The sequence below is a fragment of the Spiroplasma endosymbiont of Acasis viretata genome (assembly GCF_964031275.1).
In the GTDB taxonomy this organism is placed as follows: Bacteria; Bacillota_I; Bacilli_A; order Mycoplasmatales; family VBWQ01; genus Spiroplasma_E; species Spiroplasma_E ixodetis_A.
Map to the genome: position 1 here is coordinate 57,672 of NZ_OZ035019.1, position 57,671 is coordinate 115,342.

The following is a 57,671-nucleotide window of genomic DNA, read 5'->3' on the forward strand; positions in this document are numbered from 1 at the left end:
AGCTATTAAAGCAGTTCCAGAAAATAAAAACATTGATTTAAATGGTATTACAGTTAAAGTTAATACTCCTGAAAAAGAGGGAGATCCAATTACTAGTGCAGTAGTTACTCCTGATGGTAAAATTTATAATGGTGATTCAATAACTATTACATTTACATTAGCACATAAAAAGACAGATGTTGAAGTTACAACTGATATTAAAGCAGCTTTAGAAAAAGGTGTTGATGGTAAATCATTAAATGATTCACAAAAACAAAGTGATGCTAAAGATATTATTACAGCAGCAATTAAAAAAGTTACTGATGAAGATAAAGCTAGTGAAGCAACATTTACTTTTGATAAAGAAGATACAGATTTAACTGTAGGAGATAATATAGTTAATATTAAAGTTACACTTGGGCAATCAAAAGATGTTGCAGTTGCTGTTAAATTAACTGGTGTAACAGCACACGAATAAGAAATATAATATTTTATTATAATTAAAATGACACAATTTAAATTGTGTCATTTTTTTCTAATTATTTTTCAAAATTTATTTGACTATTAATATTAAAAAATGGTATTATACTTATTGGACTAAATTTTGATACACTAGGAATTGTGTATATAATTAATTCTTTAAAATCATAAAGGAGGCTAACGATTAATGCCAACAATGAACCAACTATTACGTAAAGGACGTACAGATAAAAAATACAAATCTAAATCACCAGCGTTAAATGTTTCATATAATTCATTAACAAAAACAACTTCTTCAATTAGCAGTCCGCAAAAAAAAGGTGTAGCGCTTGTAGTTACTACAAGAACACCAAAAAAACCTAACTCAGCTTTAAGAAAAATTGTTCGTGCTCGTTTAACTAACGGTATGGAAGTTACTGCTTATATTTCTGGAGAAGGTCATAATTTGCAAGAACATGCTATTGTTGGAATCCGTGGTGGAAGAGTTAAAGACTTACCTGGAGTTAGATACCATGTTATTCGTGGGTATTCTGATACTGCCGGAGTAGTAAATCGTAATCAAGGTCGTTCTAAATACGGAACTAAAAAACCAAAAGATAAGAAATAAGGAGGTAAAACTAAATGCGTAAAAATCAAGCTATTAAAAGAGAATTAGTTGCTGATCCAATTTATGATTCAAAAATTGTTACTCAATTAATTAACGCCATTATGATTGATGGTAAAAAAAGTGTAGCTCAAAAAATTGTTTATAATTCTTTTAAAATTGTTGGAGAAAAAACCCAACAAGTACCATTAGAAGTATTTGAAAAGGCAATTGCTAATATTACACCACAATTAGAAATTAAAACTCGAAGAATTGGTGGTGCAAACTATCAAGTTCCTATTGAAGTTAGTGCTACTCGTAAGATAACTTTAGCAATTCGTTGATTAGTTTCTTATTCACAAGCAAGATATGGTAATAGTATGCAAGATAAACTTGCAGCTGAGATTATGGATGCTGCTACTGGTAATGGTTCATCAATTAAAAAACGTGATGAAATTCATCGTATGGCTGAAGCTAATAAAGCCTTTGCTCACTATAAATGATAATAAAGGAGAGAGAAAATGGCAGAAAAATCAGGTCGAGAATATTCACTAGCAAATACTAGAAATATTGGAATTATGGCTCATATTGATGCTGGTAAAACTACAACAACAGAAAGAGTTTTATATCATACTGGTAAAATTCATAAAATTGGTGAGGTACATGAAGGTGCCGCAACTATGGACTGAATGGAACAAGAACAAGAACGTGGTATTACTATTACTTCAGCTGCAACAACTGCTGTTTGAAGAAATAATCGAATAAATATTATTGATACTCCGGGTCACGTTGATTTTACTGTTGAAGTTGAACGCTCATTAAGAGTTTTAGACGGAGCAGTTGCTGTATTAGACGCGCAAACTGGAGTTGAACCACAAACCGAAACTGTTTGAAATCAAGCAACTAGGTATAATGTACCAAGAATTGTTTTTGCAAATAAAATGGATAAAATTGGGGCTGACTTTGCTCATTCAATTCAAACATTAAAAGATCGTCTTGGTGCTAATGCTCATGCAATTCAATGACCAATTGGTGCAGAAGATGCTTTTGATGGAATTATTGATATAATTGAGATGAAAGCATACCATTTTGATGGTAAACCAAATGAGGATTATAAAGAAATTGCAATTTCTGAAGAACTTAAAGATGTTATTGCAAGTAGACGTGAGGAATTATTAGAAGCACTTTCTCACTTTGATGATGATTTCTTTATGAAATATGCTGAAGGAGAAGTAACTGTTGCTGAAATTAAGACAGTAATTCGTAAAGCAACAATTGCTGCTGAGTTTTTCCCAGTATTATGTGGTAGTGCCTTTAAAAATAAAGGTGTTAAATTAATGTTAGATGCAGTTATTGATTACTTGCCTTCACCATTAGATGTACCTGCAATTAAAGGAATATTACCTGTTTCATCAAAAGAAGTAGAACGTCATTCTAGTGATGAAGAACCTTTCTCAGCGTTAGCATTTAAGATCATGACTGACCCTTTTGTTGGAAGATTAACTTTTTTTAGAGTATATTCGGGAACATTAGAATCTGGTAGTTATGTATTAAACTCAACTAAAGAAAAAAAAGAGCGTGTTGGTAGAATTTTACAAATGCATGCCAATAGTCGTGCCGAAATTAAAAAGGTTTATGCTGGTGACATTGCTGCTATTGTTGGTTTAAAAGATACAACTACTGGTGATACATTATGTGATGAAAAACATGAAGTTATTTTAGAAAAAATGGTATTTCCAGAACCAGTTATTTCATTAGCGCTTGAACCTAAAACAAAAGCTGATCAAGAAAAAATGAGTTTAGGTTTACAAAAACTTGCAGAAGAAGATCCAACATTCCGTGTTTCATCAGACAAAGAAACAGGACAGACAATTATTTCAGGAATGGGAGAACTGCATTTAGACATCTTAACTGATCGTTTAAAACGTGAATTTAAAGTAGCAACTAACATTGGAAATCCACAAGTTGCTTATCGTGAAACAATTAAAGCAGTTTGTGAACGCGCTGAGGGTAAATATATTCATCAATCAGGTGGTCGCGGCCAATATGGACATGTTATTATTAAATTTGAACCAAATCCAGATAAAGGATTCGAGTTTGTTGATAAAATTGTTGGTGGTAAAGTGCCACGTGAATACATTAAACCAGTACAAGAAGGATTAATTGAATCATTAGCTAATGGTTTAATTGCAGGATATCCAGTTATTGACGTTAAAGCAACATTATATGATGGTTCATTCCACCCTGTTGACTCTTCAGAACGTGCCTTTAATATTGCAGCTTCTAAATCTTTACAAGATAATAAAGATTTATTAAAACCAGTATTATTAGAACCAATTATGAATGTTGAAGTTATTATTCCAGATGAATATTATGGTTCTATTGTTGGTAAAATTTCTGGTAAAAGAGGTACTATCGAAGCAGATGAAATGCGTGGTAATAGTAAAGTTGTTAAAGCTAAAGTGCCTTTATCTGAAATGTTTGGTTATGCTACTGAATTACGTTCAATGACCCAAGGACGCGGAACATATACAATGTCTTTTTCACACTATGAAGAAGCACCAAAATCAGTTGCTGAAGCAGTTGCTGGTAAATATCAAAAAGGAAGAATTACTAAAAAATAAAATAATTTAATTGAAAGTATAATAACTTTACTTTAAAATTATCTTAGTGTTTAATTTAATTAAATAAAAATAAGTATTAATTATTTCCAGGGAGGAAACAAAAATGGCAGAAAAAGAAGTAAAAAAATCAAAGCCTGTATCAACAGGCCCAAAACAAAAATTTGAACGTACAAAACCGCACGTTAATGTTGGAACAATTGGTCACGTTGATCACGGAAAAACAACATTAACTGCTGCAATTACTAGTTATTGTTCAAAACATGAAGCAGATGGATATAAAGGTATGTTTAAGGACTATGCTTCTATCGATGCTGCTCCAGAAGAAAAAGCACGTGGTATTACTATTAATACAGCTCACGTTGAATATGAAACACCAACTCGTCACTATGCACACGTTGACTGTCCAGGTCACGCTGACTACATTAAAAATATGATTACAGGTGCAGCTCAAATGGATGGTTCAGTGTTAGTTGTTTCTGCAACTGATGGTCCAATGCCACAAACACGTGAACACATTCTATTGGCACGTCAAGTTGGAGTTAAAAAAATTGTTGTATTCTTAAATAAGTGTGATATGGAAAGTGTAGACGATGACGTATTAGAACTTGTTGAAATGGAAATTCGTGAATTACTAACTAAGTATGAATTTGAAGGTGATGATACACCAATTATTCGTGGTTCTGCAAGAGGAGCATTAGATGGTAAAAAAGAATGAGAAGCAAAAATTAAAGAATTATTAACAGCAATGGATGAATGAATTCCAACACCAAAAAGAGAAGTTGATAAACCAGTATTATTAGCTGTTGAAGATGTTTTCACTATTACTGGACGTGGAACAGTAGCTACTGGAAGAATTGAACGTGGAACTTTAAAAGTTAATGATGAAATTGATATTATTGGTATTAACAAAGGTCTTAAAAAAGTTGTTGTTACTGGTATTGAAATGTTCAGAAAATTATTAGATGAAGCACAAGCTGGTGATAACGTTGGAGTATTATTACGTGGAGTTAAACGTGAAGATATTCAACGTGGACAAGTTATTGCTAAACCAGGATCAGTTACTCCACATACTAAATTTAAAGGTGAAGTTTATATTCTAACTAAAGAAGAAGGTGGACGTCATACTTCATTTAATCCGGGATATCGACCACAATTTTATTTCCGTACAACTGATGTTACAGGAAGTATGGGAAACTTTATTAATAAAGGTGAAAAATCGGAATTAATTATGCCAGGTGATAACGTTACTATTACTGTTGAATTAATTCACCCAGTTGCCCTTGAGAAAGGTACTCAATTCTCAATCCGTGAAGGCGGAAGAACTGTTGGAGCCGGACAAGTTACTGAGGTTATTGAATAATCACATTAAATCAAAAATCTTTATTCTCAAAAGAGAATAAAGATTTTTGATTAAAAATATTTTAGTAGTAAAATTAATTTATAGAAAAGAGATGATAAATCAATGCCTTATGTTAAAGAACTGGAAAGTCTAATTTTAAATCGTAAATCAATTCGTAATTATGATCCTAGTAAAGTTATTAGTGATAGTAAAATTAACGATATTCTTAACTATGTGCGTCATACCCCATCTTCATATGGTTTAGAACCATGAAAAATTTTAGTTATTAGTAATTCTAAAATTAAAGCACAATTGCAACCAATCATAAATAATCAACAACAAGTTAGTACTTGTTCACATTTATTTATTTTATTAAGTTATAGTGGTGAAAATTTCAATACTAGTAATCAATGATTTGTTGATACTGTTATGAAAAGACGTAATTTAACAAAACCACAATACGAAATTTATAAATCAACATTTAATAATTTCTTTGATCATGACAAAAAAACACAAATAAATCATTGGGCACAATGTCAAACTTTTATTTTATTACAAAACCTTTTATTATTATTAACTGCTCATGAAATTGATAATGTTGTATTAGGTGGTTTTAATGAACAACAATTATTAACTTACTTAGAATCAAATAAGATTATTGAACCTAATAAGTATCATGTTACAATTTTAGTGTCTGCTGGTTATGGTTATCCATCAAAAACTAAAATTATTAAAAATGAAGTTAGTGAAATCAGTACGCTTATCAAATAAATGTATTAGAAAAGGTATTGGGTGGTTGGTGGTTGGCCCTTAATTACTGGACCATTTTTGATATAAAATTCTAAATTTTAATTTGTAAAATTGGTGGTTTTAGAAATTTAGAATGTATTCTTTCATAATTATAAAACATAACATATTGATTTACATCATTTATAGCTTCATTGATGGATAAATATTGATTTGATCCTTTAGGTAGTCATTCTTGAGATAAATGAGAAAATCAGTTTTCAGATAATACATTACCACCAATATCATAAGGTTGTTTTTTGCTTAAAATTATTTGTTTATCCTCTGCTCATTTTGTGATATCGTGACAATAAAATTCGTTGGCGTTATCTGAATGTAAAATAACATTTTTTACTTGATTTCAAGAAAATTGTTTGTTGATTTTTTCAAGAGCAGGAAGAATTAAAGAGGCTTTTATGTAATCTGTGTATCTTTGTTTTACAAAGTACTAGTTTAGATTAATTCTATCTTCAAATTTTATCATAAAATGAGCAATTGCTGTATTTCAATTTTGAATGGGCATTGTTCATTTTTTTGTTATATGGTGGTTGGCCCTTAATTACTGGACCATTTTTGATATAAAATTCTAAATTTTAATTTGTAAAATTGGTGGTTTTAGAAATTTAGAATGTATTCTTTCATAATTATAAAACATAACATATTGATTTACATCATTTATAGCTTCATTGATGGATAAATATTGATTTGATCCTTTAGGTAGTCATTCTTGAGATAAATGAGAAAATCAGTTTTCAGATAATACATTACCACCAATATCATAAGGTTGTTTTTTGCTTAAAATTATTTGTTTATCCTCTGCTCATTTTGTGATATCGTGACAATAAAATTCGTTGGCGTTATCTGAATGTAAAATAACATTTTTTATTTGATTTCAAGAAAATTGTTTGTTGATTTTTTCAAGAGCAGGAAGAATTAAATCCTGATATGATTTATTAGGAGCAATATTATAACTAACAACATTATTTGAATAAAAATCAATAATTACAAAAAGATATAATCATCCTTCTTTAGTATTTATTTGTTTAGTGTCCATTGATCAAATTTGATTTGAAGAGGTTGTACTTTTATAATCTTTGTTTACTTTATCCATTGTAGGTATTCACTTATTTGGATTTTTTTTGTTTTTAGGATAGTTATTTTTAGTTTGTTTTAATCCTTGAATATTGTGTTCTTTCATAATTTTTCGCATTTGTTTTATTGATAATTCTATATTTAAAATGATATTTTTTTCTTGTTTTAATCACTCTTTAAAAGCTGAAAAAATTCTTAAATATCCATAAATTCTGCCTTTTCTTGTAGAATGAAATTCGATTAAAAGTTGGCATATTTTTTGATATTTATGATTGCATTTAATAATATGATTTTCTTCTTTTTTAATAGGTTTTTGTTTATTTTTTAAAAAGTAATATGTTGATCTGTTTAATTGAAGATATTGACATAGGTTTCTAATTGAATATTGATTTTTACAATCATCAATAATTTTAATTTTTTCTTTGATATTTAATTTGTTAATTACTAATGCTATTTGTTTAATTTTATCCATTAATAAAAATCCTTTCAGGTTAAAATTAGTGTTAATTATATAACACAATTGTTTTTAGAATACATTCAGGTTTTTTAAATTAATGGTCTAGTAAAAAGGGCTAAGTGGCAAGTGGCAAGTGGCAAGTGGCAATTAACAATTTCTTTGGTTTTAGCTATTATTTGACCTTTATTTATTTTTGCTATTATTGGTGTTTTAATATCAGTATTTATTAGTCATATTCTTATTAATAGTCATAACTTGTATTTAGCGTTAATTAACTATGGATGATATATAAATGTGCATATGACAATTATTGTGGTAACTGTTCCTTTATTGTTATTAGTAATTATTAGTTTTTTTATAGTTTATTTATTTTTACAAAAAAAACCACTTGACTTAATTAGTAGTAAAAATTTTAAAAAATATCATCATTTAAATATTAGCAAAATTTTTAATTTTATTAGTGTTAAAGTTATTGGTGATATTAGTTATCATAATAAATTGGCAATAACTATTAGCATGCGTAGTTTTGGTAAATTAGTTATCATTAGTATAGTTAGTATTTTTGCTGCCACATTAATGCTATTTTCAATTGCAGCTAGTGGTTTAGTTAATGATATGTTATCATTACAATTTGAAGGAATTAATTTTAATTATTTAAATAGTTATCATTATGAAGACATTGAAAATAATTTTATTAATAATAACAAGCAGTTGCTTTATAACATTGCTCCAGTTTCACAAATAGAATCAGGAGTATCACTTAAACAAGATTTACAAGATGCCTATTGATTCATATTTAATAAATCCTAATAATCCAGCACCCGTTATTCGCGATTTACGTAATAAATATATTTTGGGTAGCGATTTATTAAAGATGCGTAAAAATTTTGAAAAATCAACAACATGAAATTTATTACCACAAACATTTAAAAAACAGTGAACAAAACAAATAAATATTATTAATTATTTAACAAATGAAAGTGGTAATAATAATGATTTATTAATTAGCTTTGGTATTATTCCTTATCAAGAACAAAATGAGTTACCTTTTATTAAATTGAATATTGAATATTCTTATGATTTGGATTTTAGTCATAATAATGCTATTGGTAATACTTATGATAGTGTAACTCAAACTTTTAATGATTCATGCTTTAGTAATGAAGTTACAATAAGACAAACTATCTATCGTATTAATGCAAATAGTAATAATTTTATTAAACCTAATTTAATTAATAGTAAATTTAAAAAATTTATTAATATGAACAGTGATACAATGAACACTTCTGATTTTTGATTAAATAAAGAATTTACTAAAAATGTTAACAATATAAAAAAACAATTGCATATTACTAGTACTAATGGCCCAAATGTTACCTTTTTACCGATTGTAGCATCTAATGCCCTAGCATCCAATACTAGTACTGGTAATGGTAACAATATTGGTAAAGCGATTTTATATCCATATTTTGATTTTAATGGTAATAAAAAATATTTAATTGGTATTATTTATGATGGCTTTAGGAATTTAGGAATATCAACATTATTAGTATCACAATCACTTTTAAATAGTGCTATTAATGAAAATACAGGATTATTAATTAATAATGCCAAAATGAGTAAATTTAATGATAATGAGTTACGACATTACTTAACTTTTATTAATACTGAAAATAATTATAATCTTGATTTAACTAAAATTTTGAATACTGACTACATTAATTCTAGTGGTTTTGTTAGTTCTTTGAGTGGTATTGTTCCAATTGGTAATGAAAAAGCAGCATTAGAAAATAATGAAATAAGTATTCAATTACTTATTGGTTTTTTTGCAATTTGTAGTATTATATTATCATTTATGATTATGACTTTGGTTAATAATATTTTAGTTCGTGATAATTGAATATTGATTAATATTTTAAAAGTATTGGGATATAATACTATGGAAGTATCTTACAATTTTATTATAATCGTTGTCCCTTTAATTTTAATTTTTTCAGTTTTTAGTATTTTTATTACCCCAATATTGATTAATATTTTAGCACAGCAGTTAATTACTTTTAGTCATGTTATTTATCCAATTATTTTTCGTTGATGATATTTTTTATTAGCTTTTGGTATTAATATTATTGTTTATATTAGTGCTTATATTATTACTTGATTATTAAATTTTAGAAAATATAAGTTATGAGCATTTATGGAGTAAAGATATTAGTTAATAAAAATTTTATTCTAGTAAAAATTTAAAAAAGGAAGTTTATTATGTTTTTAATTGATTTTCACTTAGAACCTGTTTAAAATCTTTTCAATAAAATTGAAATAAAGGCAAGAACAACCATTTGTAAGCTAGTATTTAATTTTTTTCACAATTTTTTCATAATCTTCTGCATTTTTCTAATCATGCAAAACTTCGTTCTACAACTCATCTTTTTGGTAATACTACAAAAGAATGTAATTCATTACGTTTTATAACTTCAACATTTGCATTTATAATTGTTTTAATTTTAGAAGCAAATTTTTCACCAGTATAACCAGCATCTACTAGTATTTTTTGAACTGCAGAAAGATTCTCTTTTTCATTTTCAATCATTATTATAGCACTATTACGATCTGTTTTTTCTGCTGTGGTTATGTAAATTGCATGTGGTAAACCTTGAGAATCAACAGCAATATGACGCTTTATTCCTGAAATCTTTTTACCAGCATCATAACCTTTATTTTTAGTAGTATCTGTATTTTTAACACTTTGTGAATCAATTATACAAAAACTAGTTTGTTCTTTTCTACCATTATTGATACGAAATGCCTTGACTAATTTTTTTTAAAACTAATTGTAATACACTAGGTTCTTTATCATTATTTTTACTTCAAGCTTGAAAATAATAATATACAATTTGTCATTTTGGAAAATTTTTTGGTAACATTCTTCACTGGCAACCACTTTTTAATACATATAAAACTGCACAAAATACTTCATATAAATCTAAACTTCTTGGTTTAGTTCTCTTTTTAGTATTTTCTAAAATTGATTTTATATTTTCAAATTGCTCTTTGCTAACATTACTAGGATAATTTTTACACATATATACCTCTTATTTTAAAATATATAATCATTTTATCCTATTCTCTAAAAGATTTTAAACAGGTTCTTAGAAAGGCATATAATGAATTTATAATGTTTTTAAACCCATTGTTTTAATTTTAAAGCAAATGGGTTTTTATGTTAAAAAGGAGATGAACTTATGGAACAGCAAGAAAGTAAAACAGCCACTTAGCCCTTTTTACTAGACCATTAATTTAAAAAACCTGAATGTATTCTAAAAACAATTGTGTTATATAATTAACACTAATTTTAACCTGAAAGGATTTTTATTAATGGATAAAATTAAACAAATAGCATTAGTAATTAACAAATTAAATATCAAAGAAAAAATTAAAATTATTGATGATTGTAAAAATCAATATTCAATTAGAAACCTATGTCAATATCTTCAATTAAACAGATCAACATATTACTTTTTAAAAAATAAACAAAAACCTATTAAAAAAGAAGAAAATCATATTATTAAATGCAATCATAAATATCAAAAAATATGCCAACTTTTAATCGAATTTCATTCTACAAGAAAAGGCAGAATTTATGGATATTTAAGAATTTTTTCAGCTTTTAAAGAGTGATTAAAACAAGAAAAAAATATCATTTTAAATATAGAATTATCAATAAAACAAATGCGAAAAATTATGAAAGAACACAATATTCAAGGATTAAAACAAACTAAAAATAACTATCCTAAAAACAAAAAAAATCCAAATAAGTGAATACCTACAATGGATAAAGTAAACAAAGATTATAAAAGTACAACCTCTTCAAATCAAATTTGATCAATGGACACTAAACAAATAAATACTAAAGAAGGATGATTATATCTTTTTGTAATTATTGATTTTTATTCAAATAATGTTGTTAGTTATAATATTGCTCCTAATAAATCATATCAGGATTTAATTCTTCCTGCTCTTGAAAAAATCAACAAACAATTTTCTTGAAATCAAATAAAAAATGTTATTTTACATTCAGATAACGCCAACGAATTTTATTGTCAAGATATCACAAAATGAGCAGAGGATAAACAAATAATTTTAAGCAAAAAACAACCTTATGATATTGGTGGTAATGTATTATCTGAAAACTGATTTTCTCATTTATCTCAAGAATGACTACCTAAAGGATCAAATCAATATTTATCCATCAATGAAGCTATAAATGATGTAAATCAATATGTTATGTTTTATAATTATGAAAGAATACATTCTAAATTTCTAAAACCACCAATTTTACAAATTAAAATTTAGAATTTTATATCAAAAATGGTCCAGTAATTAAGGGCCAACCACCGTTCAAAAAATACTAGTAGATGCTGGTTATACTGGTGAAAAATTTGCTTCTAAAATTAAAACAATTATAAATGCAAATGTTGAAGTTATAAAACGTAATGAATTACATTCTTTTGTAGTATTACCAAAAAGATGAGTTGTAGAACGAAGTTTTGCATGATTAGAAAAATGCAGAAGATTATGAAAAAATTGTGAAAAAAAATTAAATACTAGCTTACAAATGGTTGTTCTTGCCTTTATTTCAATTTTATTGAAAAGATTTTAAACAGGTTCTAAGGAAACTAAAAAAGGAATTGTAGAACAAATAGAAGCAATTAATCAATTAGAAAAAATGATTAATGAAGTTAAAAAACAACTTAACAAAAATGCTTATTAAATAAGGAGTAAAATATGCCATTAGATAAGAATAAGGATAAACAAGATTTACAAATTAAAATATTTACAGATGAGCAAATTCAATTACTTACCGAAGATGATATTAAATCATTATCAATTGAACAAATTCAAGTATTTAATGAAAAAATTAAAGTATTAGATAAAGAAGTTGAAAAAAGAACCATAATATTATCAAATTATATTGATGTAATTACTGATGCTATTTTTAAAATAACTAGTTTATTAGAAGAAAATGTTTTTTTGGAAAAGCAAAAAATCGGCAATTTTAAAAATTTTATTTTTTGAATGCTTAGTTGTGGTTCTGTTAATAAAAATAAAAAGAATAGAAAAAAACTAAATAAAAATAAAAAGGAAATACAAGAAAAAACTAATGAACGAAAAGATTTAAAAATAATATTTGAAAATATTAGTTTAGAAAGAAAAAAAATAAATGATAAGTTAAATAATTTAATTAAATTAACTGAATTATGAAAAAATATTAATGATAAAAAAAATAGTATAAAAAACACTTCACAAGATAAAGAATTTTCTTGTTCTAAATTTGTTCAAGAAATTAATGCTTTAGAATTAACTAGTCAAACACCAGTAAATGATCGTGTACAAAACTTACCATAAATATAACCATTATTTATGAATATAGTAGTGTTTATTAAAAAGGAAAAAAACTAAAAATGGAACAATATTATGAATTATTAGGTTTATCTATTGGTGCAACAATTCCTGAAATTAATGCATCTTTTAGACGTTTATCTTTAAAATTACATCCAGATAAAAATACTAATAATCCAGAAGCAACTATTAATTTTCAAAAATTAAGTGAAGCGCGTAATGTTTTAGTTAAACAAAAAGAATATGAAGAAAAAACTAATAAAATATGGAAAGAAAATTTAAAAAAACAACAAGCAGAACAAGAAACATTTCAAAATAAACAAAAAGAAGAAATTTTAGTTAAGCAAAAATTTAAGATATTTGAAAAAGAAATTGATCAAAAAATAAAAAAATATTATATTGAGTTATTACCTAAAATACTTGATTTTAAAATAGAATTAAAGAAATTAGAAAAAGAACTTTTAACTTTACAGTCAAAAAGTTCTAAATTAAGAAAATCTATTATTAATTTAAATACAAAGAAAATAAATCCAAGAATTAATTTTTATATTAAATGTATTACTTTAGATTTTTATGATTGAAATAAAATAACAGAAAAAGAACTATGTGAAAATAAAAATGAATTTATAAAAACCAATAGGGAAAAAGAAAATTTAAAAGAAAAATATGATATAGTAAAAACTAATATGCAAATATTAATTAATGAGCAAAACTTATTACAAGAAGATCTTAAAGAATCATTTGCAAAAGAAGATGATTTGAAAAAATATATAAATTCATTTAATTTAGAAGAAAAAGATTCAATAAGAGATTGAAATAAAGAGGCTTTTATGTAATCTGTGTATCTTTGTTTTACAAAGTACTAGTTTAGATTAATTCTATCTTCAAATTTTATCATAAAATGAGCAATTGCTGTATTTCAATTTTGAATGGGCATTGTTCATTTTTTTGTTATATTTTCAATTGCTAAGTAAAATATTTTGAAAACTGCCATATCATTTGGAAAAACTTTTTTATTTCTGATGACTTTTCGTAATTGACTATTTACAGATTCAATAGCATTTGTAGTATAAATCACTCTTTTGATTTCTACTGGATAACTAATAAAAACCATTAAATTATCTCAATTTTTATATCAAGATTTAGCAATTTGAGGATATTGTTTATTTCATTTACTTTCAAACGATTCTAAAGCCTGCATTGCTTGTTCTTCACTACATGCAGTATAAATTGGTTTTAAATCTGCAACTAGAGATTTTCTATGCTTATATGAGACATATTTCAAACTATTTCTAATTTGATGAACTATGCATAATTGATGTTCTGTTTTAAGATAAACTGATTGTATTGCTTCTGACATGCCTGTTAAATTATCACTGCAGGCAATAAGAATATCATTTAAGCCACGATTTTTCATTTCTGTTAAATTTGCTAATCAAAATTTAGCACCTTCATTTTCACTAATTCATAAACCTAAAACATCTTTTTTACCTTCTAAATCAACTCCTAAAGCTATATAAACTGATTTATTAATAATCCTTTTATCTTGTCGTACTTTCACTACTATGCAATCAAAATAAACAATCGGATAGACACTTTCTAATGGTCGATTTTGCCATGCTTTTACATCATCAATAACATCATCAGTAATTTGGCTAATAACACTTTCACTAATATCAGCACCATGATATAACTCTTGCAACTGCATTCTAATGTCAGATAATGTCATACCTTTTGCATATAAAGAAAGAACTTGTTGATCAAAACCATCAAATCTTCTTTGTCTTTTTGCAACTATTACAGGATTAAAATTACTATTGCGATCTCGTGGTACATCAATCTCAATTTTACCTTGTTGAGTTATTAATTTTTTTGAACTTATACCATTACGAGCATTGTCACTATTACTATGTTGATTCTTATCATATCCTAAATAATTTTGCATCTCAGAATTCAACATTTTTTCTACTAATCTTTTTGTTAATTCTTTATACAATCCTTTCTCTTTAAAAACTGTTGTTAAATCTTCAGTATTTTCTAATAATAAATCTACTGCTTTTGATATTGGATCATTATTATTAATATTTTGCTTTTTAGCCATCTGTAACTCACTCTTTCTAGTCATTTAATTATATTTACTAGAATTAATTAAACATAGTTATTTTTGTAAGTTACACAGATTACTAAACATTACCAAAAAATAAACTAGCACAAAAAGTAGTATATAACATATAAAAACTTTTAAATAAATTAACTAATGTTATTCTTTTAAATTAAGAAAAGAATAACATTTTTAATAATAAATTAAAGATTGACTACTATCATTCAATTCTGAATTATTATCTCAATTATCCAACATATCATTAATTGCTCTAATTGAAATAGGATCAAATCTAATTAATTGATTATTAACATCAATAATTAAGTTATCTACCATTCTTTCCAATTCTCATTGAAACATTAATGGTTTTTCTTTATTTTGTAATTCTTCTTTTTTATTATTCAATTTTGTTAATATTTCTATTAAGCTAACTGTACTATTTTCATTTCAGTTATTATTTATATTTACAAAATCATTTCTTAAATTTTCAATTTCACTAATAGTTTTATTTATATACCTTGCTTCTGCTCTCTTCTCATATCATTCAGGAAATAATTTTTTGTGTACAAATGGTCCCATAGTAAATAATACTAATAATGAACTAGTAACAGCACCCATTAGCATTCGAATTGGTAATGAAAATTTATTTTCATTACTACCAAGTGCTTTAACAATTTTTTCATTACATAAATATGTTATACCAATTCCTGGTATTGTACTAAGCAAAAACCCACTACCAATAATACTCACTTTTTTTCATATATTTAATCCTTGATAATTATATATTAATTGTTGTCTACTATCTTCTGATATTCCTTCTTGTCTTATCATAATTTACTCCTATTTTTTAATTTGAGTTAATAAAATTAATTACTAATATCTTAACATAAAAACTAACATTAATATTTTAATAAACAATTAATTAATATATTTAATATTCTAAAATAAAAATAATAAAAACTAATTAATGGAAATAAGTTTATTAAATAATAAAATAATTAAAACTTCTTTTCATTTTTAATATAATCTCATATATTATCCTTTCAAAGTTGCTAACATTACAGCTTTAATAGTATGTAAACAATTTTCTGATTGTTGAAATACCTTTGATGCAGAAGATCGAAATACTTCATCAGTAACTTCTAATTCACCTGTTCCACCATATTGTTTAACAATATCTTGAGTAATTTGTCTATTACCATCATGAAAAATTGGTAAAGAATGTAAAAATATAACATCTGATTTTGCAATTTTCATTTTTTCATTATTAACTTGATATGGCATTAATTCTTTAATTCGTTGTTTTAATAAAACTTTATCTTCAGATACAGATGTTCAAACATCAGTAGCAACTACGTCAGCATCTTTACTTGCTGTTTTATAATCTTCTGTTAAAATAATAGAGCCACCCGTTTCTTGAGCAATTTCTTGACATTGTTTTAATAGTTGAGGATATGGTCATAAATTTTTATTAGCACAGATTACTAAATTCATTCCTAATTTTGCACTAATAATCATATAACTATTAGCCATATTAAAACGAGCATCTCCAAAATAAACAAATTTAATACCTTTAACATCTTTATTTTTTTACACTCTTGAATTGTCATAATATCGGCTAGCATTTGTGTTGGATGATATAAATCAGTTAAGCCATTTCATATTGGAACACCGGCATTTTCAGCTAATTTTTCAACATCAGTTTGTTTATATCCACGAAATTGAATACCATTATAAATTTTACCAAGAAATTTAGCGGTATCAACAATTGATTCTTTAATTCCTAATTTACTACTAGTTTGATCAAAATATGTTGAATGCATTCCTAAATCACAAGCAGCAACTTCAAACGCGCTTCTTGTTCGTAATGAATCTTTTCGATATAATAAAGCAACACTATAGCCTTTTAACGGCTGTTTTTCTATTCCTTTTTGTTTTGCAATTTTTAAAGTAGCAGCTAATTCTAATAAGTAATAAATTTCTTCTGAAGTAAAATCTAATAAACAAATAAAATTTCTGCCTTTTAAATTAATAGCCATGATATGTTTTCTTCCTTTCAGTTCCTAATATCTTTATTTAATTTAACATTGATATACAATATGGGCAACACTCTGGCCACATGACAATTCAGAATTAGTAATTTCATAAACATGGATATGTATTATTATATTTAATTTTTAACTCAAATTTATTAACAGCAAGTAATTATTTTGTTAATAAATTGTTGAACTGAAAGTTGTTTTAAATATTTTTCTAGTGAAATAATATATTCTTTTTTAGAATTCCATTCTTTCAAAATTTGATTGATTAAGTAAGAACATATTTTTTTATCTTGGATAATACTCGTTACAACAAACTTTTTAATATAAAATACTCCAATACCATTTCTGATAAAAATTTTAGCAAGTAATAAAACTATTTTTAATTTATTAATTTTTGAATATATATTAATAGCAGACTTACTTTGAATTCAGTATTCTCCTTAACTTAAAATATTCTTTTTTCTCTCTCATAGTTAACATTTAAAACCTTTTTTTATATTTTTGCAATACATATACAAAAAATTACTAATGAATATATATATATATATATTAAATTAATAAGTGTATTTTATTGTATATTTAAAATTTAAAACTATCAAAATAAAATTTTAAATATACAATAATAAATGAAAATGAAAAATATTGGTTTAGTAATTAAATGTAAAATTAAAAAAACAAAACTTTAAAACTTACTAAAATAGAATATTTTATAAAAGTTTTGAAAATAATGTTTTATCAATAAAACTTAATATAATTTTAAATTTAAAATTTGTACCTAAATTATAGGTACAAATTTTTATTATTTCTCATTTTGCTGTGTATACATCACAATACGTAAAATAAGTTGTAATATTTCATAAATCATACGAATCAAGTAATAAATAAACTTAATTTGGAAAATTCAACTAATAGCACGTATTTCTTTTTCATTTAAAATACCAACAAGATTTTGACAAATTTCTTTTCTTGATTTAGCATAAAAAATCATTTGCATTGAAGAAAAAAGAATTAATAAAATACTACCTAAAATTGATAAAACAATTGAAAGTATATTGGCACTCGCTGCTGATAAAGTAATTCAAGAATTAGCAGGTGAAAGAGCAAATAGAATAGCAAGTGCAAAAGGAATTAAAACAAAAAATAATGTTATTTTACGAGAAAAATCTCATCAAAAAGTATTAAAACGACTACTATTTGAACTACTTACTGCCCAAGTACTTTCCATTGCCATTGCTAAAGTATAAATAGAACGACGGTGATAAGTTCATGGTAATAATCTTAAAGTAAAATTACCATTATTAAATAAATATGGCCTTAAATAAAAAAACCTAGGTTCAACAGTAATACTATTAATATTACCAAATCCCTTAAATTTTATTCTTTTTGCATTAATACCGTATGTTTTTAAATATTTTTGAGATAACTCGCCACCAGTTAAATTAGCACTATTTTCAAGATGGAATCAAGAATACTTAATTCAAGTGAAAAATCAAATCATAGTAACAACAAACAAAATTATACCAATAATAGCCACTAAGCTTGCTAAAACAATTAAACTAGTTGATCAAGTCTTTGGATCATTTGGATTAACTGAGGATAATAATAAATTAGTCATAATCTTCTCCTTTCTAACTATTTGAATAGAGTCTACAATATTATAACATAGTATTATTCCACCACGAAAAGAAAGTTATAAACTTCTTGATCACCATCAACAATTTCATATTCAATATCATAATCTTCATCTAAAATTTTTTTCATAAAATTAATTTGATCTTTTGAATAACCTTTACCTTTAAAAATAGTAATTATTTCTGCACCATCTCAAATTAATTTAGTAAACAATACTTTAATTACATTAAATAAATTTTCATTTGAAGCAATAATTTTTTCTTTACCATCTTTATTACGAAAACTAACAGCAGAAAAAAAGTGTTTTTTTCCAATTTTAATACCATCTATTTCAACATCACGATCAGCAACTGTTATATAACCAAAAGCAGCATATTTAATTTCACTTCATATATTTTTATTATTTTCTTTTGCACTTAATTCAGGATTAAAATTTAAAGCAGCACGCATACCTTGAGCAATATTTTTAGCAGGTAATACAAAAACTTTTGATTTTTTTTCTAATTTTCTTGCTTGTTCTGCTGCTAAAAATAAATTACTATCATTTGGTAAAATAAAAACATTTTTTGCATCGACAATTTCAATTGCCTTTAAAAAGTCATCTGTTGATGGATTAATTCTTTTTGAATACATAATAATATTATTAACCTTTAATTCATCTCTAAAAAAGGTTTCAATTCCTCTACCGGGAACAGCAGCAATTAAAGCAAATTTATTATTTAATTTACGAATTGGTTTAATAGTTTGTGTATGTGCTTTTGCCTGTTCCGTCATATTTTCAATTTTTACTTTTAAAATTTCACCAAATTTCTGAAAATAATTTAAAATTTGACCCGGTTTTAAAGTATGAACATGAACTTTAATTAAATCTTCATCATCTACTAAAACTATTGATTGACCATCCATTGTTTCTAAATCAGTTCGTGTTTTGCTTAAATTAAAATCTAACTTACTAACTTTATTTAGTTTTACAATAACTTCTGAACAATAACCAAAGTTTTCTTGATTTAAAACCATTTCTAATTTTGCTGTATCTTGTTGTTCTAATTTTTTCTTTGGTGAAATAGCTTTACCATGCTTTAAACCATACACCATACCTTCAACAATATAAACTAAACCAGCACCACCCGAATCAACAACTCCTACTTTTTTTAAAATTGGCAATAAATCAGGTGTTCTTTTTAACGATTCATTCATTCCTTCTAGTAATTTTTCAAAAATATAAAGCGAATCTTTGCCTGTTATTTCTAATTCATTAATATAACTAGCACCATCTTTAATAATAGTAAGAATAGTACCTTCTACTGGTTTCATAACTGCACGATATGCATAATCTTGTGCACTTTTTCAAGATTTTAATAAATCCTCATTACTAATGAAATCATTTTTTAAATCTTTTGTTTTTATAGTTTGAAAAAAACCACGAAAAATTTGAGATAAAATAACTCCAGAATTACCACGCGCACCCATCATTAAACCACGAGAAAAAGTAGTAGCAAATGTTTTTAAACTATCATATTCTTTGCCATTTAATTCTTTTATACCATTCATCATTGTTAAATTCATATTTGTTCCAGTATCACCATCAGGTACGGGGAAAACATTTAATTTATCAACTTCAAAATGATGATTATAAAGATTATTAGCACCGCTAATAAGCATAACTTTTAAGGTTTTAATATCAATTTTTTTCATTTAATTTCACCTTATATTTTCTTTTATTCTTCAATTAAATCATGAACAAAAATTTTAAGTACTATATAGTCTTGATGTTTAATAATCTTTTCAACAATATATTTTAAATTTTTCTGAGTTTGATTCATAATATTTCAAATATTATTATTAAAAAAACAAACTATATTAATATCAATAATTCAACCTAAATCAGACTTGTTAACTTTAATTCCATAATTATTATCTTTTTCATAAATATTGGCAACACCTGGTACAGATAAAATACTTTCTGATAATGCTTTTTTAATAATGTTCATAATATCTTTATCTTTTTCCACATAATCACCCCTATTATATTAATAATAAATTAAATTTATATAAAATAAAATCTCTTATAATTTTTATAGTCTCTTACATTATACCTAATATAATATATCAAGACAATAATAATCTTAAAGATAAAGATATTATATATTGATAATGGTTTTTTCTATATAATAATTACATATTTCAATTAATTACATATTTCAATCAAGTATATAGGGACTTCGTCCCTCGCCACTACGTGGCTCACCCAAATTATAGTCCCAGTAGGTTCACTGGGACTATAATCATTCTTATTTATCTTTATTTTTAGGTTTATCTTTTTTCTTTAAAATATTATCCAATTTATCCAAACCAGCAGACTTAATAGGTGGTTGGCCCTTAATTACTGGACCATTTTTGATATAAAATTCTAAATTTTAATTTGTAAAATTGGTGGTTTTAGAAATTTAGAATGTATTCTTTCATAATTATAAAACATAACATATTGATTTACATCATTTATAGCTTCATTGATGGATAAATATTGATTTGATCCTTTAGGTAGTCATTCTTGAGATAAATGAGAAAATCAGTTTTCAGATAATACATTACCACCAATATCATAAGGTTGTTTTTTGCTTAAAATTATTTGTTTATCCTCTGCTCATTTTGTGATATCTTGACAATAAAATTCGTTGGCGTTATCTGAATGTAAAATAACATTTTTTACTTGATTTCAAGAAAATTGTTTGTTGATTTTTTCAAGAGCAGGAAGAATTAAATCCTGATATGATTTATTAGGAGCAATATTATAACTAACAACATTATTTGAATAAAAATCAATAATTACAAAAAGATATAATCATCCTTCTTTAGTATTTATTTGTTTAGTGTCCATTGATCAAATTTGATTTGAAGAGGTTGTACTTTTATAATCTTTGTTTACTTTATCCATTGTAGGTATTCACTTATTTGGATTTTTTTTGTTTTTAGGATAGTTATTTTTAGTTTGTTTTAATCCTTGAATATTGTGTTCTTTCATAATTTTTCGCATTTGTTTTATTGATAATTCTATATTTAAAATGATATTTTTTTCTTGTTTTAATCACTCTTTAAAAGCTGAAAAAATTCTTAAATATCCATAAATTCTGCCTTTTCTTGTAGAATGAAATTCGATTAAAAGTTGGCATATTTTTTGATATTTATGATTGCATTTAATAATATGATTTTCTTCTTTTTTAATAGGTTTTTGTTTATTTTTTAAAAAGTAATATGTTGATCTGTTTAATTGAAGATATTGACATAGGTTTCTAATTGAATATTGATTTTTACAATCATCAATAATTTTAATTTTTTCTTTGATATTTAATTTGTTAATTACTAATGCTATTTGTTTAATTTTATCCATTAATAAAAATCCTTTCAGGTTAAAATTAGTGTTAATTATATAACACAATTGTTTTTAGAATACATTCAGGTTTTTTAAATTAATGGTCTAGTAAAAAGGGCTAAGTGGCAAGTGGCAAGTGGCTATTTTCAATTGCCAAGTAAAATATTTTGAAAACTGCCATATCATTAGGAAAAACTTTTTTATTTCTGATGATTTTTCGTAATTGACTATTAACAGATTCAATAGCATTTGTAGTATAAATCACTCTTTTGATTTCTACTGGATAACTAATAAAAACCATTAAATTATTTCAATTTTTATATCAAGATTTAGTAATTTGAGTATATTGTTTATTTCATTTACTTTCAAACGATTCTAAAGCTTGCATTGCTTGTTCTTCACTACATGCACTATAAATTGGTTTTAAATCTGCAACTAGACCTTTTCGATGTTTGTATGAAACATATTTTAAACTATTTCTAATTTGATGAACAATGCATAATTGATGTTCTGTTTTAGGATAAACTGATTGTATTTCTTCTGACATGCCTGTTAAATTATCACTACAAGCAATAAGAATATCATTTAAGCCACGATTTTTCATTTCTGTGAAATTAGATAATCAAAACTTAGAACCTTCATTTTCACTAATTCATAATCCTAAAACATCTTTTTTGCCTTCTAAATCAACTCCTAAAGCTATATAAACTGATTTGTTAATAATCCGTTTATCTTGTCGTACTTTAACTACTATACAATCAAAATAAACAATAGGATAAATACTTTCTAATGGTCGATTTTGTCATGCTTTAATATCATCAATAACATCATCAGTAATTTGACTAATAACACTTTCACTAATATCAGCACCATGATATAACTCTTGCAACTGCATTCTAATGTCAGATAATGTCATTCCTTTTGCATACAAGGAAAGAACTTGTTGATCAAAACCATCAAATCTTCTTTGCCTTTTAGGAACTATTACAGGATTAAAATTACTATTGCGATCTCTTGGTACATCAATTTCAATTTTACCTTGTTGAGTTATTAATTTTTTTGAACTTGTACCATTACGAGCATTTTCAGTAGTACTATGTTGATTTTTTTCATATCCTAAATAATTTTGCATTTCAGAATTCAACATTTTTTCAACTAATCTTTTTGTTAATTCTTTATATAAACCGCCAGGTTTAAAAACTCTTGTTAAATCTTCAGTATTTTCTAGTAATAAATCTACTGCTTTTGATATTGGATCATTATTATTAAAGTTATCTTTTTTAGCCATCTGTAACTCACTCTTTCTAGTCATTTAATTATATTTACTAGAATTAATTAAACATAATTATTTTTGTAAGTTACACAGATTACTAAACATTTCCAACAAAATAGATACAAATATTTATAAGCGAAATTTAAAAATAACACCAGAAGAAAATTTACAAAAAAAAGCACAAGATGCAGAAAATGAAAAATATGATGCATCATATTTAAATAAAAAAACTAATGCTAATAATTGTATACTTTCATAAACGTTTTCTTTAATCTTTATTTTCTGTTACGTCAATAATAACTTCACTATTATCATCAAGAATTTCTTTAGTTATAAATTGACCAACGCTTTCAGCACCAGTTTTATCAGCAACAGTTTTTAAACGACTTAATTGTTTTTCCAACGGAACCAATGTTTTATTAATGCCAACATAAAGATCGTGATTTTCTACTAAACACTGTAAAAAATTATTATTTAATAACTGAATATGAACGGAAATATTATATGTATGATTACTATTTCTTTCAATACCAACTTTAGCAATCATATCTTTTTTAATATATTTAGAATACTTTTCTTGTAAATAATTAAAATTTTTATCAACAGCATTTTTAATTTCATAAGTAATATTAATATTTTTTCCATGGACAATAACTTGCATGATTAATTGCTCCTATCTTTTAATTATTATATACATTTTCCCATAAACAAATAAATTTTAAAAGATAATAGTGTAATTAAATTTAAATTATTAACAACTAAGCAAAATACCAATTATATTTATAATATGCTCAATATAATCTTCAATTAAATTAATGATTAATACTCTATTTTTTATCTTTTCATGATTTTTGTTTTAAAAAATTTTGTTTTCCATTAAAAGCAATAGCTGTTTTTCAACGTGGATAATTATTACCTTTAGTAATAGCATTAGTATTATTCATTGGTTGTAAATTACTAATATCAGAAGTGCCTCCATGAAATAAAGGTCGTTGATGTATAATAGTTCAATTATAACTTTTAGGATCATCATCAAGTTTAACATTACTAATAAAGTTATTCCTAAACATTAGCGCACCTGCATAGTCTTTTCGATATAACTGTGGATTATAATCATCAATAATTTCTCCTTTATTTCATACTTCTTCAATTTGTTGTGGTGTTCAAGTTACTTCGCTATTAACAACATTACTACTGTTATTAGTTTGAACAGGATTCGGATTACTAGTTACTTGATAATCAAGTAATTTTGATTGTGGAAGTGCACCTCCACCAGTATTATTAATAACTATATTTATACCTTGTGTTGATTTATCGTGTTCATTAAAAAATCGATCTGTAAATGATGGTCCAATAGTTTGTTCACCAAAAAGAGAATTTTGTTCAACACTCGCGGATATTTCTGTTGCTGATAAAGCATTATTATTTGTCAATGATAATGCTTTTTTTGATTTATTTCTTAGATTAGCCATTATTAATGATAAAGAAAAAAGTACTAAAAAGAAACTACAAATTAATGCAAAGCCTCAAGGCAAAATAAAAAATAAAACATTAATAATTTTTTTGTCCATAACATAACTATAAATTTTTTTATAACCATAACTTATTAATAATCCTGAACCAATAAGTAAGACAAGCGAAATTACTACTACTATTAATGCTCATACTAAAGTTATTACTCCATATTTATTTAAAAAAATAAATGGAATTGTAATAAACACTAGAGTAATAAGCGAAAAAATTAAAGTAAAAATTGTTAAAATCTGAAAAGTAAGAGTAAATGTAATGCCTTTACTATTAATTACTTCAGTTAAAATTACTAAAATCTCATTAGCATTAGTACGATAAAGTATAAGTCATAATACTCAACTTATAATCAAAGTTATTGCCATTAACCCCGAACTAACAATAATTCCTCAACGATTATGAGAATTAATGTTTCTATAATTCTCTGCTGACACTTCCATACTAAAACCTCACAACTCTAAAATCTCATATATTAAATTCTATCATAAATGATGATTAACATGTTTAACGACAATTATGAAATATAAATGAAAATATAACCTTTATAAAAATACTTCTTGAAAATTAAAATTTAGATTTAACTTAATAAAAATGTATCATAATATTTTTAATAAACTTTAAATTTGCAATGTTCTTGCGAATAATTTTTTGTTAAAAATTGTTGATTTTGTGATTCTGATTTATTAATTTCTTCAATATTTAATCTTTCATCTAATGATTCATCTTCAAAAAATTTCCTTCTACTCTCTTTTTTTGCTAATCTATTTTTTTCTAAAATATCAAATAAACTTTCTACTTTTAATGTACTATTTAATTGAGATTGTACTAATCTTTTATCTGCTTCTAACGTGGTAGTCATTTCTAATTTTGCAAGGTCTAACTGCTTAGTTATAAAATATCTTGTTGTACCCTACTTCTTTCTAGATTTAATTGTTCAAGTTCTTTTTTCCTAATCAAATTTTCTGCTTCTATCTTCCTTTTTTCTAATTCTATTTTTTTATATTCTATTTGTTTAGTTAAAATAATTAATTCTTTTTCATTTATTTCTAACTTTAATTGTTCAAGTTCTTCTTGCTTAATTAAATTTTCTGCTTCTAATCTTTCTTTTTGTATTTCTGATCTTATTTTACTAATTTCTAATTCCTTATTTAATTTTTTATTTCATTCTTGAAAAAATTTTTTGATATTTTTTCTTCTTTTTCTTTCTGCTCAAATTGAAAGTGTATTACCAATTATTACACTTCCAGAAAAAATAGATATTGGTACTAACCCAACACCACTTACAAACAAGCCAGTAATAGCAGCAGTACTTATAACAGCTTGAATACCAGTTTTTCAATAGACTTGGTGCAAAACTAAGGTAATTCAAAATTATATATTTCTGCTATTAAATTAAATCTTAATGCAAATCTTCGTATTTTATTGCGATATTTTAAAGTTAAAATTTTAAAACGTTTTAGTTTAGCAAATACGTGTTCAATTTTAATTCTAATTTTGCTTAAAGTTTTATTGTATTCTTTTTGAATTGGTATTAATTTATTGTATTTACTTTTTTTAAATGGCAAAAATGTATTTTTATGAATATTTTGTATTCCTTGATAACCTGAATCAACAAAAACTTGTTTTTCTGGATGAATAAAAGTTTTAGATTTTAAAAGTAATTTAAAATCATGAATGCTTCCAAAACAAAAAGCGGTTGAAATAATTTTTCCATTTAAAATATCAATAATTATTTGCGATTTAAGAGTATGATGTTTGTTTTTACCCGAAAAAAGTAATTTTAGTTTTTTTTAATTCTTTCAATTGGAGTTTCAGTAGCATCAATAGCTAGTAAAGTATTATTGATTCCTTTATTTTTGATTAAATCTTTTTTGCCAGATAAATTAAAAATTCCACTTTTTATTAAAGTATTTTCAATTCAAAAAATATTACGAATGCAGCTAGTATGACTAATATTATATCTTTTTGCAATAACTCTATAACTACTATACTCTTTTCAGTATTCTAATGTCATTAATAAACGATTTTCTATTGATAATTTATTAGGTTTACCACCAACTGCTTTTTTAATTGCTTCAGCTTTTTTTAAAATTTCAACCATTTTTTGAAATGTTTGTAGTTTTATTCCCACTAAACTATAAAATTCTTGTTCATCTTTGTATTTTTTTAACATAATAATTATCACTTTTGATATTAATAATAACCGTTAAATTATTAAAATTAAAGGTTTTGCACCAAGTCTAATAAAATTTTTTATTTTCTTTATCTAAAGTTTTTTTTGCAATAACAACAGTTTCATTATTACAATTATTTAAATTTTGTAATTGCGTTTCCATATCTTTTATCCTTTTCAATTGTTTATTTACATTTTTATATATATGTACTTATTTTTTTATGAATTGATAATGAACAATTATTACTTGTTTCTACATTTACTACTTTTGTTAAATTAAATTCTTGAGGGATCGGTGATGAAGTAATATTTAAACTAGTTATGTTATTAAGTTTTGCTAATTCTTCTCTTACTTTAACTAATTCAAGTTCAACTTTAGTTCTTTCTAATTGTTTTTTAACAATTTTTGCTCTTAGAACCTGTTTAAAATCTTTTAGAGAATAGGATAAAATGATTATATATTTTAAAATAAGAGGTATATATGTGTAAAAATTATCCTAGTAATGTTAGCAAAGAGCAATTTGAAAATATAAAATCAATTTTAGAAAATACTAAAAAGAGAACTAAACCAAGAAGTTTAGATTTATATGAAGTATTTTGTGCAGTTTTATATGTATTAAAAAGTGGTTGCCAGTGAAGAATGTTACCAAAAAATTTTCCAAAATGACAAATTGTATATTATTATTTTCAAGCTTGAAGTAAAAATAATGATAAAGAACCTAGTGTATTACAATTAGTTTTAAAAAAAAATTAGTCAAGGCATTTCGTATCAATAATGGTAGAAAAGAACAAACTAGTTTTTGTATAATTGATTCACAAAGTGTTAAAAATACAGATACTACTAAAAATAAAGGTTATGATGCTGGTAAAAAGATTTCAGGAATAAAGCGTCATATTGCTGTTGATTCTCAAGGTTTACCACATGCAATTTACATAACCACAGCAGAAAAAACAGATCGTAATAGTGCTATAATAATGATTGAAAATGAAAAAGAGAATCTTTCTGCAGTTCAAAAAATACTAGTAGATGCTGGTTATACTAGTGAAAAATTTGCTTCTAAAATTAAAACAATTATAAATGCAAATGTTGAAGTTATAAAACGTAATGAATTACATTCTTTTGTAGTATTACCAAAAAGATGAGTTGTAGAACGAAGTTTTGCATGATTAGAAAAATGCAGAAGATTATGAAAAAATTGTGAAAAAAAATTAAATACTGAGGCTTTTATGTAATCTGTGTATCTTTGTTTTACAAAGTACTAGTTTAGATTAATTCTATCTTCAAATTTTATCATAAAATGAGCAATTGCTGTATTTCAATTTTGAATGGGCATTGTTCATTTTTTTGTTATATTTTCAATTGCTAAGTAAAATATTTTGAAAACTGCCATATCATTTGGAAAAACTTTTTTATTTCTGATGACTTTTCGTAATTGACTATTTACAGATTCAATAGCATTTGTAGTATAAATCACTCTTTTGATTTCTACTGGATAACTAATAAAAACCATTAAATTATCTCAATTTTTATATCAAGATTTAGCAATTTGAGGATATTGTTTATTTCATTTACTTTCAAAGGATTCTAAAGCCTGCATTGCTTGTTCTTCACTACATGCAGTATAAATTGGTTTTAAATCTGCAACTAGAGATTTTCTATGCTTATATGAGACATATTTCAAACTATTTCTAATTTGATGAACTATGCATAATTGATGTTCTGTTTTAAGATAAACTGATTGTATTGCTTCTGACATGCCTGTTAAATTATCACTGCAGGCAATAAGAATATCATTTAAGCCACGATTTTTCATTTCTGTTAAATTTGCTAATCAAAATTTAGCACCTTCATTTTCACTAATTCATAAACCTAAAACATCTTTTTTACCTTCTAAATCAACTCCTAAAGCTATATAAACTGATTTATTAATAATCCTTTTATCTTGTCGTACTTTCACTACTATGCAATCAAAATAAACAATCGGATAGACACTTTCTAATGGTCGATTTTGCCATGCTTTTACATCATCAATAACATCATCAGTAATTTGGCTAATAACACTTTCACTAATATCAGCACCATGATATAACTCTTGTAATTGCATTCTAATATCTGATAATGTCATTCCTTTTGCATATAAAGAAAGAACTTGTTGATCAAAACCATCAAATCTTCTTTGTCTTTTTGCAACTATTACAGGATTAAAATTACTATTGCGATCTCGTGGTACATCAATCTCAATTTTACCTTGTTGAGTTATTAATTTTTTTGAACTTATACCATTACGAGCATTGTCACTATTACTATGTTGATTCTTATCATATCCTAAATAATTTTGCATCTCAGAATTCAACATTTTTTCTACTAATCTTTTTGTTAATTCTTTATACAATCCTTTCTCTTTAAAAACTGTTGTTAAATCTTCAGTATTTTCTAATAATAAATCTACTGCTTTTGATATTGGATCATTATTATTAATATTTTGCTTTTTAGCCATCTGTAACTCACTCTTTCTAGTCATTTAATTATATTTACTAGAATTAATTAAACATAGTTATTTTTGTAAGTTACACAGATTACTAAACATTACCTAAATACTAGCTTACAAATGGTTCTTCTTGCCTTTATTTCAATTTTATTGAAAAGATTTTAAACAGGTTCTTACTGTTTCTAATTGTAATTCTTCTAATTTTCTCTGAAGAATACTTGATTTTTCATTATTCTCATCTTCTAGTTCTACTTTCTCTTGTTTATTTTGTTTAATCGTAGCTTTAATAACTGCACCCATCATAGCACCAGATGTGCCTGCACTAGCTGCTATTCCTAAATCAGAACATTGAAAGCCATCAATTCCACCAACCGCTAATGTTACTACTGTAGCAGTACCGGCAGCTATTATAGGTAAATTTTTTACAAAATTTTTTTTAAATTTTTTTCGAAAACTTTTTTTCTTGATAGTGAAGGTTTAACAATTTCCACTACATAATTATTTTCATCTTGCATTGAAGAAGCAAATGAAGATTTACTAATATCCATTTTTATTTCTCTCTTTCTAATCTATGAAAAATATCCTTCTGATTAATATAATTTAATAAAAAACTAATATAAATAAAAAATACTTATATTAGTAATGAACATATATTAAATTATTAATAATAATATCACAAATATTGATTTTAATAAAATTTAATATTTCATTTTATTACTAAAATAATTTATTATAATAAATATTAAAAATAAAGTAATTTTTCGTTTATAAAAAAATATTAGATATAATACTTGTAATCTAAAATATAGTTTTTGACCTATTGTTTTATTTTTTAACAAATAGGTTTTTATTTTAAAAGGGGGACAAAATGAAAACAATTAAAAAAGAGCAATTATTTACTAACAAAACTTATTTAATAAATTATGAAACTATAGAAAAAATTAAAAAACAACTACTAAATTTAAAAGCAAAAAAAATAAAACTTATTGAAAAAAGTGAGAAAATTGAAAAAAAATTAATAATTATCAAAAAACTATTCAATTTTGAATTAAACAAAATAAAGAAATAGAAGATAAAGTATTTCAATTTAATATTCAAATCTATAAATTAAAGGAACAAAAAATTAACAAAATTAAAAATTTTTTTATTAATCTTTTTTGATTTGGAAAAATAAATAAAAATAAAAGTATTAATAATTTAATTGAAACAGAAGAAATAAATTGTGAATTATTTAAAAAACAAAATTAAATAATCAACAAAAAATTAATATTTTAAATTCAAATTATATTGAAAAACAAACAGAATATGCAAATTTAATAACTAATATTAATCAAATAACTGAACATGAAAACAAATTATTAGAAGATAAAAATAATTTGTTAAATAATAACAATAATTTATTAATTGATTTATTAAATCAAAAAGAACAGCAAGAAAAAGAAACAATTGTCGAAGTCAATGAACAAATGGTTGAACAATTTGAATCAGAAATATTTCAACTTAGTGAAAAAATTTGTGATTTGGAAAATCAATTATTATCTAACAGTAGTGATGAAGGTTTTAATTCAAAATCCACATCAACAGATTCTTTAAATTCAGATATTTCAGTACCTCTAAAAATGCAACCAAAACTACAAATATCTAACCCCATTAATAAACAAAAAGAAAAGGACATCCCTTGAGAACAAACACTACGTAAATATGAAAATGATATTCCAACAAAAAATTATAAGCAAAGAATAAAGCCAAGTAATTCAAGAATAGTAAAATTTTAAAAATTAAACATATTTAAATAAATGCCATAAAAGGCGTTTATTTAAATTATATATTAAAGAAATTTTCAATTTTTAGAAATTAGCAATATCAACTTTATCTTTTGCTTTTGGTATATCAATTACTGGTGGAGATTCTGGATATACTTTATTCATACTACTTGATAAATTTCTTACTCATTTACCACGATGATAAATAAATAAAGAAATAATCATCTTAAGAACATCACAAGAACGCATAATAGCATAAATATAAACAATATCTAAAGGACTATAATGTACCTCAATAAATAAAATTAATATTGAAAAACACCAAGTAAAACAACTATCAACAAGTAAAACAGTAATTGCTAAGCCACCAGCACGAAATGCATAAATACAAGTATACAAAATAGTATAAGCACTAAAAACTATAGCATCAACACGCATCATTCAACTAGAAATTCGTAAGGCTTCTTTTGTTGCATTAAATAATAATTGTGGTAAAAAAAATGAAGATAAAACTAATAAGCCAGCAAAAAATAATGATACAAAAAAGCCTAACCTAATTAAATGTTTAGCATTATATTTAGCACCAATCAAATCATCGGCACCTAAATGATTGGCAATTAACACCGAAGAAGCAATACCAAATCCAATATATAAAGTATAGAACATGGTATTAATCGTGGAAGCAATTGCCGAACCACTTAATGCTTCAAAGCTTCATTGCGAAATTAATCTAATAATCATTGTCGTAGCAACTGCAAATAATAAATCATTTAACATTAATGGCCATGTTTTAATTATAATTTTTTTAAATAAATCACCCCTAATCTTAAACATTTTCAAAACTTTTGGTTGAAATTCATATTTCTTTCATATAATAAAACCACTAATTAATGCCAACTGAGCAATTCTCGCTGTTAAAGTAGCAACTGCTGAACCTCGTGCTCCAATTCCTGTAACTGCACCAATACCATTAATTAATAATAAATTTAATAAAAAGTTAATAAATACTGAAACAAAAGTTAATATTAATGAAATATAACCACGTTTTGTTTCGCGAAATACTGAAACAAAAGCAAAGTTTATTCCTAACAATGGATAAGAAAAAACAATTCATTGATTATAATCAATACCTTTTGCTGTTGCTAAAGATGCTGAATGAAATTCATAATAACGTAAAATAATTTGTACAAATTGGGGATCATTTTTATCAATATTATGAATATTCATAAAATCAATAAGTGAATTTTCACTAAAAGGATGATTATAATTTAAAATGTCCTTTAACTCATTAATATCATTAAGAGTTAATCCTTTAGCAGCACATAATTGATTAAATTTATCCAATGCACTACTAGGACTAGTAGTATAAGAAATTAAATATTCACCTACTGTATAAGATAAAATAATAATTATTACTCCAATTAAAAATCCAAAAATAATTCTCATTCTTACTGTTTGTCTTAAAGAACCATATCTTCCAGCTCCATAAAATTGAGCACCAAAAATACTAACACCGTTGATAAAACCTCCCATAACGGCATAAATAATAACAAAAATTTGATTAGAAGCAGTAACTCCCGAAACAGCAATTTGTCCTGCTGAATATTGCAAATGATAAAAATGTTCTAAACCATTATCTTTTCATCAACTTCAATCATCTCAAAGTCCTAATGAAGTAAAAATATCCCTAATATGATTATTCATTGGCTTTAAATCACTAATAAAACTATCCTTTAATTCTCCAACCATAATATTATCTAGTAAATTCATTGATGCTGATAATATTTGTTGCAATACTGCTGGAATAATAATCATTAATGCTAATAAATATCATTTTTTAGTAGCAAAAAAATTACTAATTTTATGTGGATTTGCTCTATTATTAATTTTAAATCCACTAATTTTCATAATTTCACCCTTATCATTAATTTGCTCTATATTATAATAATAATTTTACATCATTTAAATAATGAGGTTTGAAATTTAATATATAAAAAATACTTAAACTACTAAGTAAAATCTCTACGATTAAATACTAATCATGAAGAACAAAATAAACCAATACCAAGCAAAACATAGAAAGTCAATAAAAGTGGAAAATTAAGAATTTTACTATTAGTTGCTTTATTGGTATCAACTTCATAATTTGTGTTAACTTTATTAAAACTAACTAAATAAGGATCTGCTGTCATAGTATACTCCCCTGGATAAGAAAAGATTGAACCTTGTTTAGTCGATATTCCATCTCAAATATATTTTAATTGATAAAAAATATTTAAATAACGCATTGCTTTAACTTGTGATGTCTTAGTATTAAGAGCATCATATTGTGATTGAGAAAGAGATGTATTTAAACCCGTAATCATAAGATTTACTGAATAATCAACATCATTGCTACCAACACCATTTGATCTTTTGGGACCAAGGTTATCAAGTCCAACTTTTTTACCTGTCATTAATTCTTCAAAACTTTGTTCTTTTCATTGACGAAAAGCATTACTAATATTGTAAATATGAGTAACTAAGTCTTTAGGAGCATCAGTAGTTGGTGGAGTAATAGTACTACCATTCTTAATTGCTAATACTATTGTTTGTTCTTTTTGATAATCATAATTATTTGGATACTTAACTTCTTTAATATATGTATCGTAAATACTAAACATAGCCTTTTGAATAGATTCAATAGTAGTTGTTGGGTTTTTTCTATATACATCATTAATTCAATCAATATCAGTTTTATCTAATTTAGCTTTTACATTATTATAAACTGCTAATGACTGTGAAACAACATAATATGTAGGATCAAATGTTACTAAACCATTAATTAATGTCGCAAAAATATTGAATAAAGCAGCCATTCCAATCATAATTGCAACTAAAGCCTTAGCATTTAAAATTAATGAAAATAAAATAGCAATTGAAGAAATAATTAAATCAAAAATAATAGCAACACCAAATAAAATTCATAAATAAGGAAATACCGCACTATAAATAGTTGAACTACCAATGCCAGGAATAGTAATGACAAAACTAGCAATAAAAATAGATAAAAATAAATATAAAATAATTACCACTTGTAAAGATAATAACTTTTCAGTCCAAATTCTAGTTCTACTAACTGGTTTTGATACTAAAATCAATAAAGTACCATCATCAATTTCATCACGAAAAACTTGTGTTGCTTTAACTGAAATAAATACAAAAATCATAATTGATAAAAGTACCGAGAATGATAATACTTTTCATTGTGGTACATAAAAATTTAATGCTTGATCATAAGTTAATTGTTTTATTGCTTCAGAACCCACAAATAACGAAATTAAAGACCAAGATAAGGCAAGAAAAATTAAAGTTATAATAAAAATAATTCAAGTTGAAGGAGTAGCAATCATCTTTTTAAAAGTATAACGAAATATTGGCATTATTTTTCTCCCTTCTTATTTTTATCATTGGCTTCCATAACAATTCGTTCATACATTGTTTGTAAATCAACAGTATATGGTTTTAAATAAGTAATGATAATATTAGCATTTAAAGCAATTGCTAATACTTCTGCAACTTGTGCCTCAGTTTTAATATTTACCAATAAACGATTTTCATTAACATCTACTGAAAATTTTTTATCTATTAATAACTTCATTAATTTATTATTATCATTATTAGAACTTATTTCATATAATGAATCAGTTTTATTAACCAATCCTGTATAAACAACTTTACTATAATTTAAAACAGTAACTTCATCAGCTAAATTTTGTAATTCAGATAAAATATGTGATGAAATAAAAACAGTTTTACCTTGCTCACGAAGTTTTCTTAAATCATTAAACAATTCTGTTCTCGCTGTTGGATCAAGATTAGCGGCTGGTTCATCTAAAATTAAGACATCTGGATTATTTAATAGTGATTGTGCTAATAACACCTTTTTCTTCATACCCGAAGAATAAGCATTAGGGTTACGTTTTTTAAACTTTCATAAATCTAATTCCTTTAAAATCATTTCTGTCTTTTCCTTAGCAACTTTATATTTCAAACCGCTAATTTGTCCCATTGAAATTAAATAATCATAAGTAGTAATTCGTTTAGGAAATCTTGCAGCTTCTGGAATATAACCAACTTGTTTTTTTGCTTCAACTGTTCATGAATGCTTACCATGAATAATTAAATCACCGTGTGTTTCAACCATAGCGCTAATTAAACATTTAATAGTAGTGGTTTTGCCTGATCCATTTGGACCAATAAAACCATGAATAGTACCTTTTTTAACTTTAATAATAGCATTATCAACAGCTTTAAATTTTTTAAACTGTTTAGTAAAATCACAAATTAAAATTGCATATTGAGCATCTTCAGGATTAACTATTACATTACGGTTATAATGATTACGTCAGTTTTTAAAATATGATTTAATAAAATTTAGAAATTTATGTTTTTCTTTTGATTTAGCATTAACATCATCTTCAACTAAAGAACTATTAATAACTGGTTTTAATATTTCTTGTTTTTTCATACTCATTCTCCTAACTACTTAAATATAATAATTACTATATGATTAATATGCTTAATAGTGATATATTATATATTAATTTATAATTCAAAAATAAAAAAAATAATAATATTAAAGATATTGACATTGAATAACAATTACTAAAAACCTATCACTAATTAAAATATCTGATTAATGATAGGTTTTTATTATAACTTTTTATATCCTTAATAAATCAATTGATTTATATCTTTATTATAATTTCAATTTGATTTAAATAATAAAAAAAATAAACAAAACTATTTATTTCATAATTTCACATATAATGGTGGGACTAAATGGACTTGAACCATCGACCTCACGCTTATCAAGCGTGCGCTCTAACCAGCTGAGCTATAGTCCCAAAAAGAGCAACAGAGATATTATATATTTGTTCAAGCACGATTGCAATATATAATAACAATATTTTATTTAATTTTTATTTAATATTCTTATAATAAAAATTTATATTTTTAAAAGTAAAAAAAATTTTTTGTATAATTTATTCATACAAGGTTTTTTATAAGAGGGGATTGAGAATGACAAAGATTAAAATACATATCTTAAAAATTGAAAAATGAAATCAAAATTTAGGAAAAGAAGCAACACTAAATGATGATGATATAAAAGATATAAATGAGAATGAGAATATAGAAAAAATTAATGATGATATTATTGCAAAATCACCTACGTTTTCATAATCATATTTTTATTGTATATTTATTAAAATTTTTTAATAAAAAATACTAAATATGAATTAAGTAAAATGATATAATTTATATATAATTTACTTGTTAAATTATATAAGTTTGAGAGGTAAAAAAATGAATGGCAATAAAAATGAAATGAAAATAAAACTCAAAGAAATTTATTTATTAAAATATAAAACAAATCAAAGTGATGACATAAAATATAAAGCATTTGAAACATTAGAATTAGCAACACTATTTCATCTAAGTTTTAAAGAAATAGTAACAAAATTTGGATACCCTAATCGCGAAATTATTCACTATGAAATTATTGTAATACCATTTAATTTAGATGCAAGTAGAATATTGAATCAAATTAATAAATCAAAATAATATTAAGAAAATATTCAAATATTTTCTTAATATTATTCATTTATATAATTAATTAAAACTTTGCTTATAGAATCAATAATTGTAAAAACAATATAAATTTGTTATCATTTTTACATAAAATAATATATTTTTTAACTTATTATTTTTATTATCTAAAAATTTTTTTTTATATTTAAAGAGGTATCAAAATGAAAAAAGTTAAAATATTACAGTTAACAACTATAATATTATTTGCAATGACGGTTTTAATTATAATTACTGGTCTATACTTAATTTGATTTAGTAACTTTTATTTTAAATTCAATAATAATGAACAATGCCATTCAAATTTTAAAGATGGATATACAATGTTAAAACATTTTGGTTTAAGTTATACTATTAGCACTTCAGCAAGTTCTTTCTGTAATTTAAGTCATTTTCCTGATAATTACTATCCTTGAATTCAATTACAAATTGGAGTTATTTTTTGTATAATTATCACTCCAATCTTACTATATACAGTATTTCTATTCATAGTAATTATTTTTGTTTTTAAAATAAGAGAAAAAAATAATAATTTTTGAGATGCAATCGAAAATTGTGAAATAATTAATAATTACTATGTTCATTAATTTTTATTAATATACTTTATCTTATTAATACTTTAAAAATGAAACTTAATTTTGCTAAGGTTTGTTTTAAATAAATATTCTATAAACATTACCTAATCTGAGGCTTTTATGTAATCTGTGTATCTTTGTTTTACAAAGTACTAGTTTAGATTAATTCTATCTTCAAATTTTATCATAAAATGAGCAATTGCTGTATTTCAATTTTGAATGGGCATTGTTCATTTTTTTGTTATATTTTCAATTGCTAAGTAAAATATTTTGAAAACTGCCATATCATTTGGAAAAACTTTTTTATTTCTGATGACTTTTCGTAATTGACTATTTACAGATTCAATAGCATTTGTAGTATAAATCACTCTTTTGATTTCTACTGGATAACTAATAAAAACCATTAAATTATCTCAATTTTTATATCAAGATTTAGCAATTTGAGGATATTGTTTATTTCATTTACTTTCAAACGATTCTAAAGCCTGCATTGCTTGTTCTTCACTACATGCAGTATAAATTGGTTTTAAATCTGCAACTAGAGATTTTCGATGCTTATATGAGACATATTTCAAACTATTTCTAATTTGATGAACTATGCATAATTGATGTTCTGTTTTAAGATAAACTGATTGTATTGCTTCTGACATGCCTGTTAAATTATCACTGCAGGCAATAAGAATATCATTTAAGCCACGATTTTTCATTTCTGTGAAATTTGCTAATCAAAATTTAGCACCTTCATTTTCACTAATTCATAATCCTAAAACATCTTTTTTACCTTCTAAATCAACTCCTAAAGCTATATAAACTGATTTATTAATAATCCTTTTATCTTGTCGTACTTTCACTACTATGCAATCAAAATAAACAATCGGATAAATACTTTCTAATGGTCGATTTTGCCATGCTTTTACATCATCAATAACATCGTCAGTAATTTGGCTAATAACACTTTCACTAATATCAGCACCATGATATAACTCTTGTAATTGCATTCTAATATCTGATAATGTCATTCCTTTTGCATATAAAGAAAGAACTTGTTGATCAAAACCATCAAATCTTCTTTGTCTTTTTGCAACTATTACAGGATTAAAATTACTATTGCGATCTCGTGGTACATCAATCTCAATTTTACCTTGTTGAGTTATTAATTTTTTTGAACTTATACCATTACGAGCATTGTCACTATTACTATGTTGATTCTTATCATATCCTAAATAATTTTGCATCTCAGAATTCAACATTTTTTCTACTAATCTTTTTGTTAATTCTTTATACAATCCTTTCTCTTTAAAAACTGTTGTTAAATCTTCAGTATTTTCTACTAATAAATCTACTGCTTTTGATATTGGATCATTATTATTAAAGTTATCTTTTTTAGCCATCTGTAACTCACTCTTTCTAGTCATTTAATTATATTTACTAGAATTAATTAAACATAGTTATTTTTGTAAGTTACACAGATTACTAAACATTACCTTATAATATTTTTATTATAATGTTTTTTATTTTTTTAATAATTTTATTTTATTCTTTTAAAAAATAACTTCCCTTGATAATTTTGATTAGTTTTATCATTATAATTTTTGCTTCCAATATATAAATTATTATCTACAGGTAATAAACTCACTACAACACCATAATCTTTATTTCAACCAAATACTTCAGTAAAAGTAATACCACCATCAGATGACTTATATAATCCACCTTTAAAAATTTATATCAATAACTTGAACTCTACTTCCAACATATAAATCATTATTAACAACAGCTAAACTTCAAATCTCACCATAATTTTTATTATTTTTTCAACCAATAGTTTCTGTTATTTTTTCTCCTTTAAGAGAAAGTTTAAATAGTCTACTTTCATATAGTTGATTTCTACTTCCAATATATAAATTATTACCAAAAACTATTAAACTCGAAACTTCACCATTATTTTGATTTGATTTTTTTAACAATTCTAATATTCCATTAGGTTTAAATATTAATAAATTTCCAGTATATGTACCAGTTTTAGTACCAATATACAAATCATTATCAATAACCGCTAAACTTCTAACTTCACCATATGTTTCAATTCAATCCTTAATTTCTGATACTTTTCTATTAGATTCAATCATAAATAACTTACTATAACAATCAGAAGTTCTTGTTCCAACATATACATTATTGCCCATAACTACTAAACTATAAACTTCTCCTATTATTTCTGATATTTGTGTCAAATTATTTTGTTCAGGAGAATATCTAAGAACCTGTTTAAAATCTTTTAGAGAATAGTATAAAATGATTATATATTTTAAAATAAGAGGTATATATGTGTAAAAATTATCCTAGTTTAGAAAATACTAAAAAGAGAACTAAACCAAGAAGTTTAGATTTATATGAAGTATTTTGTGCAGTTTTATATGTATTAAAAAGTGGTTGCCAGTGAAGAATGTTACCAAAAAATTTTCCAAAATGACAAATTGTATATTATTATTTTCAAGCTTGAAGTAAAAATAATAATAAAGAACCTAGTGTATTACAATTAGTTTTAAAAAAAATTAGTCAAGGCATTTCGTATCAATAATGGTAGAAAAGAACAAACTAGTTTTTATATAATTGATTCACAAAGTGTTAAAAATACAGATACTACTAAAAATAAAGGTTATGATGCTGGTAAAAAGATTTCAGGAATAAAGCGTCATATTGCTGTTGATTCTCAAGGTTTACCACATGCAATTTACATAACCACAGCAGAAAAAACAGATCGTAATAGTGCTATAATAATGATTGAAAATGAAAAAGAGAATCTTTCTGCAGTTCAAAAAATACTAGTAGATGCTGGTTATACTGGTGAAAAATTTGCTTCTAAAATTAAAACAATTATAAATGCAAATGTTGAAGTTATAAAACGTAATGAATTACATTCTTTTGTAGTATTACCAAAAAGATGAGTTGTAGAACGAAGTTTTGCATGATTAGAAAAATGCAGAAGATTATGAAAAAATTGTGAAAAAAAATTAAATACTAGCTTACAAATGGTTGTTCTTGCCTTTATTTCAATTTTATTGAAAAGATTTTAAACAGGTTCTAAAAAGTCCATATAAACAGTTCCATCATTAGTAACAACTAAACTAGAAATATAACCATTAATACCAGTAATTGGTGTTATTATATTTAATAAAGTTGATATTGCACCATAAGATTTAGGTCAATTAAAAATATTTAATTTTTCTTGATATACCCCCTCATTTTGAACTAATATTTCAGAAATTGCTATAATACCCCCGATTAATCCACCAGCCAAAACTGTCCCACCAACCATTCCTACAATAACTTTTCTTTTTCTTCTAATTTCTTTTGGCATAAATTAAAATCTCTCCTTAATTTTATTAAATTTTTGTAAATTAATTTTACATTATTCTTAAAACAAATTATTGATATACTTATTTTACACATATATAGTGTTTATAATAAAAACACCTCCAATTTATCTAAAGAAATACAAAATAATATATAAAATTCTAGTAATACTATAAAAATAATAAAAAAAGAGTCTCAGACTCTTTTTTTATTATATTAACGTTTTGAAAATTGTGGTGCTTTTCTGGCTGCTTTTAAACCATATTTTTTACGTTCTTTCTTACGTGCATCACGAGTTAATAATCCAAATTGTCTTAATAATGTTCGATAATCTTCTGACACCTTAACTAAAACATTAGATAAAGCTAAACGTGCTGCACCAGCTTGACCAGTTCTTCCGCCACCTTCAACTTTGATATTAATTTCAAAGTTTTCTAACGTATTAGTTACTTTTAAAGGTAATAACATATCTTGAACTAAGATTTCTTGTTCTAAATATTTTAAAGGCTCAAAACCATTAATTAATATTTTTGATTGACCAGTATTTTTTAAATGAACACGGGCAGTTGACGTTTTACGTCCGCCTGAACTTGAATAAGTTACGGGTTTATTAGATGTTGTCATAAAAGTCTACTCCTCTTGGCCTAATATTAAAACTTCGGGGTTTTGGGCTTGATGTTGATGTTGATCATGGTTATAAACATGAAGATGTGTAAATTGCTTACGACCTAAGGTAGTATTTGGTAGCATACCTTTAATCGCTATCTCTACTAATTCAGAAGCATCTTTAGCAATCATACTTTGTGCATTACGTACACGTAATCCACCAGGATATTGTGAATGGTTATAATACTTCTTATCTTGTAATTTATTACCTGTTAATTTAATTTTGTTTGCATTAATAATAATGATATAATCTCCACAATCTAAATGTGGTGTAAATGAAGGTTTATTTTTACCACGCAATATCATTGCAACTTTAGTTGCAAGACGCCCTAAAATTAAACCACTGGCATCAATAACATATCACTTTTTTTCAATGTTACTGAAATTCATTGTTGTTTGACGCATTTTTTTCTCCTTACAGTGTAATTTTACCGGGACTACATTGCTTAAAGCATTAATAATTATATAGAAACTTATTTAAAAAAACAAGTATTATCAAAGATTTAATAATTATTTTTACACAAAATTATCGATTACAAAATAAATAATTAAAAGTTATAACTAACTCTTATAAAAATATTTATTTTTTAAAAATAATTACATTAAACATTTTTTTATTATATATTATTTTTTTCAATTATAAACTTAAATTAAAAAATATATACCAAAATATATCATTATTTAAACAATAAATTAAAAACTAAAAATAAATTAAAAGGAGAATAAATAACTATGAAAAATTTAATAAAACTAATGACAACATGTTCTTTATTAATGACAAACATAATCTCAACATTAAGTAATGCAAATCATAATACAAGTAATTTTCAAAATAATTTTTATACTTTAGGAGACAGTTTATCAGATGTAGGAGCATTGGTTGGTGCAGGAAGTCAATTTTTTCAAAATATTCCCCTCCCATATGAACTTATGAAATCTCATGATGTACAATTAAAACCTCCTTATTATCAAAATCGATCTTGATGTAATGGCCCTGTTCCAACCCAATTAATTAGTAAAAAATTAAAACAAAAAGTTACAGCTGGATGAGACTTTATATCATTAAATGGTCAACATTTTTCACAAATAGGTACTAACTAGGCTGTTGGTGGAACATTTATAGAAAAAGTTTATGGTCTTGAAGGTTTATTTTTAAATAAATTTTCACTTGATGAGCAAATAAAATCATTAATAAAACAACATAGTGATTTTTATAATGATGATTTAGTTTTTATAAATATTGGAACTAATGATTTAATGTGAATAATTGATCATAACATTACTGATATTGATAATGCTATTAATAAAATTATTAATAAACTTGATGAAGATTTAACAGAATTAATTAATAAAAATATTAAAAAAATAGTTATAACAAATATTGCTGATATGGGATTAATTCCTAACTATAAAGAAACTATTAATCAACAACCAATGACAAATCTTGTAAATAAATTTAACTTAAAATTAACTGAAGAAATTAAAAAAGCAAATAAAAACTTTGAAAAAACAAATATTAAAGAGTATGATGTTTTTTCAAAATTTAATAAACTATTTGAACAATTCAAAAATAGAGGAAGTCAATACCAAGATTCAAATGCTAGTAAAATTGATATAAATACTCTTAGAACCTGTTTAAAATCTTTTAGAGAATAGGATAAAATGATTATATATTTTAAAATAAGAGGTATATATGTGTAAAAATTATCCTAGTAATGTTAGCAAAGAGCAATTTGAAAATATAAAATCAATTTTAGAAAATACTAAAAAGAGAACTAAACCAAGAAGTTTAGATTTATATGAAGTATTTTGTGCAGTTTTATATGTATTAAAAAGTGGTTGCCAGTGAAGAATGTTACCAAAAAAATTTTCCAAAATGACAAATTGTATATTATTATTTTCAAGCTTGAAGTAAAAATAATGATAAAGAACCTAGTGTATTACAATTAGTTTTAAAAAAAATTAGTCAAGGCATTTCGTATCAATAATGGTAGAAAAGAACAAACTAGTTTTTGTATAATTGATTCACAAAGTGTTAAAAATACAGATACTACTAAAAATAAAGGTTATGATGCTGGTAAAAAGATTTCAGGAATAAAGCGTCATATTGCTGTTGATTCTCAAGGTTTACCACATGCAATTTACATAACCACAGCAGAAAAAACAGATCGTAATAGTGCTATAATAATGATTGAAAATGAAAAAGAGAATCTTTCTGCAGTTCAAAAAAATACTAGTAGATGCTGGTTATACTGGTGAAAAATTTGCTTCTAAAATTAAAACAATTATAAATGCAAATGTTGAAGTTATAAAACGTAATGAATTACATTCTTTTGTAGTATTACCAAAAAGATGAGTTGTAGAACGAAGTTTTGCATGATTAGAAAAATGCAGAAGATTATGAAAAAATTGTGAAAAAAAATTAAATACTAGCTTACAAATGGTTGTTCTTGCCTTTATTTCAATTTTATTGAAAAGATTTTAAACAGGTTCTTACACAATCATTCAATCAAAATATTTCAAAATGAAATGTAGAAAAAGTAATAGACATGCGTAGTATGTTTGCTGGTGCCGAAAAATTTAATCAAGATCTTTCGGTTTGAAAAGTAGAAAAAGTAATAGAATATATTGATTTTTTCTGGAATTTAGGAGTAACTGATATCAAAAAAATGCCAAAATTCAATAACTAACTTTTTAAGTTAAATCCTAAATTTTATTATATAAATTTAAATTATTTTTTAAAAAAAATAATAACTAAAATTTAATGATATTTAATTGTAAAAATAATATTTGACAAATAACATTACTTATCCTATAATTAACAAGCATTCACGAAAGCAGCAAATAAGTATTATTAAGTTGCAAATAGTTTACCCTCAAAGATTATTCTTTTTATTAGTAGAATTTTCTATTAATCTTAATAGTAACCAGTGCTGTTCTGGCGAATTGTAAACTATCTTAATGAGAACTTATTAAAGTCTCTTTGTGTTTGTATACATTCCAAGGAGGTTTTTATTATGTCAAGATATACTGGTCCAGTTTTTAGAAAATCAAGAAGATTAAACTTCTCAATTCTTGAATCTGGTAAAGAATTTGCAAAAGGAAAAAAGCGAACATTCGCTCCTGGACAACACGGTCAAAAAAGAATTAAACTTTCTAACTATGGATTACAATTACAAGAAAAACAAAAAATTCGTTTCACTTATGGTTTAAATGCTCGTCAAATGAAAAATTTATTTGATGAATCAAAAAAAAATCATGGTGTTACTGGTACTAACTTGTTGGTATTCTTAGAATCAAGATTAGATAATATTGTTTTTCGTTTAGGTTTATCTTTAACAAGAAAAGGTGCTCGTCAATTAGTAAATCATGGTCATGTTTTAGTTAATGGTAAAAAAGTTAATATTCCTTCATATCGTGTTAAAATAGGAGATAAAATTACTATTACTGAAAAAGCACAAAAAAATGCAAAAATTATTGAAGCATTAAGCGCTAATGCTTCAACATTACCATTTATTGAATTCAATAAAAAAACATTTATTGGTACATATGTACGTCATCCACTACGTGACGAACTAAATACTGATATTAATGAAGCATTAGTTGTTGAATCATATGGACGTGCTTAAAATTAATAATTAATTTAAAATCTGTTATCAATTGATAACAGATTTATTTTTTAGATGGTAAATGTCAATAAAAGCATTTATCATTTTTTTGTTTTTGAAAAAATAAAATATAAATTAATTATCTATCAATCAATTTCCTTAAACAAAACTAACAATTAATTTTTCTCCTACTACTATGTCAATTAAATTAAAATGATATAATGTTAATTAGAGATGAGGAAAGGAAAAATAAAAATGATTAAAAATGAAATTTCTGAAAAAATAGTTAGTATTACTTTTGTAATAGCTGTTATGATAACAGCTATTGGTTGATTAGGAATTAATAAAAATAAAAAGAAATATTTAATTTTATGAATAGCTATAATTCCTTTAATTTTTAGTAGCGTATTTTCATTTTTTACTAAAAATTATTATGACAATATTTTACTAATATCAGTACTAACGATATCTTATTTAATTTATATAGGTTTTTTAATCGTTAGTACTTATCGATTTATTAAGATAAAAGACAAAAAAGAAATTAATAATAAACAAGTAGAAAATACTATTGATTTAATAAAAAATAAAATATTGTAAAAGTTACCCCAAAGGGTAACTTTTACATGTTCTCTATAAATAATGATCTTAATATAAGTTCATATTATATAAGACTTGGTGCAAAACTAAGGTAATTCAAAATTATATATTCCTGCTATTAAGAGGCTTTTATGTAATCTGTGTATCTTTGTTTTACAAAGTACTAGTTTAGATTAATTCTATCTTCAAATTTTATCATAAAATGAGCAATTGCTGTATTTCAATTTTGAATGGGCATTGTTCATTTTTTTGTTATATTTTCAATTGCTAAATAAAATATTTTAAAAACTGCCATATCATTTGGAAAAACTTTTTTATTTCTGATAACTTTTCGTAATTGACTATTTACAGATTCAATAGCATTTGTAGTATAAATCACTCTTTTGATTTCTACTGGATAACTAATAAAAACCATTAAATTATCTCAATTTTTATATCAAGATTTAGCAATTTGAAGATATTGTTTATTTCATTTACTTTCAAACGATTCTAAAGCCTGCATTGCTTGTTCTTCACTACATGCAGTATAAATTGGCTTTAAATCTGTAACTAGTGATTTTCGATGTTTGTATGAAACATATTTTAAACTATTTCTGATTTGATGAACTATACATAATTGATGTTCAGTTTTAGGATAAACTGATTGTATTGCTTCTGATATGCCTGTTAAATTATCACTGCAGGTAATAAGAATATCATTTAAGCCACGATTTTTCATTTCTGTTAAATTTGCTAATCAAAATTTAGCACCTTCATTTTCACTAATTCATAAACCTAAAACATCTTTTTTACCTTCTAAATCAACTCCTAAAGCTATATAAACTGATTTATTAATAATCCTTTTATCTTGTCGTACTTTCACTACTATGCAATCAAAATAAACAATCGGATAGACACTTTCTAATGGTCGATTTTGCCATGCTTTTACATCATCAATAACATCATCAGTAATTTGGCTAATAACACTTTCACTAATATCAGCACCATGATATAACTCTTGTAATTGCATTCTAATATCTGATAATGTCATACCTTTTGCATATAAAGAAAGAACTTGTTGATCAAAACCATCAAATCTTCTTTGTCTTTTTTGCAACTATTACAGGATTAAAATTACTATTGCGATCTCGTGGTACATCAATCTCAATTTTACCTTGTTGAGTTATTAATTTTTTTGAACTTAGAACCTGTTTAAAATCTTTTCATTTCAATCATTATTATAGCACTATTACGATCTGTTTTTTCTGCTGTGGTTTTATGTAAATTGCATGTGGTAAACCTTGAGAATCAACAGCAATATGACGCTTTATTCCTGAAATCTTTTTACCAGCATCATAACCTTTATTTTTAGTAGTATCTGTATTTTTAACACTTTGTGAATCAATTATACAAAAACTAGTTTGTTCTTTTCTACCATTATTGATACGAAATGCCTTGACTAATTTTTTTTAAAACTAATTGTAATACACTAGGTTCTTTATCATTATTTTTACTTCAAGCTTGAAAATAATAATATACAATTTGTCATTTTGGAAAATTTTTTGGTAACATTCTTCACTGGCAACCACTTTTTAATACATATAAAACTGCACAAAATACTTCATATAAATCTAAACTTCTTGGTTTAGTTCTCTTTTTAGTATTTTCTAAAATTGATTTTATATTTTCAAATTGCTCTTTGCTAACATTACTAGGATAATTTTTACACATATATACCTCTTATTTTAAAATATATAATCATTTTATCCTATTCTCTAAAAGATTTTAAACAGGTTCTTATACCATTACGAGCATTGTCACTATTACTATGTTGATTCTTATCATATCCTAAATAATTTTGCATCTCAGAATTCAACATTTTTTCTACTAATCTTTTTGTTAATTCTTTATACAATCCTCCCTCTTTAAAAACTGTTGTTAAATCTTCAGTATTTTCTAATAATAAATCTACTGCTTTTGATATTGGATCATTATTATTAATATTTTGCTTTTTAGCCATCTGTAACTCACTCTTTCTAGTCATTTAATTATATTTAGTAGAATTAATTAAACATAGTTATTTTTGTAAGTTACACAGATTACTAAACATTACCGCTATTAAATTAAATCTTAATGCAAATCTTCGTATTTTATTGCGATATTTTAAAGTTAAAATTTTAAAACGTTTTAGTTTAGCAAATACGTGTTCAATTTTAATTCTAATTTTGCTTAAAGTTTTATTGTATTCTTTTTGAATTGGTATTAATTTATTGTATTTACTTTTTTTAAATGGCAAAAATGTATTTTTATGAATATTTTGTATTCCTTGATAACCTGAATCAACAAAAACTTGTTTTTCTGGATGAATAAAAGTTTTAGAACCTGTTTAAAATCTTTTCAATAAAATTGAAATAAAGGTAAGAACAACCATTTGTAAGCTAGTATTTAATTTTTTTTCACAATTTTTTCATAATCTTCTGCATTTTTCTAATCATGCAAAACTTCGTTCTACAACTCATCTTTTTGGTAATACTACAAAAGAATGTAATTCATTACGTTTTATAACTTCAACATTTGCATTTATAATTGTTTTAATTTTAGAAGCAAATTTTTCACCAGTATAACCAGCATCTACTAGTATTTTTTGAACTGCAGAAAGATTCTCTTTTTCATTTTCAATCATTATTATAGCACTATTACGATCTGTTTTTTCTGCTGTGGTTATGTAAATTGCATGTGGTAAACCTTGAGAATCAACAGCAATATGACGCTTTATTCCTGAAATCTTTTTACCAGCATCATAACCTTTATTTTTAGTAGTATCTGTATTTTTAACACTTTGTGAATCAATTATACAAAAACTAGTTTGTTCTTTTCTACCATTATTGATACGAAATGCCTTGACTAATTTTTTTTAAAACTAATTGTAATACACTAGGTTCTTTATCATTATTTTTACTTCAAGCTTGAAAATAATAATATACAATTTGTCATTTTGGAAAATTTTTTGGTAACATTCTTCACTGGCAACCACTTTTTAATACATATAAAACTGCACAAAATACTTCATATAAATCTAAACTTCTTGGTTTAGTTCTCTTTTTAGTATTTTCTAAAATTGATTTTATATTTTCAAATTGCTCTTTGCTAACATTACTAGGATAATTTTTACACATATATACCTCTTATTTTAAAATATATAATCATTTTATCCTATTCTCTAAAAGATTTTAAACAGGTTCTTAGATTTTAAAAGTAATTTAAAATCATGAATGCTTCCAAAACAAAAAGCGGTTGAAATAATTTTTCCATTTAAAATATCAATAATTATTTGCGATTTAATAGTATGATGTTTGTTTTTATCCGAAAAAAGTAATTTTAGTTTTTTTTAATTCTTTCAATTGGAGTTTCAGTAGCATCAATAGCTAGTAAAGTATTATTGATTCCTTTATTTTTGATTAAATCTTTTTTGCCAGATAAATTAAAAATTCCACTTTTTATTAAAGTATTTTCAATTCAAAAAATATTACGAATGCAGCTAGTATGACTAATATTATATCTTTTTGCAATAACTCTATAACTACTATACTCTTTTCAGTATTCTAATGTCATTAATAAACGATTTTCTATTGATAATTTATTAGGTTTACCACCAACTGCTTTTTTAATTGCTTCAGCTTTTTTTAAAATTTCAACCATTTTTTGAAATGTTTGTAGTTTTATTCCCACTAAACTATAAAATTCTTGTTCATCTTTGTATTTTTTTAACATAATAATTATCACCTTTGATATTAATAATAACCGTTAAATTATTAAAATTAAAGGTTTTGCACCAAGTCTATAGAATTAAGAAAACTATTTGAACCACTACTATTATTAGGAATATTTTCTTGATTTGCTGCATCGATAAAATTTTGTTTTCTTATTGGACCATTTTCTAAAATTTGATTAATTCTTGTTTGCAAATCAGGATTATTAGGTTCTTTATATTTATTAGCGTTTTTCCAAATGCCAGAATTATTTTCTTCAATTCTATTTCTTATTTCTAATATACTTTTCTCTATATTTCTTAATTTCATAATTTTTCTACTTTCATCTTCATCTTTAATAGCCTTTGATGCTGCAGAAATTAGCTTAGTAATATCACTATAAGTCGACATATAAAAAGGAGTACCAGCAATAATATAACCTGCATTTTTTTCTGCATTATAAATTTTCTCTTCAACTTTTAAATAATTAATGATAATATTAATATTTTCGTTGATACTTTCTTCTTTTGCATTTGGACCATTTTCTAAAATTTGATTAATTCTTGTTTGCAAGTCAGGATTATTAGGTTCTTTATATTTATTAGCGTTTTTTCATCTTGAATTTGGTGCTTCAATTTCTTCTTTTCTAGTAACTAATTCTTTATATATTTCTTCTAATTTTTTAAACTTTTCTAATTAATCAACATTATTAAGAGCATTTACTATTTCTTTTTCTTTTAATAGTTGGATATTAATTCGATGTTGAAGTGACATATAAAAAGGAGTATAAGAAACAGAATATCCTGCTTTACTTTCTGCATTATAAATTTTCTCTTCAACTTCTATATAGTCATTAATATTATTAATTAATTTACCTATATTTATTCTGAAATTATCAATCATATTTTTCTTATATTCTTTAGGTGTGTTTTCTAATGTTTTTCTTAATAAATCATCTAACATATTCTTTATCTTCCTTTGCTTATTAAAATTAACTTAATAAAAATCCTAATATAGAAAATATCTATATTAGGAAAGAACATTTATTAAATTACTAAGTAATAATATCATATTTTTTTTAAAACACAAAGAAAAAATACTACTCCAGTTATAAATAAAATTAAATGCCTCAACTATTTTTTTATAAAAATATTGAAATAGAAAAAAATATTTTTTTATTTTTTTTAAAACGGATTATAAATATTTTTTAAATTTTGAATAATATGTTCTCTCACTATTACATCTTTAATTGAATTAGTAAAAGCAGAAATTTTAGGCTTTAAAAGATTATAACGACCCATATTTTGTGGAAGTGTAGTATCTATTATTGGCATATCTTTTAAATTATCATCGAATATTTGTACTACTTCCGAATATAAATTAAGTATATTAGCATAAGCATTAAAAACTGATACCATATAATTAACATCTAAAAAATTATCAACTCCATGTTGTTGCAAGAGATCTATAATTATTTTTTTATTAGCAATGATATCACCTGTTGATTCCATCTCTTTTAGAGCATTAGCAATTTTATCAGTTTCATCTACTCTTAATATACCTATCATTTTTAACTTTTCAACAGTACTGTAACATTCCTCATAAGTTGTATTATTTTTTAATTCATTTATACTTTGTTTTAACGTTTCACTATTTTGATATAAATCAATAACATTGTTAATGTCTGCTACATTAACATTTAAAAAAGGAAGATTATTATCAATACTAGTAAATATTTTATGAGTAACAGAAGTTGTCGGTATTTCATTTTTAATAACACCATAACTTAATGATTTATTACCGAAAACACTAGTACCCATCATAATAATTACGATACTACCTAAAATACTCATTCTAATAAAATTAATTAAAATTCCAGCTGTAGCATTTATTGCTTTGTGTTCAATTTTATTTTTATTAAAAAGTACAAAATATAAAATAATATAGATTATTCAAAATAAAATATTAATACCAATAATTCAAACAATAGCATATATCAAAAATCCAATATTATCAGTTAATAAATTCTTAAATGAAGCAAAACTACCACTAATGTCACTAAACCATGGTGATACCATATTTTTAAAAGAATTTATTAACATTGGTTTAAATGCCAACATTAAACCAATACTAAGTAAATTACCAGCACTAATAAATATTAATGCTCTTCCCCCAATAAAAAAACCAGTAACAATACCAAAAATAATAATAGCAAAAATAATAATATCCCATAATAATGGAGAAACATTAATAAATATCATATTTAAATACCCTTCCTTATTTATGAACAACTATAAAATAATGACGCTTACCTTTTTTTATAACTGTTACTTGATTATTAATTGCGTTTTTTTTACTAATAAGAAAATTTATATTGGTAATTCTTTCACCATTAACAACAATTGAACCTTGCATAATTAGTTCTCTTGCTATTCTTTTTGAATTACAAATTTGATTATTAACTAAAAAATCAATTATTTGTTCATTATGATTAAGATTAAAATGTGGTACATCTTTTAAAACCTGTAAAATCTCAGATGATTTCATTTGATGAATCCGATCGTGGAAAAAAGCATTAGTAATATTAATAGCACTAAAATATCCATTTAATTTATGAATAAATACTGTTAATAAAGCTGCTAAAATCTTTTGTCCATAATGTTGCTTAACATCACTATTATGAATTACTAAAATTTTTGCTATTTGTTCTTCACTAAATAAAGTTAAAGAATTAAAAAAAGTAGGCAAATCTTTATCTTCTTGATTAAATAAAAATTGATATAACTCATAAGGTGAAGTTTTTTCACTATTTAAAAATATAGCACCTTTTTCGCTTTTACCAAATTTTTCACCATTAGATTTAGTTAATAAATTAATAGTAATACCAGCAGCATGATGTTCATCACCTTTTTGTTTTCTAATTAAATCTAAACCGGCAGTAATATTTCCTCATTGATCACTACCACCAGATTGAATATAACATTGCTCTTTTTCATATAAATGATAAAAATCATACGCTTGTAATACCATATAAGAAAATTCAGTATAAGAAATTCCAGAATTTAAACGATTAGCAATCATTTCTTTGCCTAACATTTGATTAACATTAAAATGCTTACCAATATCAGGCAAAAAAGTTGTAATTGTTAGTGGACCTAATCATGTTTGATTATTAATAATTTTAATTGGCTTAATTTTATTGTTTAATGTTCCCAATGGTAATTTTAAAAATGTAATTCAAGTTTCTACATAACTATCACAATAATTTAACAATTGTTTAAAAGAAAGATTATTTAAATCACTTTTCATAGTAACTCACTTTTGATCAAAATTACAAATTTCATATAAAGTTTTTAATAATGATGCTGATAATCCTAATTCTTCTCAAGGTAAGGGCAATGTTTTTAAAATACTACTTAAAGTCTGTTGATATTGATTATTTGGATTAATACTTTTAATAATCATTTCTAATGTTTCATATTCTTTATCATTTAATAAATTACATGTTTTAATTAATTCTAATGATGTTAAATTATCAATATTTTCATAACTTAATAATGTCACTAACTGCTCTTTTATTTTTCTAACATTAGTTTGTAACACATTTTCATCTAATAAATTACGTTCTTTATTTTTACCACTTGGATCACCGATCATTGCCGTTGTACCACCAATAACAGCAATTGGTTGAAAACCAAATATAGCAAAACGATGCAATAAAATAATTTGTAGTAAATTACCTAAATGTAATGAATCATTACTTGGATCAAAACCACAATATATTCCTTTTCCTAATTTTCCTGCATTAATTACTTTATCTATGCTACTAATATCTTTTAAGATATTACGTCATTTTAATTCGTCAATAATATTGGATTTTATTATATTATTCATAGCATCTCCTATTTATTTTCATCTAAAATATCATCAACTAACAAATCAATAGTTGTAATAACTGTATCGTTATTATTACTTGCATTATTGTAATTAATAGATGTAGTTTCTTTAAATATTTTATCGCGAAATTCTAGATAGCGCGATGGTAAACTATCATATATTTGTTGTTGTTCTTTATTTTTTTTAATTTGTGCAATTCTAGTATTATCAAGATTACTAGAATTATTATACGCTACTTCTTTTTCACGAAAAATATTTTCTTTAGTTTTTTTATCAACATATTGCTCAATAGTGCTAGAACTGCTATCGGATTTTTTAATATTAATTGGAATCGTAGTTATTTTTTGATGATTAAGACCAAATATAGGTGAAATAATACTACTTAATTGATAAGGTTCTTTTTTAGCGTTATCAACATTAGTAGTAACATTTTCAATTTCAACTTCTGTATTTTCTATTGTCATAATAACTCCTTAATGATAATCAATAATTAAATTATAACATTTTAATGATTAATTATTCCTAATATAAGGTGAATAAATTTCATAATCTTCATTAAGATAAAATAATTACTAGTGAATATCAATTAATTTTATAAAAAGTACTAATAACTTTTCTCAAATTTATTTTTAATAAAAAATAAAATAATAAAAAAGTAGTACTTGTTTATAAAGTACTACTAAAAGTGTATTAAATTGATTTTATTCAACACTAAATGTGTCATATAAATTTGAAGTATCAATATTATCAAACCCTACAGCAAAAAAATCACTAATAGATGAATCCAACCCATTAATTATTTTTAAGATTGCAACTAAAGATACGTTTCTTGTTCCTCTTTCAGCATCAGAAATATAATTACGATGTAGGCCGCTTGCTTCTCCAAGTTTCTCTTGTGAAAATTTTCTACCTTTTTGATTACGTAAAGTTTTCATTCGTTTTCCAAAAGCATTCAATAAATCTTGACGACCTTTGCTTAAAATTTCTTTCTTTTTCATTGTATGGCCTCCTCTTATACTTTTATTATTAACTTACAATGTTTCTTGATACTTTTTCTTAATTTCGCGAATTAAATGATTAACCCCAGACTTAGTAATGACAAAACCAGTTTCTTGATAGTAAAGTTCACCCAATTCTGAAAGCGATGCTTCAGGATTTTTTAATCTTAAATTTGAAATAATTTGAGCTTTTAATGACAACGCTTTGAAAAGTTTTTTATCTTTTAAAACAGAAATCATTATAACTTGCTGGTCTCCAGCATTTAAAATTTTTTGTTGATTAGAAATATCAATATTATTAAAACGATTAATATTATTAAATAATTCTCGTGAAATGCGTTTATCTTCAAAAGCGAAAACTGCTTGTGGACAATCAATTATTTTTAAAAAGTCAGAAATTACATTAGATTTTTTTAGATAAAGCACCGTTTTATTACGACGTTTTATTGTTTTAAAGTTTAATTTAAAAGTTTGTAATAAAATATTTTTAATTTTTTTAGCCAACATATCATTATGAAATTGTAATTCCAAATGGTAGTTAGGTGTTGAAGGAGAATTGATACTGCCAACTACAAGGAAGATTCCTGCGATATACGCTCTTATACAATGCTCTTTTATTATATGCTGGTGCATAGCTTCTTTCTCAATAAAAAGATATTTATCTTGAAGCATTAAATCATTAATAATAAAATCAATTTTATTATTAATACGAATATTATACACCTTTGGACGCTCAAATTTATTTAAAACATCCACCATAACTATCAATTTTACGTCTTTATATTGATTTTTTAAAAATTTATATATTAACCTAGTGGTTTTGTTATGAAAACTATGAATAATAATCTCATTATTTATTTTATCTGAATTTGTAATCTTACCATTAATAAGCGAATATGCTGATAGCAAAGATTTCTGACAACAATTTTTAAAACTTTTTTGACAGATTTCATCTTTTACACTTGTTGTAAATGATATCATTACTATCACCTCAATTGTACACTTTATTCATTAAAATTATCAATAAAATTTATTAAATATTGTGCTGCAATCGCTCCATCGTTAACAGCAGTTACTATTTGTCTTAAATTTTTAGCAATTACATCACCAGCTGCATATAATCCCGGGATTTTAGTTTGACACTTATCATTAACTATAATATAACCATTGCTATCGCAAATATCTAAATCTTTAACAAATTTTGTAACAGGATCAGAACCAATATAAGGAAATAAGGCATCAGTAGTAATTTCACTAATTTCCTTAGTCTTAATATTTTGAATTTCTAATTTACCTACTTTTTTCTTATCCTCAGTACCTAATACTTTTAATACAACATGATCAGTTATTAAATTAATATTTTCATTATTTTTAACTTTATTAACGGTTTTATCATCAGCACGAAATTGATCACGACGATGAATAAGATTAACTTTATTAGTAAATCTTGTTAAATATAAAGATTCTTCACAAGCAGCATAACCACCGCCAACTACACTAATAATTTTATTCTTAAATAAAGCACCATCACAAACAGCACAATAAGAAACACCACGATTAGCATATTCCTCTTCACCAGGAACACCAATTTTACGTTCTAATGAACCAGTAGCTATAATTACTCCTTTAGCAATAAGAACATCACCACTACTTAAAAGGACTGTTTTAATTTTATGATTTTCACTATCTGTAATTTTAATAACTTCATCAGTAACAAATTCAACTTGTAGTTTCTCAACTTGCTTTTGCATTTTTTCTGATAATTCAGGCCCTAAAATATAATCATAACCTGGATAATTTTCAATTTCAGAAGTTTTAATCATTTTTCCACCAACAATATATTTTTCAATAATCACAGTTTTAAGATTTGCTCTTTGTGCATAAATAGCAGCTGTCATTCCTGCTGGACCACCACCAATAACTACTAAATCATAATCATATTTATTTTCTTTATTAGTATGATTTTTCATATAATCATTCTCCTTTACGAAATCTTGATGGTGCAATAATTTGTGCAAATATTACTAAAATAACACCTAAAATAATTCACATTCCAGAAACTATCATTGAAGTTGAAACATTGGCTATTTTCATAATGTCTCTATTATCACGAAGTGGTTCTAAAATCATTCTAATAATACCATAAAAGACAAAGTATAAACTACCTGATACTCCTGCATATGTTACTGGATAATTATTAGGATTATACATAGTATTTAAAGATTTAGAATGTGGTTGCATATTATATTTAATCTTTAAATATCATTTTTTTATCTTTGATTTAACTTTTGAATGTTTTTTAACATCTTTTCAAGGTATTTTTTCAACACTTTTAACACTATTCTTATTGGGTGTAAAATCAAAATATGCTTGTTTTCAACTTTCATATTTAAATTTACGATATCCATGAATTTTTTTAATAACTGTTCAAGGTTTTAAAAAATCTTTTACAACAATTGGATTAGTCTTTAAAGGCGAAATAAATTGCAAAGAATCTAATTTTCATGGTTTTTTACTAAATATTTGTCCTGTTTTTGGTACAAAAAACGTTAAAAAGAATCAACCAAATAATGAAGATAATGACTCATATAAAAATAAAGGTTGACGATAAACAGCAACAGGATCTGGTTTATCACTATTAAAACCATAATGTAAATGATTATTTATTCATGTTGGTAATCAACTGAAAGGATGACCAACATCAGTTCCTAGTAATTCTTGATTAAAAAAATTACCTCATCTACCAATTGCTTGACCTAATAAAATATTTGGAACAATACAATCAATAAAAACTCACATTGAAATTTGTAACTGCTTTGAAGTACGATAAAAAATAAAGAATCCTACTATCATTCCAACTGTAACGCCTCCTTCAATTGCCATACCACCTCTTCAAACGGCAACTACATCAAGTGCATTTTCAATTGTGCTAGTATTATTAAGAACATATCATGCTCTTGCTCCTATTAATCCTGCTAATGCAATAACTAATGTTCCTCATTCTAAAGTTTTAGTTGGAATATTACGACGATATAATTTTATTCATGAAGCAATGACAGCAGTTAAAAACCCTACTGCCATTAATACCGAATAAATATGAATTCCCGTTCCCGGAATATCGGTAATTAAACTATTGTATCCATCATCATTAATCATATTTTTTTCCTTTTTGATAATTTAATAATTAAATTATTTCTTTTTTGTTAAATTTCTAATTATTTGTTTTTGAAAACTAGCAGTAGCGTCTTGACCTTCATCTTTTAATTTTAAACTAATAACTGCTGCTTCAATTAAATCAGCTAAATTTCTTCCTGGACTAACAGGAATAATTATTTTAGGCACTTTAATTTCAAAAAAAACATCAAAGTTATTATGATCACCAAGTCGATCAACTTTAGTTCAACCATCATTTTCAATTCTAATTAAATTAATAATTAAATTTACTTGACTCTCATGCATTATAACATGATATCCATACATTTTGGTAATATCTAGGATACCTATTCC

Annotated in this window: 60 protein-coding genes, 1 tRNA gene and 8 pseudogenes (2 of these 69 cut by a window edge); 25 read left to right on the forward strand and 44 right to left on the reverse strand. The window is 24.6% G+C overall.

The window, feature by feature from the left end:
* From AAHM96_RS00290 to AAHM96_RS00315, 6 genes are all read left to right on the forward strand, one after another.
* Window positions 1–457 carry the 3' portion of a hypothetical protein gene (locus AAHM96_RS00290; protein WP_342273248.1) on the forward strand. The gene continues 182 nt to the left of window position 1, outside the view, so 457 of the gene's 639 nt are visible here — the last part of the coding sequence; its start codon lies off the left edge, out of view; it ends in the stop codon at window positions 455–457.
* A gap of 189 nt (window positions 458–646) precedes the next feature.
* On the forward strand, window positions 647–1,066 hold the full coding sequence (rpsL, locus tag AAHM96_RS00295; RefSeq protein ID WP_252320120.1) for a 30S ribosomal protein S12: 420 nt from the start codon (window positions 647–649) through the stop codon (window positions 1,064–1,066).
* A 14-nt stretch (window positions 1,067–1,080) separates the two neighbouring features.
* Complete coding sequence (rpsG, locus tag AAHM96_RS00300; RefSeq protein ID WP_174481359.1) at window positions 1,081–1,548, forward strand: 30S ribosomal protein S7; 468 nt, start codon at window positions 1,081–1,083, stop codon at window positions 1,546–1,548.
* A 15-nt stretch (window positions 1,549–1,563) separates the two neighbouring features.
* On the forward strand, window positions 1,564–3,666 hold the full coding sequence (gene fusA, locus AAHM96_RS00305; RefSeq protein WP_342273249.1) for an elongation factor G: 2,103 nt from the start codon (window positions 1,564–1,566) through the stop codon (window positions 3,664–3,666).
* A 103-nt stretch (window positions 3,667–3,769) separates the two neighbouring features.
* The gene (gene tuf / locus AAHM96_RS00310; protein WP_338961656.1) at window positions 3,770–5,026 is read left to right on the forward strand and encodes an elongation factor Tu; all 1,257 of its coding nucleotides are present in this window, start codon (window positions 3,770–3,772) and stop codon (window positions 5,024–5,026) included.
* Between the two features lie 102 nt (window positions 5,027–5,128).
* Complete coding sequence (locus AAHM96_RS00315) at window positions 5,129–5,776, forward strand: nitroreductase family protein (RefSeq protein WP_338961659.1); 648 nt, start codon at window positions 5,129–5,131, stop codon at window positions 5,774–5,776.
* A gap of 601 nt (window positions 5,777–6,377) precedes the next feature.
* Here AAHM96_RS00315 and AAHM96_RS00320 read toward each other — a convergent pair.
* Entirely contained in the window at window positions 6,378–7,355 is a 978-nt protein-coding gene (locus tag AAHM96_RS00320; RefSeq protein WP_342272762.1) for an IS3 family transposase, read from the reverse strand.
* A gap of 111 nt (window positions 7,356–7,466) precedes the next feature.
* Between AAHM96_RS00320 and AAHM96_RS00325 the strand changes: the two genes are divergently transcribed.
* Window positions 7,467–8,150 (forward strand): hypothetical protein, encoded by a 684-nt coding sequence (locus tag AAHM96_RS00325; RefSeq protein ID WP_342273250.1) that lies wholly within the window; start codon window positions 7,467–7,469, stop codon window positions 8,148–8,150.
* Window positions 8,119–9,543, forward strand: coding sequence for an FtsX-like permease family protein (locus AAHM96_RS00330; RefSeq protein ID WP_342273251.1), 1,425 nt, complete (start codon window positions 8,119–8,121; stop codon window positions 9,541–9,543). Before AAHM96_RS00325 ends, AAHM96_RS00330 begins: the two co-directional genes overlap by 32 nt.
* A gap of 88 nt (window positions 9,544–9,631) precedes the next feature.
* Here the strand turns inward: AAHM96_RS00330 and AAHM96_RS00335 are convergent.
* A pseudogene (locus tag AAHM96_RS00335) lies at window positions 9,632–10,420 on the reverse strand (IS5 family transposase).
* Between the two features lie 292 nt (window positions 10,421–10,712).
* On the opposite strand from AAHM96_RS00335, the gene AAHM96_RS00340 reads away from it, so the two are divergent.
* From AAHM96_RS00340 to AAHM96_RS00355, 4 genes and pseudogenes are all read left to right on the forward strand, one after another.
* Window positions 10,713–11,690 (forward strand): IS3 family transposase, encoded by a 978-nt coding sequence (locus tag AAHM96_RS00340; protein ID WP_342272797.1) that lies wholly within the window; start codon window positions 10,713–10,715, stop codon window positions 11,688–11,690.
* Window positions 11,691–11,733: 43 nt separating this feature from the next.
* Window positions 11,734–11,997 (forward strand): annotated as a pseudogene (locus AAHM96_RS00345) (transposase); the annotation flags it as partial.
* 125 nt (window positions 11,998–12,122) lie between these two features.
* Window positions 12,123–12,743, forward strand: a complete 621-nt coding sequence (locus tag AAHM96_RS00350) for a hypothetical protein (RefSeq protein ID WP_342273252.1) — start codon at window positions 12,123–12,125, stop codon at window positions 12,741–12,743.
* A 56-nt stretch (window positions 12,744–12,799) separates the two neighbouring features.
* A complete protein-coding gene (locus tag AAHM96_RS00355; RefSeq protein WP_342273253.1) occupies window positions 12,800–13,573 on the forward strand; it encodes a J domain-containing protein in 774 nt (257 codons plus the stop codon).
* A 26-nt stretch (window positions 13,574–13,599) separates the two neighbouring features.
* Here AAHM96_RS00355 and AAHM96_RS00360 read toward each other — a convergent pair whose 3' ends face one another.
* From AAHM96_RS00360 to AAHM96_RS08330, 14 genes and pseudogenes are all read right to left on the reverse strand, one after another.
* A complete protein-coding gene (locus tag AAHM96_RS00360; protein WP_342273672.1) occupies window positions 13,600–14,838 on the reverse strand; it encodes an IS256 family transposase in 1,239 nt (412 codons plus the stop codon).
* A gap of 192 nt (window positions 14,839–15,030) precedes the next feature.
* On the reverse strand, window positions 15,031–15,669 hold the full coding sequence (locus AAHM96_RS00365) for a hypothetical protein (protein ID WP_342273254.1): 639 nt from the start codon (window positions 15,667–15,669) through the stop codon (window positions 15,031–15,033).
* A 204-nt stretch (window positions 15,670–15,873) separates the two neighbouring features.
* Window positions 15,874–16,877, reverse strand: a pseudogene (gene argF / locus AAHM96_RS08320) (ornithine carbamoyltransferase).
* A gap of 802 nt (window positions 16,878–17,679) precedes the next feature.
* Window positions 17,680–18,495 (reverse strand): hypothetical protein, encoded by an 816-nt coding sequence (locus tag AAHM96_RS00380; protein ID WP_342273257.1) that lies wholly within the window; start codon window positions 18,493–18,495, stop codon window positions 17,680–17,682.
* Between the two features lie 53 nt (window positions 18,496–18,548).
* A complete protein-coding gene (locus AAHM96_RS00385) occupies window positions 18,549–20,207 on the reverse strand; it encodes a DAK2 domain-containing protein (RefSeq protein WP_342273258.1) in 1,659 nt (552 codons plus the stop codon).
* Between the two features lie 23 nt (window positions 20,208–20,230).
* Entirely contained in the window at window positions 20,231–20,524 is a 294-nt protein-coding gene (locus AAHM96_RS00390) for a hypothetical protein (RefSeq protein ID WP_342273259.1), read from the reverse strand.
* A gap of 398 nt (window positions 20,525–20,922) precedes the next feature.
* On the reverse strand, window positions 20,923–21,900 hold the full coding sequence (locus AAHM96_RS00395) for an IS3 family transposase (protein WP_342265776.1): 978 nt from the start codon (window positions 21,898–21,900) through the stop codon (window positions 20,923–20,925).
* A gap of 127 nt (window positions 21,901–22,027) precedes the next feature.
* A pseudogene (locus AAHM96_RS00400) lies at window positions 22,028–23,170 on the reverse strand (IS256 family transposase); the annotation flags it as partial.
* A 253-nt stretch (window positions 23,171–23,423) separates the two neighbouring features.
* Window positions 23,424–23,816, reverse strand: a complete 393-nt coding sequence (hpf, locus tag AAHM96_RS00405) for a ribosome hibernation-promoting factor, HPF/YfiA family (protein WP_174480838.1) — start codon at window positions 23,814–23,816, stop codon at window positions 23,424–23,426.
* A gap of 166 nt (window positions 23,817–23,982) precedes the next feature.
* On the reverse strand, window positions 23,983–25,122 hold the full coding sequence (locus tag AAHM96_RS00410) for a hypothetical protein (RefSeq protein WP_342273261.1): 1,140 nt from the start codon (window positions 25,120–25,122) through the stop codon (window positions 23,983–23,985).
* Window positions 25,123–25,289: 167 nt separating this feature from the next.
* Window positions 25,290–25,541, reverse strand: coding sequence for a hypothetical protein (locus AAHM96_RS00415; RefSeq protein ID WP_342273262.1), 252 nt, complete (start codon window positions 25,539–25,541; stop codon window positions 25,290–25,292).
* A 29-nt stretch (window positions 25,542–25,570) separates the two neighbouring features.
* Window positions 25,571–26,035: a hypothetical protein gene (locus tag AAHM96_RS00420; protein ID WP_342273263.1), complete on the reverse strand. Its 465-nt coding sequence runs from the start codon at window positions 26,033–26,035 to the stop codon at window positions 25,571–25,573.
* Between the two features lie 2 nt (window positions 26,036–26,037).
* Window positions 26,038–26,460, reverse strand: a complete 423-nt coding sequence (locus AAHM96_RS08325; RefSeq protein ID WP_342273670.1) for a transposase family protein — start codon at window positions 26,458–26,460, stop codon at window positions 26,038–26,040.
* Between the two features lie 2 nt (window positions 26,461–26,462).
* Window positions 26,463–26,855, reverse strand: coding sequence for a transposase family protein (locus AAHM96_RS08330; RefSeq protein ID WP_342272745.1), 393 nt, complete (start codon window positions 26,853–26,855; stop codon window positions 26,463–26,465).
* A gap of 481 nt (window positions 26,856–27,336) precedes the next feature.
* Between AAHM96_RS08330 and AAHM96_RS00430 the strand changes: the two genes are divergently transcribed.
* Window positions 27,337–28,088, forward strand: a protein-coding gene (locus AAHM96_RS00430) for an IS5 family transposase (RefSeq protein ID WP_342273264.1) whose coding sequence is annotated in 2 segments (ribosomal slippage) — window positions 27,337–27,597 and window positions 27,600–28,088 — 750 coding nt in all. Because the reading frame shifts where the segments join, the coding sequence is not laid out codon by codon here.
* 26 nt (window positions 28,089–28,114) lie between these two features.
* Here AAHM96_RS00430 and AAHM96_RS00435 read toward each other — a convergent pair.
* The 3 genes from AAHM96_RS00435 to AAHM96_RS00445 all read right to left on the reverse strand — a co-directional run bounded on the left by AAHM96_RS00435 (window position 28,115) and on the right by AAHM96_RS00445 (window position 29,892).
* Window positions 28,115–29,353, reverse strand: coding sequence for an IS256 family transposase (locus AAHM96_RS00435; protein ID WP_342273672.1), 1,239 nt, complete (start codon window positions 29,351–29,353; stop codon window positions 28,115–28,117).
* A gap of 138 nt (window positions 29,354–29,491) precedes the next feature.
* A complete protein-coding gene (locus AAHM96_RS00440; protein WP_342273265.1) occupies window positions 29,492–29,647 on the reverse strand; it encodes a hypothetical protein in 156 nt (51 codons plus the stop codon).
* A gap of 119 nt (window positions 29,648–29,766) precedes the next feature.
* Window positions 29,767–29,892, reverse strand: a complete 126-nt coding sequence (locus AAHM96_RS00445) for a hypothetical protein (RefSeq protein WP_342273266.1) — start codon at window positions 29,890–29,892, stop codon at window positions 29,767–29,769.
* A gap of 320 nt (window positions 29,893–30,212) precedes the next feature.
* Between AAHM96_RS00445 and AAHM96_RS00450 the strand changes: the two genes are divergently transcribed.
* Together AAHM96_RS00450 and AAHM96_RS00455 are read left to right on the forward strand one after the other, a co-directional pair.
* On the forward strand, window positions 30,213–30,413 hold the full coding sequence (locus AAHM96_RS00450) for a hypothetical protein (protein ID WP_342273267.1): 201 nt from the start codon (window positions 30,213–30,215) through the stop codon (window positions 30,411–30,413).
* Between the two features lie 307 nt (window positions 30,414–30,720).
* The gene (locus AAHM96_RS00455) at window positions 30,721–31,119 is read left to right on the forward strand and encodes a hypothetical protein (RefSeq protein ID WP_338974616.1); all 399 of its coding nucleotides are present in this window, start codon (window positions 30,721–30,723) and stop codon (window positions 31,117–31,119) included.
* 72 nt (window positions 31,120–31,191) lie between these two features.
* Here the strand turns inward: AAHM96_RS00455 and AAHM96_RS00460 are convergent, their stop codons facing one another.
* From AAHM96_RS00460 to AAHM96_RS00475, 4 genes are all read right to left on the reverse strand, one after another.
* Window positions 31,192–33,015 carry an MATE family efflux transporter gene (locus AAHM96_RS00460; RefSeq protein ID WP_342273268.1) on the reverse strand — a complete coding sequence of 608 codons (1,824 nt, stop codon included), beginning with the start codon at window positions 33,013–33,015 and terminating at the stop codon, window positions 31,192–31,194.
* Between the two features lie 101 nt (window positions 33,016–33,116).
* Window positions 33,117–34,529, reverse strand: a complete 1,413-nt coding sequence (locus AAHM96_RS00465) for an ABC transporter permease (protein ID WP_342273269.1) — start codon at window positions 34,527–34,529, stop codon at window positions 33,117–33,119.
* Complete coding sequence (locus tag AAHM96_RS00470) at window positions 34,529–35,617, reverse strand: ABC transporter ATP-binding protein (protein WP_342273270.1); 1,089 nt, start codon at window positions 35,615–35,617, stop codon at window positions 34,529–34,531. The genes AAHM96_RS00465 and AAHM96_RS00470 overlap by 1 nt, the downstream gene beginning before the upstream one ends.
* Window positions 35,618–35,919: 302 nt before the next feature.
* A tRNA-Ile gene (locus AAHM96_RS00475) sits at window positions 35,920–35,996 on the reverse strand.
* 175 nt (window positions 35,997–36,171) lie between these two features.
* Between AAHM96_RS00475 and AAHM96_RS00480 the strand changes: the two genes are divergently transcribed.
* The 3 genes from AAHM96_RS00480 (at window position 36,172) to AAHM96_RS00490 (ending at window position 37,325) form a co-directional block, all read left to right on the forward strand.
* The gene (locus tag AAHM96_RS00480; protein WP_252319474.1) at window positions 36,172–36,333 is read left to right on the forward strand and encodes a hypothetical protein; all 162 of its coding nucleotides are present in this window, start codon (window positions 36,172–36,174) and stop codon (window positions 36,331–36,333) included.
* A gap of 123 nt (window positions 36,334–36,456) precedes the next feature.
* Window positions 36,457–36,714: a hypothetical protein gene (locus AAHM96_RS00485; RefSeq protein WP_281748997.1), complete on the forward strand. Its 258-nt coding sequence runs from the start codon at window positions 36,457–36,459 to the stop codon at window positions 36,712–36,714.
* A gap of 188 nt (window positions 36,715–36,902) precedes the next feature.
* Window positions 36,903–37,325: a hypothetical protein gene (locus AAHM96_RS00490; protein ID WP_342273271.1), complete on the forward strand. Its 423-nt coding sequence runs from the start codon at window positions 36,903–36,905 to the stop codon at window positions 37,323–37,325.
* Between the two features lie 140 nt (window positions 37,326–37,465).
* Here the strand turns inward: AAHM96_RS00490 and AAHM96_RS00495 are convergent, their stop codons facing one another.
* Together AAHM96_RS00495 and AAHM96_RS00500 are read right to left on the reverse strand one after the other, a co-directional pair.
* Entirely contained in the window at window positions 37,466–38,704 is a 1,239-nt protein-coding gene (locus tag AAHM96_RS00495) for an IS256 family transposase (protein ID WP_342273673.1), read from the reverse strand.
* A gap of 324 nt (window positions 38,705–39,028) precedes the next feature.
* Window positions 39,029–39,547 carry a hypothetical protein gene (locus AAHM96_RS00500; RefSeq protein ID WP_342273272.1) on the reverse strand — a complete coding sequence of 173 codons (519 nt, stop codon included), beginning with the start codon at window positions 39,545–39,547 and terminating at the stop codon, window positions 39,029–39,031.
* A 92-nt stretch (window positions 39,548–39,639) separates the two neighbouring features.
* Between AAHM96_RS00500 and AAHM96_RS00505 the strand changes: the two genes are divergently transcribed.
* Window positions 39,640–40,390 (forward strand): IS5 family transposase gene (locus AAHM96_RS00505; RefSeq protein WP_425288751.1). Its coding sequence is split into 2 segments (ribosomal slippage): window positions 39,640–39,870 and window positions 39,872–40,390, totalling 750 coding nucleotides; the frame shifts between segments, so codons are not numbered across the junction.
* On the opposite strand, the gene AAHM96_RS00510 is transcribed toward AAHM96_RS00505, so the two are convergent.
* The 3 genes from AAHM96_RS00510 to rplM all read right to left on the reverse strand — a co-directional run bounded on the left by AAHM96_RS00510 (window position 40,387) and on the right by rplM (window position 41,741).
* A complete protein-coding gene (locus tag AAHM96_RS00510; protein WP_342273274.1) occupies window positions 40,387–40,674 on the reverse strand; it encodes a hypothetical protein in 288 nt (95 codons plus the stop codon). The two genes, AAHM96_RS00505 and AAHM96_RS00510, sit on opposite strands and share 4 nt — an antisense overlap.
* Before the next feature lie 212 nt (window positions 40,675–40,886).
* Window positions 40,887–41,294 carry a 30S ribosomal protein S9 gene (gene rpsI / locus AAHM96_RS00515; protein ID WP_281748548.1) on the reverse strand — a complete coding sequence of 136 codons (408 nt, stop codon included), beginning with the start codon at window positions 41,292–41,294 and terminating at the stop codon, window positions 40,887–40,889.
* A 6-nt stretch (window positions 41,295–41,300) separates the two neighbouring features.
* Window positions 41,301–41,741: a 50S ribosomal protein L13 gene (gene rplM, locus AAHM96_RS00520; protein ID WP_252319876.1), complete on the reverse strand. Its 441-nt coding sequence runs from the start codon at window positions 41,739–41,741 to the stop codon at window positions 41,301–41,303.
* A 327-nt stretch (window positions 41,742–42,068) separates the two neighbouring features.
* On the opposite strand from rplM, the gene AAHM96_RS00525 reads away from it, so the two are divergent.
* The 6 genes and pseudogenes from AAHM96_RS00525 (at window position 42,069) to AAHM96_RS00545 (ending at window position 45,541) form a co-directional block, all read left to right on the forward strand.
* Window positions 42,069–42,437 carry a hypothetical protein gene (locus AAHM96_RS00525; RefSeq protein WP_342273275.1) on the forward strand — a complete coding sequence of 123 codons (369 nt, stop codon included), beginning with the start codon at window positions 42,069–42,071 and terminating at the stop codon, window positions 42,435–42,437.
* A 78-nt stretch (window positions 42,438–42,515) separates the two neighbouring features.
* Window positions 42,516–42,992 (forward strand): SGNH/GDSL hydrolase family protein, encoded by a 477-nt coding sequence (locus AAHM96_RS00530; RefSeq protein ID WP_342273674.1) that lies wholly within the window; start codon window positions 42,516–42,518, stop codon window positions 42,990–42,992.
* A gap of 37 nt (window positions 42,993–43,029) precedes the next feature.
* Window positions 43,030–43,821 (forward strand): annotated as a pseudogene (locus AAHM96_RS00535) (IS5 family transposase).
* Window positions 43,787–44,026, forward strand: coding sequence for a BspA family leucine-rich repeat surface protein (locus AAHM96_RS08335; RefSeq protein WP_425288768.1), 240 nt, complete (start codon window positions 43,787–43,789; stop codon window positions 44,024–44,026). Before AAHM96_RS00535 ends, AAHM96_RS08335 begins: the two are co-directional and overlap by 35 nt.
* Before the next feature lie 327 nt (window positions 44,027–44,353).
* Window positions 44,354–44,965 carry a 30S ribosomal protein S4 gene (gene rpsD, locus AAHM96_RS00540; protein ID WP_342273276.1) on the forward strand — a complete coding sequence of 204 codons (612 nt, stop codon included), beginning with the start codon at window positions 44,354–44,356 and terminating at the stop codon, window positions 44,963–44,965.
* A gap of 234 nt (window positions 44,966–45,199) precedes the next feature.
* Window positions 45,200–45,541 (forward strand): hypothetical protein, encoded by a 342-nt coding sequence (locus tag AAHM96_RS00545; RefSeq protein WP_338974598.1) that lies wholly within the window; start codon window positions 45,200–45,202, stop codon window positions 45,539–45,541.
* Window positions 45,542–45,704: 163 nt separating this feature from the next.
* On the opposite strand, the pseudogene AAHM96_RS00550 reads toward AAHM96_RS00545, so the two are convergent.
* The 16 genes and pseudogenes from AAHM96_RS00550 to hprK form a co-directional block, all read right to left on the reverse strand.
* A pseudogene (locus tag AAHM96_RS00550) lies at window positions 45,705–46,719 on the reverse strand (IS256 family transposase); the annotation flags it as partial.
* 28 nt (window positions 46,720–46,747) lie between these two features.
* Window positions 46,748–47,251: pseudogene (locus AAHM96_RS00555) on the reverse strand (IS5 family transposase); the annotation flags it as partial.
* 70 nt (window positions 47,252–47,321) lie between these two features.
* Window positions 47,322–47,540, reverse strand: a pseudogene (locus tag AAHM96_RS00560) (IS256 family transposase); the annotation flags it as partial.
* Between the two features lie 57 nt (window positions 47,541–47,597).
* Window positions 47,598–47,888 carry a transposase family protein gene (locus tag AAHM96_RS00565; protein ID WP_342273675.1) on the reverse strand — a complete coding sequence of 97 codons (291 nt, stop codon included), beginning with the start codon at window positions 47,886–47,888 and terminating at the stop codon, window positions 47,598–47,600.
* An 18-nt stretch (window positions 47,889–47,906) separates the two neighbouring features.
* Window positions 47,907–48,696 (reverse strand): IS5 family transposase gene (locus AAHM96_RS00570; protein ID WP_425288748.1). Its coding sequence is split into 2 segments (ribosomal slippage): window positions 47,907–48,434 and window positions 48,436–48,696, totalling 789 coding nucleotides; the frame shifts between segments, so codons are not numbered across the junction.
* A 202-nt stretch (window positions 48,697–48,898) separates the two neighbouring features.
* A complete protein-coding gene (locus AAHM96_RS00575; protein WP_342272745.1) occupies window positions 48,899–49,291 on the reverse strand; it encodes a transposase family protein in 393 nt (130 codons plus the stop codon).
* A 47-nt stretch (window positions 49,292–49,338) separates the two neighbouring features.
* Window positions 49,339–49,842 carry a hypothetical protein gene (locus AAHM96_RS00580; protein ID WP_342273279.1) on the reverse strand — a complete coding sequence of 168 codons (504 nt, stop codon included), beginning with the start codon at window positions 49,840–49,842 and terminating at the stop codon, window positions 49,339–49,341.
* A gap of 123 nt (window positions 49,843–49,965) precedes the next feature.
* Window positions 49,966–50,232 (reverse strand): hypothetical protein, encoded by a 267-nt coding sequence (locus tag AAHM96_RS00585; RefSeq protein WP_342273280.1) that lies wholly within the window; start codon window positions 50,230–50,232, stop codon window positions 49,966–49,968.
* Window positions 50,233–50,453: 221 nt separating this feature from the next.
* Window positions 50,454–51,530 (reverse strand): hypothetical protein, encoded by a 1,077-nt coding sequence (locus tag AAHM96_RS00590; RefSeq protein ID WP_342273281.1) that lies wholly within the window; start codon window positions 51,528–51,530, stop codon window positions 50,454–50,456.
* A gap of 16 nt (window positions 51,531–51,546) precedes the next feature.
* Entirely contained in the window at window positions 51,547–53,163 is a 1,617-nt protein-coding gene (tyrS, locus tag AAHM96_RS00595) for a tyrosine--tRNA ligase (RefSeq protein WP_342273282.1), read from the reverse strand.
* Window positions 53,164–53,171: 8 nt separating this feature from the next.
* Window positions 53,172–53,630 carry a hypothetical protein gene (locus AAHM96_RS00600; RefSeq protein WP_342273283.1) on the reverse strand — a complete coding sequence of 153 codons (459 nt, stop codon included), beginning with the start codon at window positions 53,628–53,630 and terminating at the stop codon, window positions 53,172–53,174.
* A 237-nt stretch (window positions 53,631–53,867) separates the two neighbouring features.
* Window positions 53,868–54,164, reverse strand: a complete 297-nt coding sequence (locus AAHM96_RS00605) for a helix-turn-helix transcriptional regulator (protein WP_339041583.1) — start codon at window positions 54,162–54,164, stop codon at window positions 53,868–53,870.
* 33 nt (window positions 54,165–54,197) lie between these two features.
* Window positions 54,198–55,145 (reverse strand): DNA-binding protein WhiA, encoded by a 948-nt coding sequence (gene whiA, locus AAHM96_RS00610; protein WP_281749091.1) that lies wholly within the window; start codon window positions 55,143–55,145, stop codon window positions 54,198–54,200.
* Window positions 55,146–55,168: 23 nt separating this feature from the next.
* Window positions 55,169–56,134, reverse strand: a complete 966-nt coding sequence (gene trxB / locus AAHM96_RS00615; RefSeq protein WP_252319900.1) for a thioredoxin-disulfide reductase — start codon at window positions 56,132–56,134, stop codon at window positions 55,169–55,171.
* Window positions 56,118–57,320 carry a prolipoprotein diacylglyceryl transferase gene (locus AAHM96_RS00620; RefSeq protein ID WP_342273284.1) on the reverse strand — a complete coding sequence of 401 codons (1,203 nt, stop codon included), beginning with the start codon at window positions 57,318–57,320 and terminating at the stop codon, window positions 56,118–56,120. Before AAHM96_RS00620 ends, trxB begins: the two co-directional genes overlap by 17 nt.
* A gap of 33 nt (window positions 57,321–57,353) precedes the next feature.
* Window positions 57,354–57,671: the final stretch of an HPr(Ser) kinase/phosphatase gene (gene hprK, locus AAHM96_RS00625; protein WP_338975345.1), read on the reverse strand. It continues 630 nt past the right edge of the window; only the last 318 of its 948 coding nucleotides appear in the window; the start codon falls outside the window, past its right edge — the gene reads right to left on this strand; it ends in the stop codon at window positions 57,354–57,356.